This window comes from Pseudomonas sp. SCB32, assembly GCF_009189165.1.
Classification (GTDB): Bacteria; Pseudomonadota; Gammaproteobacteria; order Pseudomonadales; family Pseudomonadaceae; genus Pseudomonas.
Window position 1 is genome coordinate 4,982,429 of the sequence record NZ_CP045118.1, and the last position, 55,260, is coordinate 5,037,688.

Sequence of the window (55,260 nt, forward strand, 5' to 3'; positions counted from 1 at the left end):
GCCAGGGAGCCCTTGGCGAGGATCAGGTCACGCTTGTCGAGTCGGATGCTGTTCATGGGGAGCGAAAATATGACCGGTCGCCTCGCTTTTCCCAGCATCATTGATCGCGGTGATTTTCCCTCAGAAGTGGATCAGCGGACGGCCGGGTCTTCCAGCAGTTCGGCGACGCCTTCGCAGAGCAGCTCGCGCAAGCGCGCCACCGCCGCTTCGGGCTCGGCTTCGCTGCGATGCAGGCACAGCCCCAGCGGCGCCATGGCCGGCAGCCCGAAGCGCCCGGCATCGAGCCGCTCGACGCTGGCCGGCAAGCCGATGGGCGTGCGCAGGCCAACGCCCAGCCCGGCCGCCACCGCCGCCCAGATGCCGGACAGCCCGGCACTGGTGAAGGCCACGCGCCAGGCGATGCCGGCGCGGTCCAACGCAGCCGTCGCCGCGCTGCGCAACAGGCACGGGACCTCCAGCATGACCAGCGGCAGCGGCTCCGCTCCGGGAACGAATGGAATGCCAGGCGCGCCGATCCAGCACTGCGGCACCGCGCCGACGCGCTCCATGTGCGGCGTACGCTCACCGGTTTCCCAGGCCAGCGCCAGGTCCAGCTCGCCGTTGCGCACGCCTTCGATCAGTTGCCGGTTGCGCGCCGTACGCACCTCGATACGCACCTTCGGATGGGCGCGGGCGAAGCGGGCCAGCACGGCGGGCAGCAGGGTTTCGCCGAAGTCTTCCTGCAGGCCCAGGCGCACCCGACCTCCCAGCGATCCGCCACGCAGCGCGCCGGCCGCTTCGTCGTTCAATTCCAGCAGGCGGCGGGCGTAGGCCAGCAGCGTCTCGCCCGCTTCGGTCAGCGCCATGCCGCGCCCTTCGCGGCGCAGCACCGGCGTGCCGGCCTGCTCCTCCAGCTTCTTCAACTGCGCGCTGACCGCCGAGGTGGAGCGCCCCAGCCGATCCGCTGCACGGGCAAAGCTGCCCAGCTCGATGCCGGTGACGAAGGTACGCAGCACGTCCAGGTCGAAGTTGATGCGGGCCATTTCAACAATCCTGCTTTATTGAACTATCAGTGAAATATTTCCCGATTTTCCGAACAAAACTGCCGCGCTAGCCTGAGCTCGTCAATCACCCTCCGAGGAGCGGCATCATGCCCACCGTTCGCATCTCCCTGCGCAAAGGCAAGCAACCCGACTACCTGCGCGAACTGGCCAACTCCGTCTACGACGCCATGCACGACGCCTTCAACGTCCCGGCGAACGATCAGTTCGTGATGATCCACCCGCATGAGCCGGAAGAGTTCGTGTTTGATCGTGGCTACCTCGGCGGACCGCGCAGCGATGACTTCGTGCTGATCGCCATCACCATCGGCCGCCCTCGCGATTCGCAGACCAAGCAGGTGTTCTACCAGCGCCTTAACGCACTGCTGGGCGAGCGCCTGGGGATAGCCAGCGAGGATGTGATGGTGCAGATCACCACCAGCGAGGCGGACGACTGGTCGTTCGGCGGCGGGCGCATGGGCGTGTTGACGCGGCCCGATGCGGTCACTGCCAGCTGACCCGCTGCTCCAGCGGGAAGCGCAGGCGCGGGTTGTAGACGCCATTGTCGGCGGCGCGGCCCACCGCCAGCAGCATGATCGGCACAGCGCGGCGGGGAATCTGAAGCACCTTGCGCAAGCGCACTTCGTCGAAGCCCTCCATCGGGCAGGTGGCGAAGCCGTGGCTCTGCAGGGCGAGCATCAGGTTCTGCGCCGCCAGCGCGGTGGACTTCACCGCCCACAGGCGCATCTCGGCGTGACTGTTGGGCTGGCGCATCAGCGCGCGGCGCAGGCCGACCAGCGAGTACAGCGCGCGCTTGTACAGCCCGCGCCAGCCAAAGACGCCCTGGTTGTACTGGAAGGGCGCGGTGCGCTCATAGAAGTCCCGCACCTTCTCCGGCACCTGTGGCTCCGGCCACTGATCGAGGATCGCCGCGCAGGACTCGCGCCAGGTATCCGGCCGTGCCAGCACGGCGATCACTACCGGCGCCGTGCGCGCCGCGTTCTGCCCCAGGCACACCGGCACCAGCCGTCGGCGCAGATCAGGATCGCGGATCACCTGGAAGCTCCAGGGCTGCAGGTTGCAGGCGTTGGGCGCGAGCACCGCTTGTTCCAGGCAGTCACGCAGCACCGCATCGGGCACCGGCTCATCGAGGAAGCGCCGCACCGCCCGGCGTTGTTCGATCAACGCGCGCAACGCATCGGGGGTTGCCGGCAGGCAGGATGATTCGGCGACGAAACGGCTCATGGCGGACTCCTCGGGCAAGTCGACCGATTTAGCCGCCGCGCAGGGCGCGGAACAAGCCGGTAGGGAGAAACGCCGGCGGGATTGGCGCAAGCGCCCTCTCCCGCCGGACAGGATCAGGCGCCCAGCGCCTTCTCGATGGCATGCACCACTGCGGGATCATCCGGCGCGGTGCGTGGGCTGAATCGCGCCAGCACGCGACCGTCCGGGGCGAGCAGGAACTTCTCGAAATTCCAGGTGATGTCGCCGGGGAACTCGGCGCCCTCGCCGGCCAGCAGCCGGTACAGCGGATGGCGTTCCGAACCGTTGACGTCCAGCTTGGAGGACATCGGGAAACTGACCCCGTAGTTCAGCGAACAGAACGACTGGATCTCGGCTTCGTTGCCAGGCTCCTGCCCGGCGAACTGGTTGCACGGCAGGCCGAGCACCACGAAACCCTGATCCTTGTATTGCTGGTAGAGCTTCTCCAGACCGGCGTACTGCGGAGTCAGGCCGCACTTCGAGGCGACGTTGACCACCAGCACGACCTTGCCCTTGAGCGGGGCCAGCGGCAGATCCTGGCCGTCGAGACCTTGCAGCGTCAGACCGTGAAAAGCGCTCATTGCTTGCTCCTTGAAGAGGTAGGCACAGCGTGCCCGCGCAGCAGGGGCGGACAGCGCGTCCGTCTTCTGCGCAATCCCAATCGATGTGGGAAAAATGCCCTGGCTTGGTTGCATGAGAAAGGCGCCCGAAGGCGCCTTTCACTGTTGAGCGTAGCAGCTCAATGATGGCTTCACCCGGTCGCAATTCGACCGGTGAAAGCGATCAGTGGTGGTGACCACCTTCGCCATGGACGTGACCGTGGGCGACTTCTTCAGCGGAAGCGTCACGCACGTCGACCACCTTCACCTTGAAGTTCAGGCGCTGGCCGGCCAGCGGGTGGTTGCCGTCAACGGTGACGTCGTCGCCGTCGATGTCGCGGATGGTGACGATCTGCATGCCGCCGTCCGGAGCGGACGCGTGGAACTGCATGCCGACTTCCAGCTCGTCCACGCCTTCGAACATTTCGCGGGTCAGAGTGGCGACCAGCTCGGCGCTGTACTCGCCGTAGGCATCGGCCGGCTCGACGGTAACGTCCAGCTCGTCGCCAACCTGCTTGCCTTCCAGGGCCTTTTCCAGGCCGGCGATGATGTTGTGGGCACCGTGCAGGTAGACCAGCGGAGCGCCGCCGGCGGAGCTGTCGATGACCTCACCTGCTTCGTTGGTCAGGGTATAGTCGATGGAAACCGCCTTGTTGGCCGCGATCTGCATGGTACGAAACCTTTCTGATATAGAAGTTGAGCGCGCAAGTTTACGCTGCGACGCCCCCGAATGCGACCCGAAGACGGACAGACGGGATCACGCGGACGCCCCGCGCCTGCTTGACTTTCATCAGGATGAAGACGGCCAGTGGGTGGCAGTCTTGTCCTGCGGCCATACCCAGCACCTGCGCCACCAGCCGCCGTGGCAGTCCCGGCCCTGGGTGCTCGACCCGCAGCAACGTCAGGCGCAGATCGGCCGCCCCTTCCCCTGCGGCTGGTGCGCCAAGGAACAGAACAGCAACAAGGAGTAGGCATGCCGGCACGCAACATCCTGGTGATCAACTGCGGCAGTTCTTCGATCAAATTCGCCCTGGTTCGAGAGGGGCGCGACGACTTCATCCTCCACGGCCTGGCCGAGCGCCTCGGCTCCACCGGTGCCAGCCTGCGCTGGCAGGGCGAGGGCGATGCCCAGGCGCAGACCCTGGAACTACCCGGCGGCGACCACAAGGCCGCCCTCGCCCGCCTGTTGCCGCTGGTGAGCGAGGCCGCCCAGGGCGAACTGCACTCCATCGGCCACCGCGTGGTGCATGGCGGCGAACGCTTCACCCAGGCCTCGCGGCTGAATGAGGAAGTGCTCGGCGCGATTCGCGAGACCTCGCCACTGGCGCCGCTGCACAACCCGGCCAACCTGCTCGGCATCGACGCCGCCATGGCGCTCTACCCGGACCTGCCGCACATTGCCGTGTTCGACACCGCCTTCCACCAGAGCCTGCCCGAGCGTGCTTACCGCTACGCCATTCCCGAGCCGCTGTACCGCGAGCAGCACGTGCGCCGCTACGGCTTCCACGGCACCAGCCACCGCTACGTCAGCCACATGGCTGCCGAGCTGAGCGGGCTGGCAGTGGGCGACAGCAACTGGCTGTCTGCGCACCTGGGCAACGGCAGCTCGACCTGCGCCATCGCCAACGGCCAGAGCCGCGACACCAGCATGGGGCTGACCCCGCTGGAAGGCCTGATGATGGGCACCCGCTCTGGCGACGTCGACCCGAACCTGCACAGCCACCTGGCGCGCACCCTGGGCTGGAGCCTGGAAAAGATCGACCACATGCTCAACCACGACAGCGGCCTGCTCGGCCTGTCGGGGCTGTCCAACGACATGCGCACCCTGGAGCACGCCCGCGAGCAGGGCCACGCCAGCGCGGCGCTGGCCATCGAAGTATTCTGTTACCGATTGGCCAAGTCGCTGGCCTCGCTGACCTGTGCGCTGCCGCGCCTGGACGGCATCATCTTCACCGGCGGCATCGGCGAGAACTCCGCGCTGGTGCGCAACCTGACGGTCAAGCACCTGCACGTGCTCAATCTCGAACTCGACGGCGAAGCCAACGCCCGCTGTGTGGGCGGCGTCGGCGGCCCAATCCACCTGCCCGGCCATCCCCGCGTGCTGGTGATCCCCACCAACGAGGAACGGCAGATCGCACTCGACACCCTGGCCGTCCTCGACTGAAGATTCGAAGAACCTGTTAAAAGGTGTTGCCCCACAAGGGCAGCGCCCTTTCCCGCACGGCTTAAGGAGCCCGGATGCACACCTTCTTCCTCGCGCCGACCGGTTTCGGTGTCGGCCTGACGTCCACCAGCCTGGGCCTGATCCGCGCCCTGCAACGCGCCGGCCTGAAAGTCGGTTTCTTCAAGCCCATCGCCCAGCCCCACGCCGGTGACGACGGCCCGGAGCGCTCCAGCGAGCTGGTCGCCCGCACCCACGGCCTGGAGGCCCCTACCCCGCTGTCCCTGGCCAAGGTCGAGCGCATGCTCGGCGACGGCATGCTCGACGAACTGCTGGAGCACATCGTCGGCATGTTCAACCAGGCGGCGGAAGGCAAGGACGTGATGATCGTCGAGGGCATGGTGCCGACCAAGCACGCCAGCTACGCCGCGCGCATCAACGGCCACCTGGCGCGCAGCGTCGACGCCGAGGTGATCCTGGTGTCGGCACCGGACAACGAGACGGTGAAGGAGCTGTCCGACCGCATCGAGATCCTCGCCCAGCTGTTCGGCGGCCCGCGCGACCCGAACCTGGCCGGCCTGATCGTGAACAAGGTGCGCGGCGGCGAGAGTGACGACGCGCCGCGCGACGCCGAGGCCGCCGCCCGGCTGTTCGGTGAGCGCCTGAAGGAACATTCGCCGCTGCTGCGCGACGGCGATGTGCGCCTGCTCGGCTGCATTCCCTGGCAGGACGAGATGAACGCCCCGCGCACCCGCGATGTGGCCGACCTGCTCGATGCCAGCGTGCTCAACGCTGGCGACTACGAACAGCGCCGCGTGCAGAAGATCATCCTCTGCGCTCCCTCGGCGCCGAATACCGTGCACCTGCTCAAGCCCGGCGTGCTGGTGGTGGTGCCGGGCGACCGCGACGACATCATCCTCGCCGCGTGCCTTGCGGCCATGAACGGCGTGCCGCTGGCCGGCCTGCTGCTGTGCTCGGGCCTGACCCCGGACGCACGGATCATGGAGCTGTGCCGCAGTGCATTGCAGGGTGGCCTGCCGGTGCTGACGGTGAAGACCGGCTCCTTCGACACCGCCGGCGACCTGACCCGGATGAACAAGGAAATCCCGGTGGACGACCGCGAACGCGCCGAGCGCGTCACCGAGTTCGTCGCCGGGCACATCGACTTCGAATGGCTGAAGGAGCGCTGCGGCGCGCCCCACGAACTGCGCCTGTCGCCGCCGGTGTTCCGCTACCAGCTGACCCAGCGCGCCAACCGCGCCGGCAAGCGCATCGTCCTGCCCGAGGGCAGCGAGCCGCGCACCGTGCAGGCCGCCTCGATCTGCCATGCGCGCGGCATCGCCCGCTGCGTGCTGCTGGCCAAGCCCGACGATGTGCAGGCCGTGGCGCAGATGCTCGGCATCGTGTTGCCCGAGGACCTGGAGATCATCGACCCGGACCTGGTGCGCAGCCGCTACGTCGAACCCATGGTCGAGCTGCGCAAGGGCAAGAGCCTGAACGCGCCAATGGCCGAGCAGCAACTGGAAGACAACACGGTGCTGGGCACCATGATGCTCGCCCTGAACGAGGTGGACGGCCTGGTCTCCGGCGCCATCCACACCACCGCCAATACCATCCGCCCGGCGCTGCAGCTGATCAAGACCGCGCCCGGCTACAACCTGGTGTCCTCGATCTTCTTCATGCTGCTGCCCGACCAGGTGGTGGTCTATGGCGATTGCGCGGTGAATCCCGATCCTTCGGCCAGTGACCTGGCGGAGATCGCACTGCAGAGTGCCGACTCCGCGCAGGCCTTCGGCATCACCCCGCGGGTGGCGATGATCAGCTACTCCACCGGCGACTCCGGAACGGGCGCAGATGTCGACAAAGTACGCGAAGCCACACGCATCGCGCGGGAAAAACGCCCCGATCTGTTGATTGACGGCCCCTTGCAGTATGATGCCGCCGCCATCGCCAGCGTCGGCCGCCAGAAGGCGCCCGACAGCCCGGTGGCCGGACGCGCCAACGTGTTCGTGTTCCCCGATCTGAACACCGGGAACACCACCTACAAGGCGGTCCAGCGCAGCGCCGACTGCGTCAGCATCGGACCGATGCTGCAGGGCCTGCGCAAACCGGTGAACGACCTGTCGCGCGGCGCGCTGGTGGACGACATCGTCTACACCATCGCACTGACCGCGATCCAGGCCGACAGCGGCAAGGACGGCTGACAACCCGGCACGAGGATGTGCCCGAGAACGCTTCACGCGCCCGGTGGAACCGGGCGCCCACGTACAAGGACCTATCCTCGATGTTGAGTTTCCTTCCTGCCACCCTGCGCGGCATCCTCGCCACCCTGATCCTGGTCGTCAGCACGCTGTGCTGGGCCTTGTTGCTGCTCTGCATGTCCCTGGTGAAGATCCTGTTGCCGTTTGCCGCCGCGCAAAGCGTCTGCAGCAAGATCATGAGCCTGATCGCCGAGAGCTGGATCGCCTGCAACAAGGGCTGGATGAACCTGGTCCGCGACACCCGCTGGAACGTGAAGGGCCTGGAAGGCCTGGAGTACGGGCACTCCTACCTGGTCACCAGCAACCACCAGAGCTGGGTCGACATCCTGGTCCTGCAATACCAGCTCAACCGCCGCGTGCCGCTGCTGCGCTTCTTCCTCAAGCAGGAACTGATCTGGGTTCCGATCATCGGCCTGTGCTGGTGGGCGCTCGATTTCCCCTTCATGAAGCGCTACACCAAGGCCTACCTCGCCAAGCACCCGGAGAAGAAAGGCAAGGACCTGGAAACCACGCGCAAGGCGTGCGCCAAGTTCAGCCGCATTCCGGTGTCGATCTTCAACTTCCTCGAAGGCACCCGCTTCACCCCGGCCAAGCATGACGAGCAGAACTCACCCTTCCAGCACCTGCTCAAGCCCAAGGCCGGCGGCATCGCCTTCGTCCTCGACGCGATGGGCGAGCAGCTGCGCACCCTGGTGAACGTCACCATCCACTACCCCGACGGCCGCCCGACCTTCTGGTGCCTGCTGTCGGGCAAGCTGCGCGAAGTGGTGGTGCGTTTCGAGGAGCTGGAAATCCCGCGCCAGTTCGTCGGCAAGAGCTACGACCAGGACGAGGGCTACCGCGCCGAGTTCCAGCTGTGGGTGAATCAGCTGTGGGAAAGCAAGGATCAGTTGCTGGCGCAGTTGCATCGGGAGTTTCCGGCGGCCAGGGCCTGAGGTGGTTTACTGGATTCCCGCGTTCGCGGGAATGACACTCTGGATTGTCGCGTCATCCCCGCGAACGCGGGGACCCAAAACAAAAAAAGCCCGCCAATCGGCGGGCTTTTTCATGGGCGGCATCCCAAAAGCGAGATCGTTTAATCGCCCAAAACGCAAGGCAAATCTGGCCATGATCACTCAAAATTACTCGAGCATCAGCCTATATCGAGAGCAGATGACCCGCCAATGAAGCATGTAATGGCTGCTACGACCTCGTCGCCGCGCTCAAGATAAGGTACATGTCCAGTGCCTTCAATAACTTGGCTGCAGGCATCAGGTAGTGCTCGCAGCAGCGGCGCCAACGCAGTGATAGAAAACACCTGGTCGTCACTGCCCCAGATCACCAGTGTTTTACAGGTGATGCTCGGCAACTGCTCGATCAACAAGTCCAGCCCTTCGTGTCGAGTATCAGCGACCACTTTCTGCAGAGTTGCGTACCGGGCACGGCCGCTCGCGGCCAGTGCACTTGCAAGCCGGCCAGCGGCCTGCGGCGGCTGTACGAACAACAAGCGCCAGAAGCGCTGCATTTCTTCAACCGTACGGTAGCCAAAGCCACCATTCTGATCTTTCCGCAGGCTGGCTTGGAATGCGCTCCCAAGCACCGCTTCGCCCAGCCCGGCCGGTGCCAGTAGTATCAAGCGTTCAACCCGATCTGGTTTCTTGGCAGCGTAAAGCGCTGCCACACATCCTCCCAAAGAACTGCCAATCAAAACAATTGGGCGTTCCGACAGTTGGTCTAACAGAGTTTCAAGTTCTGCAAGCATCGCCTGTGGACCAAGGCTCTGCTGGACCTGGTAAGTGGACTGGCCATGCCCTGGTAAATCAATGAACAGGCAATGGTGTTCGCGGGCGAGCTTACATATATCAGGGCCCCATTGATCCTTACTGGCCCCGAGGCCGTGCAGCAGCACTAAGCTTGGACCGTTTTGTTGGGCACTCTCCAAGTAGGCAAGGCCGCCATGCCACCGTAGTTTCAGGGTAAAACGCCACCGATTGATTTTACGTATGGAGGTAAGCAACAAGCGATCAACGATGTTCATCGATTTTCCTCCTGCTCCTTGCTACCTGTGGCCGCCAGGATGTTGGGCGTTGGCAGGCGAAGCTGGCAGAGCGCGACACCTAGAAGCGTCAACGCAGCCCCTAGTAACAGGCGTGGACCCAGGCCTTCGGCGAGTAGGATCTGGCTCACAGCGATGGCAAATACTGGTACCAGCAGTAGATAAGGAGTCAGCTGTTGCATGTGATTGCGCCCCAGCAAACAGAACCAGAGGCCAAACCCCAGTAGGCCACCACTCAGCGCGGTGTAGATCATGGCCCACCAGGCTTGGGCGCTCACACTGACTACTGTGGACCACTGTTCACCTTCCTGAACCAGCGACCAGACCAACAATTGTGGCGCCGCGACAATCGCTGTCCAGGCGCTGAGCGCCAACGGATCAAACGGTCCCATACGTTTGGTCAGTACCGACCCAATGGCAAATGCTAGGGCTGCCAATGCGACTAGCAACATTCCAGTGAGTGTGGCCTTGGCCACATCACTGGCGAGCAGTACCAGTACCCCGCAAAAAGCCAAGGCGATGCCGGCAACCACTTTGAGTTTCAGCGTCTCGCCGAGCAAAAGGCAGGCCAGAATCAACGTGAATGGTGTAGCTAGCTGATAAATGATTGCTGAAGTTGAGGCGTCAACTCGGGCGATACCGCAGTACAACAGCCCAAAATGTAGCGTGCCCGTCACTGTGGCAATAGCCATCATCGGCATGATTTGCGCTCGCTGACTACGCCACAGAAAAGGAAGAAGGAACAGCGACATGATGGCATAACGCATGGCAACCATGAGTATAGGTGGCAACTCGGCGCCGCCGATCTTGACCGCAGTGACCTGCGCGCCCCAAAGGAAGGCGACCAGCAATGCAAGCATAGAGTCTTTCAATGACATGCGATCATCCTTTCGAAAATTGAATCGGGCGTATAACTTTTGGCGCCCTTCCCTGCGGACGCCAACTGGCATTGAGCCTACGGTAGTGTTCGATAAGCCGATCAAGAGTTTCGCGTAGTGCCTCTTCGGCTTCTGGGTCATGTACGAGTTGGGTCTGGAAGCAAGGCGGGAAACCAGCGCCGATCAGGATCATCTTGTTTAAAAGCACATTGAGCACGACCTGCGAAAAGACTGCCGTATGGCCATAGCGACGCCCGACCACGGCAATCGCGGCGAGTTTGTCGCGCATGGGGCGTTGACGGGGACGCATGAAGCCATAGCCCACTCGCTCGAGAAACGCCTGAAACCGGCTATTGAGTCCATAGGCATGCATAACAGGCACGTAGAGCAACGCATCCGCGCGATCTATTCGCGCTACCAATTGCGCAACGTCATCAGATATGGAGCAATCTTTCATGGAGCAGGCGTTGTCCGCATCGCAGTATTCGATGCGGTAATCCTTGAGCCATATTTCGTCAACCTTGGCCTCTTCGCCCAGGTGGTGGCGCACAAGCGCCACCACCCGTGCACTGGCACCACAAGGCCGGCTTGATCCGACAATGATGGCCAGCTTCATAATTCAGGAAGCCTCCCTCAAACTCTCCTCGCCCACCAGATAAGCACGCAGCGCCTCCTCCAGTAGTTGCCCGGTCAGCCACAAGGTAACGCGGGCGACTTCCTTGATCTGCTGACGGTCTTCCTCTGTATTCGCGGCGCGCCCTATGGCCAGGCGAACCTCCTCAAAGTGCTTCTCGTCGATGGTCGAGTGCGCAACGAAGAAGGTCATCTGCTCGTCATTGAGGTTCAGGTCTTTGCGGAAGCGTTGGAGCACAGGCTGGATATGTTCATAAACATCCTCGGCCCAATAGCTATACCCCAAGCGGGCGATTGGCCCCTTACGGATTGCCACATCGTTGAGGAAAGCAATCAGTGCCTGAGTGGGTGCCAATGGCGCCGGCATCTCCTGAGGCAATAGACCCACAGCCTCTAGATCCCGAAGGACCATGTTTTCGTGGCCCAGTTCTTCTAGCGCATGCTTGTAAACATAGCGAAGCAGTGTGGTCTGCTTCGGGTCGGCGCTGAAGGCACAAGCAGCCTGGCTTACCGAGTTGTAGCGGGTGTAGTGATACACCTGCAACATCACTTGCTGGTAAAGCGCTGCAGGCGTGGTATTGGCCAGACTGAACTTCCAGTAGTCGCCTTGTTTGATCTGAGCCCAGCCAGCTTCGACAATAGTGTCGAGTTCCTTGAAGAACGCTTGCATTTTAATTGCCTCCTTTCACGGTGTTGTAAACTTGCTCGAGTTCCAGGTACACCAAGCTGTAGCGGCGCTCTACCTGCTGTGGAGCCCATATGACCTCTTCTATAAGCATCCGCCCGCCGAGCCCGATATAAAGTGCAGCCAGCTGCCCGCGACAGAGCGCCGAAATGAATCGCAAATGGGTATTGGCCTTCAGCCAGATCGCAGCCTGTAGAAGAAACATTCGCAGGTGGCGGCCGCCGCGATAGCACTCATCCAGTACCAGGCGGTTAGCGTCGAAAGCATCGGTCGGCATCGGAAAATGCGCATGCACATCGACCGCCCGCTCGACGAAGCTGAAGCCATGCCCCAACGGGGTGACTCGCAGCGTGCCGACCACACGATTGTCATCCAGATAGATCAGATGGTAGGACAGTGCATCACGTAGCCCTTCGCGGCGCTCGTAATCGTCTTCTTGTGCTGGGTTTTCCCCCAGGTAGCGCGCCCGAAGCTGCCTGACGGCTGCGAAAAGTTCGCTGGTGGTATCGATCACACTTACGGACAGGCCCATGGCTCTATCCTTTGCGATGATCAACGATGCGAGCCTCTTTCCAGCTGAACCAACTGCCAAGGTTCACATGCTCGGCTAGGTCATCGACAACCATGACGGTGGCATCGACCCCAAGGCGCTCGCGCAGCCGCTCTTTGATCAACAGCACCAAACGCGCCCGGTCGCCCTCGAAGAAGCGCGACATTTCCAGTTTGGCAATGACAGTATCGCGCTCGTTGGCATGGCTGAGGACAATCTGATAACCCAAGCACTGCTCGACGCCCTCAAGCAATGCCTGTTCGATCTGCGCAGCAGAAAACGCTCGATCATTCAGTTGCACGGCATCCTTGACGCGGCCAACCACCCTGATGATATGGCGCATGGACTGCGGGTATCCTGGGCGTGACTGGATCGATACTAGGTCGCCCGTGCGATAACGAATGAGGGGCTTACTGCCGGGTATTAGCATGGTCACGCACAGTTCACCCTCACCGGTTGCCCCCAAGCTTTGCCCAGTCATCGGGTCTAGTACCTCGATGAGGTAATTGAGACGGTGAGGCACCAACTGATCGCTGGCGTTGCAAGCCGCGATGATCATCGTCTCCTGCGAGCCATACAGGCTGTTGTAGGCTTCCGCCCCCCCAGAGGCTGAACAGGTTGTTTTTCAGCGCCGGCGTACACAACTCGCCACTCATCATGAATACACGCAGGCTGAATTGTTCGCGTGGGTTGTATCCTTGCCGCTCAGCTTCCTTTGCCATGGCCAGCAAAAGACCTGGCGCCGAAGCGAGCACACCAATGCGCAGGTCCTTCAGCAATTGCAATGCCTTCGGCCAACCAATGACCGGGGAGTGCGGCCATAGTTTGGCGTTGCATAAATCGAGCAGGGTGCATACATCGCCTAGGGTATCGCCAAAGGAGTGAACCTCGGTCGGCCCCATGATGCCGACCACGGTTTTCTCACCAGGGAAGTGCTTTTCCATTACAGCCTGGTAAGCCATGGCCAACTGACGGTTGCTAGCGTGGCTTTCTATACGATCCCGAGGGCACGGCGTCGCAGGACCGGTAGTCCCGGTTGTCTCGTAGTAGAAAGTCGCATCTTCCAAGGGCCCCGACAGAATGTCGAAACCCGCTTCGCGCAAGTCATCCTTAGTAGTGAATGGCAAGGCTGTCAGGTCGTCCAGAGTCAGATCACCGGGGTTAACCTGGGCTAGGTGTCGGGCATAAAAAGGTGAGCTGTGCTTGACGTGAGCGAGCACAACACGCAATTGCTGTTGATGCCATTCAGCCAAGGCAGCGTCGGTGAGTGTATCCGTCCAATAAGCGTGGTGAATCGGGTCGTATCGTTTCTTGAATTCGTTCAATTGCTCTTTCATCTCAAGCGCTCCTGTTGAGACTGCAACTCAGCGACATCTACGTTAGTTTCTGAACTTTCAGATACCTAGCTGACAGATCCAACAGTTGCGGACGAGCTTAATTTTTGTTAACGCGGGACTGCATATTTCGACTGCATCGTTTATGCACTGCCAGCCTTTAGCTTTGCTCGTTGACAGCACTGCTAGCAATAAATAGGGCACTAATTGACACGCTATAGGTACGCTGGTAGTTGCGATCTTCATTGATCGCCCACCACAGTGATTAGCCACCACCGGGATATCAAATATTTGCTATTGTCTTTCCGCCCAAACTTGGAACAGCTATTCCAATAGATTTTTTGGCCCCACATTGGCTACTTTTAAAAATATCAATTGGCCTCGCTAACACAGCGAACACCATTGACTGTTTTCTGACAGCCGTTTCCTATCTCGAATTTTCATACACACTTTAGCTCTGCCGGCTACATGGCCATATGAATATTCTGGTCGCAGCAGGCGAAGTTCGGTAGTTCCCCCGCAATTGCAGACGCATTAATAATTCACCTCACACAAAGCGCTTAAACACTTTACGTTAATTAATTTTTATAGCGCCAAAACCGAATTCCAAAAAATGGCAGTTACCATGAAAAACAATACACTATGCATAGATACTCTCCGACATGAAGAGCGTCGAACAACCGATGCACTTGGTATCTATGCACATGCTCTTGAACAATTAGGCCGTGAATCGGTATTTATTCTTGAGTCACTTTCCGGTCCGAGCCGTGATCGACGAGCGACTATCATCGGTCTGGAGCCAATTTTCGAAGTGTGCATCGAAGAAAGGCAGGCATATCTTCGTGGTCAGCCTGACCTTTGCAAGCATCTATACGCCTGCCTGCGTCAACACGGAATGGATATCGGGCCCGACTTGCAGATCGAATTGCATGACCGTGAAGCGGCCTGGGACCTGTTACGCCACATCCAAGACCTGTTCCAGCCTGCCCCGATTGCGCCTCAGAGCCTTGCCTATTTTGGCTACTTCTCGTACGACAGCGTTCGGTTGATCGAGCGCCTACCAAACCTGGCCGAGCAAGCCCACGAGTACCCGCTCATTGCTTTGTCGGTCTATCAGACGCTGGTCTACTTCCATAGCAATGGTGTGGTGGAAACTCTGATCAACAACCACCCACTCTGGAAAACTCGTGGCTTAGAGGACTATCCGTTCCTACACGCTCCTGCGCCCGATAGTGCACAGGAACAACCCCATTACCCGCAGCTGTTCGAAGAAACTCGTACGGTTACACCAGAACAGTTCAATCAACGGGTGGAAGTTGCCATGGAGCACATACGAGCAGGAGATGTGTACCAGATTCAACTGGGCCATGAGATCTGCATTCGTTCCCAGGTCGCTCCATTCGACGTCTACAAAAGCCTGCGCATGCGCAACCCGTCCCCCTACATGTACTTGGCACATATAGGCGGAATTGACTTGATAGGCGCAAGTCCCGAGCTTTTCGTCAGGATCAAGAACGACCTGATCGAGATGCGCCCAATTGCGGGGACCGTGGGTAAGAAACCTGGGGTCGCACCGACTGAGCTGGTATTAGAGTTGACGCGCTCGGAGAAGGAACGAGCGGAGCACCTAATGCTCATCGACTTGTGCCGCAATGACATAGGCCGAGTGTGCCAGGCAGGAACTCTGGAGGTAGATGAATTCATGCTTGTGGAAGAGTATTCGCACCTTTACCACATGGTCTCGAATGTTCGCGGGTTGCTGCGCCCTGATCTGGATGCCTACGACGTGATCAAAGCGTCTTTCCCGGCCGGAACCATGTCAGGAGCGCCCAAGGTCAGGGCAATGGAACTGATCGAAGCTATGGAAAGTAACCGACGTGGAATCTATGCAGGCGCAATCGGCCTGATTGGCTTCGATGGTAACGTGAATACGGCCTTGTGCATTCGTTCTACCGTCCATAACAACGGTACCTATTACCTGCGTGCATCCGCTGGTGTTGTGGCCGACTCGACGCCCGAAATGGAGTGGAAAGAAACACTCTACAAGATGGGGTCAGTTTACCGCGCGGTGACCGGCAAGGAGATCGGGCTATGAAAGTCCATTTAATTGATGCCTACGACAGCTTTGTCTTTATCATCAGCCAATACCTTGAGCAACTCGGATTGGAAGCCCGCGTCGAGCGTCATGATCAGCCTGACCTCATCCACCGGATCGAGGCGTTCGCGCCGGACTTCTGCGTACTGGGCCCAGGCCCTGGTCACCCAGCGGATGTCGGCTATATCGAGCTTATTAGGCATTTTGAGGGACGTCTTCCGCTACTCGGCGTCTGCCTTGGACATCAAGCCCTGGGTCTAGCATACGGTGCTCGGGTATGCCGCGCGCGGCATGTCATGCATGGCAAGGTGAGTGAAATAGAAAACGATGGCAAGGGTGTGTATGCCCATACCTATGGGCGCTCGATCAAGGCTACGCGCTATCACTCTCTGATGATCGAAGACCTCGGCCTGCCCGAATGCCTAGAAGTGACCTCCAGATCCACTGACGATGGTTACATTATGGGAATTCGCCATCGCACACTGCCCATAGAAGGGGTTCAGTACCACCCTGAAAGCATCCTTACGGAAAGCGGTCTAGACCTGTTCCGCAGCTTCATTAATCAGTACCTGAACTCACCTGCATAGCATAACGGTGTCTGGTGCAGTGCACCCTACCGAGGGCTGTCTGATCAAATCATGGGCGAAATGTTTATGGGCAAACACAACGCATCGTTTTTTGCTCACAAGCAGGCAGAGGTGTCTGCGCCATTGGCTATCTTCATGAGCCTTACCAAAGATATCAACCGCTGCGATTGGGAGCGATTGCTTAAAAAAATACTGCGCAAACTAGGTTTCGCCAGCTACTTAGTGAGCTTTGGTCCCGCACGTTTAGACGCCGCAAACCCATTAAAGGGCGTCATGACAAACTTCCCCAGGAACTGGCTGGAGCATTACTGTAGCGCTGGACTCATCGAAATTGATCCCATCATCAAGCATTGCCGCCGGGAGCTGGTACCAATTTTCTGGGCCACCGAACGGCGACGGGCACGTGGTCGCTCAAGGCGCTTCTGGGAGCAACGCGAACAATACGGGCTGCGCAGCGGTCTGAGCATACCGCTACGCTACGAACTTTTCAGGGGGACCCTGAGCGTGGCTTTTGATGACAGCGATGCCGCGGAGCAAGAAGTCTATTCCCTCCTTGCGATAAGTCAGTTGTTTATGCTCGTGCCCTATCTTCTGGCCGGAATGTGCCACCAACTGCGTACCTCTATTCCAGTGCGCCAGGACCTAACGCCGAAGGAATTGGAGTGCCTTTACTGGGCCAGTGCTGGCAAGACGACCTGGGAGATGAGCCATATCCTTACCTGCTCCGAACGAACTATCGACTTTCACTTACTTAATGCCCAACGCAAGCTCGGCTCGGTGAGCCGGCAACATGCCATTGGTGTTGCCGCAGCAAGCGGGCTATTCACATTCGAGGCTGCTACACCACTGCCCTAGCCTGAATAGAGCTTACACCTTCGCCCCTTATTTCAGGAGAGCCCCAAAGGCCCAAGGCCGGCGGCATCGCCTTCGTCCTCGACGCGATGGGCGAGCAGTTGCGCACCCTGGTGAACGTCACCATCCACTACCCCGACGGCCGCCCGACCTTCTGGTGCCTGCTCTCGGGCAAGCTGCGCGAAGTGGTGGTGCGTTTCGAGGAGCTGGAAATCCCGCGCCAGTTCGTCGGCAAGAGCTACGACCAGGACGAGGGCTACCGCGCCGAGTTCCAGCTGTGGGTGAATCAGCTGTGGGAAAGCAAGGATCAGTTGCTGGCGCAGTTGCATCGGGAGTTTCCGGCGGCCAGGGCCTGACACGGTTTACTGGATTCCCGCGTTCGCGGGAATGACACTCTGGATTGTCGCGTCATCCCCGCGAATGCGGGGACCCCAAAACAGACGCCCATGAAAAAGCCCGCCATTTGGCGGGCTTTTTCATGGGCAGAACTTGCTGGGCACCGGTAGGAGCTTAGGGCGCATAACGTTCGACGTTATACGCCGATTGACCTTGCCGGCTGGGCACTCCGAGCGTGGCCATGGCACCGACGATAAGTACGCCCTACGGTGCTGGGTTCCCGCGTTCGCGGGAATGACGCCCAGGTTTATCCCGTCATCCCCGCGAACGCGGGGACCCAAAAACAGACGCCCATGAAAAAGCCCGCCAATCGGCGGGCTTTTTCATGGGCGGTGCTTACTGCTGGTACTGCTGGGTTTGCGCACCCGGCAGGGCCTTCAGGTTCACTTCCACGCGGCGGTTCTGCGCGCGGCCGTTGGCGTCGGCGTTGGACGCGACCGGCTGGTCCGGACCCATGCCACGGGTGCTCACGCGGGAAGCGTCGACGCCCTGGGAGGTCAGGTAGGCGGCCACGGACTGCGCACGGCGCTGGGACAGGTCCATGTTGTGCTGGCGGCTGCCAGTGCTGTCGGTGTAGCCGACGATCTCGATGCTGTTCTGGTTGAACTCCTTGAAGGAGCCAGCCAGGTTGTTCAGGGGGGTGTAGAAGGACTGCGCGATGTTCGCCGAATCAGTGGCGAAGGTGATGTTGCCCGGCATGATCAGCTTGATGTCATCGCCCTGGCGCTCGACCTGTACGCCGGTGCCCTGCATCTGCTGGCGCAGCTTGGCTTCCTGCTTGTCGGCGTAGTAGCCGTAGCCCGCGGCGGCGGCACCGATGGCGGCAGCGCCGATCATCGCGCCCTTGCCACGGTTGTCGTGGTTGATCGCGGCACCGGCGACGGCGCCGGCCAGCGCACCCAGAGCACCATACTTGGCAGTCTTGCTCATGCCACCCTCGGGCGGCGGGGCCTGGGTGTTGGGGTCATACGGATTCTGGGAGGCGCAACCGGCCATGAGAGCGAGGACGGTGGCGGCCGCAACCATGGACAGACTACGAGCAGTGAACATGAAGGAAGACTCCTTGATAACGAATATCGCCCAATTGGGCGGTGCTTAGATCATACACCGACGGAAAAATTCCATTTTTCTGAAAAGCGCGCCGTCAGGCCCGAATGAACGGGTTTTCCCGCATCTCGTCGCCCAGGCAGGTATCCGGGCCATGGCCAGTCACCACGGTCGCCTCCTCGTCCAGCGAATACAGGCGTTGGCGGATGGAGCGTTCGATCGTGTCGTAGTCGCCGCCCCACAGGTCGGTGCGACCGATGCTGCGGCGGAACAGGGTGTCGCCGGCGATCAGCAGCTTGTCCTTAGGGAACCAGAAGCTCATGGAGCCCGGCGTATGCCCCGGGGTGTGCAGCGCCACGCCGCAGCCGCAGGCCAGCTCCTCATCGTCCGCCAGCCACTGGTCCGGCGACGGCACCGGCGTATAGGGCACGCCGAACATGCGGCACTGCATCTCCAGGTTGTCCCAGAGGAACTGGTCGTCCTTGTGCAGGTGCAGGGTGGCGCCGGTCTTTTCCTTCATCTGCCCGGACGCGAGGAAGTGATCCAGGTGCGCATGGGTGTGGATGATGCTGACCACCTTCAGCCCCAGCGCGTCGAGGCGCTGCAGGATGAGTTCGTGATCGCCGCCCGGATCGACGACGATGGCCTTCTTCGTCAGCGGGTCGCCGATGATGGTGCAGTTGCACTGCAACGGGCCGACGGGGAAGGTTTCGCGGATCAGGGCAGGCTGTTCGCTCATCGAAGACTCGCTCGGTTGCGGAAAAATGCGGCGGACAGTTTCGCCGATTCCGCCGCGTCCTGGCGAGTCGCCGCTCCGATTCGATGGTTCAGTCGGCCTGGCGGTAGTCCGTGGGCAGTTTTCCGGTCCACTTGCGGAACGCGCGGCGGAAGTTCGACGGGTCGTTGAAACCCAGCAGCAGCGCGATCTCGTAGAGCGGCAGATGCGTGGTGGTGAGGTATTGCAGGGCCAGGCGCTTGCGCACGTCGTCGAGCACTTCCTGGTAGGTCGTGCCCAGGTTCGAAAGATGTCGACGCAAGCTTCGACCGCTGGTGTGCAGCTCGCCGGCCACGACCTCAAGGTCCGGAAACTCGCCGGGGCGCGCCAGCAGCAGGCGGCGGATGCGGGTCAGCAGGCCTTCCTGCACGTCCAGGGTGGCCAGCAGGGCCTCGCACTGTTGCTCGCACATCTGCACGGTGGCCGGGTTGGCCAGGGCCATGGGCCGCGCCAGGTACTCGCTGGGCAGGCCGATGAAGTGGAACGGCTGGTCGAACAGCACCTCGCCGCCGAATACCTCGGCGTAACGCGCGGCGTAGGCCGGCGCGGAATGGCCAAAACCGACGCTGACGCCCTGCAGCGGTTCGCCGACGAGGAAGCGGGCGATGGTGTACAGGCTGGTCATCAGACCTTCGGCGGCGAAGCGACTGGTAGGGCCGAGGGGAATCGACTCGCTGGCCCGCAGGTAGGAGACGCCGTTGTCCTCCACCATCTCCAGGTCGTAGGCCAGACCGAGCACGCGGTAGTACTTCAGGGCGAAGGCGATGGCGCGTTCGAGGTTGGCGCTGGAGAGCACCGCATAGCCAAGGATGCCGTGGGTGGAGACATTCAGTCGCTGCCCCAGGAGCAGGCCGAAGGCCGGCTCGTTGCAGTGCGCCAGGGCGGTACTGGAGAGCTGATGGAAGTCGATGAAGGACAGGCGGCCGTTGGGGCTCTGCAGCACCTCGGGGCGCACCCGGGCCAGTTCGAACAGGCGCGCGCGCGGCACGCCCAGTTCCTCGGCAAGATCGAGCAGCGCCTGCGCATAGGCGACGGGCACCAGTTCGGCGGTGAAGTTGAGCGGTTGTTTCATCGTTTTTCTTGTGTCGACCGCTGGCCGGATATGACCGGAAAGTTGGCAGACAATAACCTTGTGACGCTTTCCCTACAAGCCCACAGTACTGACCATGGATAACCACAACAATGGAGCCGCCATGGCCAGCACCACCCCCGCAGGACTGGAGATCAAGCCCCGGCACATGGACTTCGATCTGCCCGATCCGCTGCCGCGTCACTGGCATAGTGGAGACGCCTTCAAGTCCCATCTGTTCGACGCCATGTCGGTGCTCTTCCCCGACGGCGAGCGCTTCTTCATCGACTCGGTGCGGCAGTTCCGCGACCAGATCACCGACCCGGTGCTCAAGGAACAGATCCGTGGCTTCATCGGCCAGGAAGGCCACCACAGCCGTGAGCACCTGACCTACAGCCAGCGCCTGCGCGACCTGGGCTACGACGTCACCGCCATCGAGAAACGCGCCCAGGCGCGGATCCGCTTCACCCAGAAGAAATTCCCGGCCAAGCGCCAGCTGGCGGCGACTGCCGCGCTGGAGCACATCACTGCGATCATGGCCAACGGGCTGCTGACCGACCCGCGCACCATGGCAGGCGCCGACCCGGTGATGCAGCGCCTGTGGCGCTGGCACGCGCTGGAGGAAACCGAGCACAAGGCGGTGGCCTTCGACGTCTACAACCAGGTCTGCGGCAGCCGCGAGCTGCTGCGCCGGGCGATGCGCATGGCGACCTTCTTCTTCGTGCTGGATACCTTCCGCGGCCTGGTGCACATGCTCAAGGTGGACGGCCTGCTGTGGAACTGGCGTGTCTGGCGCGACGGCATCAAGTGGACCTGGGGCAAGCACGGCGTGTTCCGCCCGTTGCTGCGCGAGTACCTGGACTTCTTCAAGTCCGACTTCCACCCCTGGCAGCACAACAACCTCGATGTGCTGTACGAGGTGCGCAAGGAATACGACCCGCAGCCGCTGGCACACGCGGGCTGACAGGTTTGCCGCTTGTGAACACCGCCCCGCGCTGTCGGGGCGGTTTTGTTTCTGGGCGGAGAACCCTGTTGGAGCGCGCCCTGCGCGCGATCGCGGGCATGGCCCGCTCCTACAGATCGGCTCCGGCGCCTGGGCTCGGGTAGGAGCGGATTCATCCGCGATCGGCGTCACCCAGATGGCGGACGTGCCGGTGGAGAGCGCTCGCGGACGGAGTCCGCTCCTACGCCCAATGAAAAGCCCGGCACAGGGCCGGGCTTCTCATTGGAACGGTTACGCCTCAGGCATGCAGGAAGCGCAACGCATCCGCCGCCGACTCCTGGGGAATCTCCTCCATCGGTATATGTCCCACGCCCGGATAGACCTTCACCTCGATCCCCGGCACGTCGCGTTGCCACATCGGCACATGGCGCGGCGAAATCCAGCGGTCGCGCTCGCCCCACATCAGCATCGTCGGCACCTTGAGCTCCGCCACCCGAGTCGGGGTGCCGGTCAGTTCCTCGCGATTGGCCTTCACCAGCACGCGGAAGATATCGATCATCGCCCGGCGGTTACCCGGACGGCGGCTGATTTCGTAGTAGCGGTCGATTACGCCGGGCTTGATCTTGCGCGCATCGCCATAGACTTCCTTGATGCCCTGGGCCACCAGCGCACGCGGCATCCACATCGGCATCAGGATGCCGGCGCCCGGCAGCACGGCGCTGGCGATCATCAGCGGAACCTTCTGCATGTAGTAGCCGGCCGGGTCGATCAGGATCAGCCGCTCCACCCGGTGCGACTGGGCCAGCGCGTAGTTCCAGGCGATGTAGCCGCCCAGGGAATTGCCGGCGATGGAGACCTGCTTGAGGTCCAGGCGGTCGAGGAACATGCCGAACACCTTCACCAGGCGCTCGCCACTGTATTCACGATCGCGACCACCGCCGGTGAGGCCGAAGCCCGGCACGTCGAGGCGGATGATGCGGAAGTGCTCGGAGAGCTCGGCAACCCAGCCGTCCCAGGTGTGCAGCGAGGCCATCACACCATGGACCATCACCAGCACCGGCTTGTCGCGGCTGCCTTCGTCACGGTAATGAATGTCGAAGCCGTCGACATTGATGAAGCGCGAACCGGTGTCCGGCGCGGCGTAGCGACTCTTCAGCGCGGCCAGCGACAGGGGGCCGAAACCGTAGCGGGCCAAGCCCTCGGCCAGTGGCGGTTGCAGAGACAGGGTGGCGGACATGGACGAGTGACTCCCGTGCTTGTTGTTCTCGAATCCCGATCACACCACAGCCCGTTCGCCGCCGCGCCCAACCTAGGTTCTGTACGAAAAGTCGTCGAGCGAATGTGAGGCGAGGCGCAACGACCATCGGGAGTAACAGCCGAAGGCTGGCCCGAAGGGCGAGCGCCAGCGAGTCAAATCGGTGAGGATGCGGAGTTAACTGCAGTTAATGAGCAGGACTCGCTCCGCTCGCCCCTTCGGGGCCGCACTGAAGTGCGTTAGCCACAAGCGGCTTCCGAATCGATTTTTAACGAAGCATCACCAATGCGCAGACACTTTTCGTACAGAAGCTAGGTAGGGCGTGAGCAGAGCGTCGTCACCAACAGGTCGCCGATGACCTGCTTGACCTCGCCCAGCGGCGTCTCGCCGCCCTTGCCCAGCAGCTCCAGCGAGGTGGCCTCCAGCGCCCAGATCAGCGCCTGGTAGGTCAGCACCGCATGCTCCACACCCTCGCCCTGGAAGCGTTCTTCCAGCAGCGCCCGCAGCTCCCGGTGTGCTTCGGCCCGATGGGCAGCGAGGGGCGAGTCGGCGCGCAGCGCCTCCTCGTGCATCAGGCGGATGATCGGCCCCACTGCCAGGTGATAGTCGAAGAAGCGCTCGACCATCGCCCGCAGCCAGGCATCGGTGCTGCCGGCGTCGGTGCGCATCTCGCGAAAGCGCATCAGCAGCAGTTGCACCGCCGTGCGGTAGATGCCTTCGAGCACGTCGAGCTTGCTCTGGAAGTACTTGTAGAAGGTGCGCCGCGACACCTTGGCGGCGTCGAGCAGGTCGTTCACCGTGGTATCGGCCAGCCCCTTGGCGACGAATACCGGGATGCTCGCCAACTGGATGTTGGCCCGTTGCAGATGCCCCACCAACGGCCCCTCGCTCTGGCGCGCCACCGCGCCGATACCGCCGAGGTCCTCGAAGACCGCGCTGACCGCTGCCGATTCCATCGCCCCTCCCCGTTCACCCAACCAAGGCGCGGGATGACGCCGGCCCCCGGCCTCGCTAACCTAGGCCGACCGCCCCCCGCGCAAGGAAAGCCCGTTCGTGCCGAACCTACCACGCCGTCTGCTCTGGCCGCTGGCCATCCTTTTGCTGGTTCTCTGCCGCCCCGCCTTCAGCGCCGACCTGTACTACCTCGGCCAGAAGATCCCTGACATCAAGCGCCCCTGGACCAGCGCCGATTACCAGGTGCTGATCGACGCACTGAAGAAGATCGACGAGTCCCAGGCCAACGGCCTGCCCCGGCGCAGCGGCGAGTTCACCGGGCCGATCTACCAGCGCATGGTCAGCGAGGAGAACTTCCGCCCGCAGCTGAACATCTACGCCCCGCTGGAGCTGCGGCAGAGCGAGGCGCGCGAGGTGCTGTTCAAGCTCAAGGAGCTGATGCGCCTGTACTTCGACTTCCGCGCCGCCAAGCAGCCCTACGGCGCCGAGGCGCTGGGCTTGATGAGCTATTCGCTGCGCGAGCAGGCGATCCTGTTCAACCTGACGGTGGAGTTCTGGATGACCCTGGCGCAGAACGAGCAGCGCAACCCGGTGCGCCTGCAAGGCATGCAGGAAGCCAAGGCCGCCGCCTCGATGCTCACCAGCAGCGCACTGGACTATCTCGGCCTGACGGCCCAGTTCGACCGCCAGGACCTGGTCCTCTACAGCGCCGAGCTGGCCAAGCAGTTGCCCGAACTCTTCATCCACCTGCCGCAGGAAGTCCGCGCTCAGTTGCTGATGCGCGTCGACGAACTGGCGCAGAAACATGCCTACGCCGAAGTGCGCGACAACATGCGCGATCTGCTGCCGGTGCTGCAGGCAATCCAGGATGACGTGCAGAAGCAGCTGGCCGCTCCGGCGAAGGGACAGGCGGTGCCCAAGGGGCTGGATCTGAGTGCGCCAGCGGAGCCGGAGAAGAAGAAGGCGATGTGAGCCTGGCGCCGGCCGGGAAGGTTTCACTGACCTGCAGGAGCGCGCCCACATCGCCTTTCTAAAAAGCGGCCCGCTCCTACACGAGTCGGTTACGTAGGAGCAACTGTCTTCTGGGCTCCCGCGTTCGCGGGAGTGACGGTGCTATGCGCCACTCCACACGTCATCCCCGCGAACGCGGGGACCCAGAAAACAACGTAGGAGCGGACTCCGTCCGCGATGACTTCCCACCCGCTGAGCAGTCTCAGGCCGATCGCGGACAGAGTCCGCTCCTGCAACTGCCGCCGGAGTTTCCCTGGGTGAAACGCAATCCGCCGAAGCGCGCAAACTGAAAGCTACGCTGGCGCCCTAGCGCAACAACCCCATCTCCTTCGCCCGCGCCACCGCCTGGGTGCGGCGTTCCACGCCGAGCTTGTCGTTGATGTGTCGCGCGTGGCTCTTGACCGTGTGCAGGGAGATGAACAGGCGATCGCTGATCTCCTGGTTGGAACAGCCCTGGGCGATCAGCTCCAGTACCGCCAGCTCGCGCCCACTCAGGCACTCCGTGACCTGCCCGCTGCGTTCCGGCGCCGCCGGCAGGCGCTCGCGCAGCGCCTCCAGCTCGGCCGTCACGGTGCGGACGCCCAGTTGCTCGCGCAACCAGTCCGGCTGCTGCAGCAGTGTCTCGTGCAGCGGCAGCACCAGGCCGCCCACCAGGGCGCCCAGGCACTCTTCCAGCAACAGCTCCGCCTCGCCTTCGCGCCCTTCCTGCAACAGCAGCGCGAGCAGTTGCCCCTGCGCCACCCGGGCCTGCAGTTGAGCGCCAACCTCGAGCGCGCCGCTGGCCACCGCACGCAAGCGCGCTTCGGCGGCCTCGGGCTGGCCATCGCGGCGCTCCAGTAGCGCCTGGAGCATCTCGACGTTGCGCGGCAGCTGCGGTGAACACTCCGGCGCCGTGGCCGACTCCGCGCCGGTATAGGTATCGCGCAGGCGCTCCAGCCAGGCCGCCGCCAGTTCGGTCTGGCCCTGGCCGAGCCAGAGCTCGCATTTGATCAGGGTGATGGCCGACAGGTAGTAGACCGGCGGCACATCCCAGACATGCATCATCCGCTCGACCTCGGCGAGATAAGCGAAGGCACGGGTGTAGTTGCCCAGCCGCCCCTCCAGGCTCGCCAGCACGCAGAAACCGATGACCAGGCTGATATCCCGGCAGGCGCGCGCCTCTTCGATCCCGGCCTTGAGATGCTTGCGCGCCTCGTCCGGCTGCAGCGCGAGGCTGCGCAGATAGCCCTGGTAGAGCATCAGCCGCCCGCGCACGGCGTAGCGGCGCTGCCCCGACAGACTGGACAGCCGCGCCAGCCCCTGGCGCACCTCCTCTTCGGCACGCAGCACTTCGCCGCGGGCCTGCAGGACGCGGGCACGGTCGTAATGCACCATGGCCTCGAACAGCGGATTGCCGAAACGCTGCGCCAGCTCCAGGGCATCGCGGTTCAGGCTGCGCGCACGCCACAGGTCGTCGCGGACGATGGCCAGGTTGCTCAGGGTCGACAGGCACAGCAGGCGCGGGCCGAAACGCTCCGGTCCGAGCCCTTGCAGGGCCTCTTCGCAGTGTCGCTCGGCGGTCGCGATGTCGCCGCGGCCACGGGCCACCACGCCGGCCAACGCCTGCCACTGGGCCATCAGGTCGCGCTGGGTGACCGCGTCGGCTGCCGGCAGGAAGCGCGACAGTTGCAGCGCCAGTTCCTCGGCCGCATCCAGTTGACAGGCCAGCGCCAAGGCCCAGCTGTACAGCACGATCAGACGCGGGGTGCTGGCCAGCAGGCTATCGGGCAGGTCCATCTTCCAGCGCAGCAGGGTGGCAACGTTCTGCTCGGCCAGCAGTTGTTCCTCGGACAGGCTCTGCACCAGGTTCGCCGCCACTTCCGGGTGGCCGGCGCGCAAGGCCTGTTCCACCGCGTCGTCGAACAGCCCCTGGGCGCTGAACCAACGGCAGGCGCGCAGATGCAGTGCCGCCGCCGAAGGACCGGAGCCGGGCAGCGGGCGCGCCAGCAACAGGTCGGAGAACAGGTGGTGATAGCGGAACCACTGGCCCTGCTCGTCCAGCGGGACCAGGAACACCTGGTGCTGCTGCAGGTGGCGCAGGATCGAGGCACTGTCGTGGGTGTCGCGCAGGGCGTCGCAGAGCTCGGCGGAGAAGCGCTCGAAGCGCGCGGTCTGGTAGAGGAAGACCTGCACCTCCGGCGACTGCTTGTCGATCACTTCTTCCAGCAGGTAATCGCGGATCAGCTCCTCGGCGCCATGTACCGACAGATCGGGCACCTTCGCCGCCAACTCGTCGCCGTGGGCCAGCAGCCACAGACGCAGGCCGGCGATCCAGCCCTCGCTGCGTTCGACCAGGTTATCCAGGGCGTTGTCGTCCAGCTGGGCGCCGTTGGCGGACATCAGCCGCGCGGTTTCCTCGGCGGTCAGGCGCAGGTCCTGTTCGCTGAACTCCAGCAGTTGCCGGGACAGGCGCAGGCGCGCCAGGTGCCAGTCGGGACGCTGGCGGCTGGTGACCAGCAGCACCAGGCCGGGAGGCTGATGATTGAGGAGGAACTGCAGGCAACGGTCGAGTACCGCGCCCTGGGCCAGGTGGTAGTCGTCGAGCACCAGCAGCAGCGGCCGATCGACGCTCAGGCTGTCCACCAGCTCGTCGAGCAGGTCGTCGAGCCAGGCTTCGAAGGCGAACGGCTGATGCCGCTGGCGCATCTTCAGGATGCCCAGCGCCTCTTCGCCCAACATGGGGAAATGCAGGCGCAAGCCTTCGAGCAGGCGTTCAAGGAAACGCCCCGGATCGCTGTCCCTGGCACTGAGCCCCAGCCACAGACTGCGCCATTGGCTTTCCAGCGTCTGACAGAACTCGATGGCCAGTGAGCTCTTGCCGAACCCCGCCGGCGCAGACACCAGAATCAGCCGTCCCGCAAGCCCGGAGGCCATGCGTTCGCACAACCGCGAGCGCGAAACGTGGCCATGCGGCAGCGGCGGCCGGAAGAATCGGCTGCCCCCTGTGCTGGCGGGAACCTCGGTCAGTCTTGGCAGAGTCGAGAAGTCGGTCATCAGCCTGGCTCTTGCTCTAGCTCTTGTCTCTATGTGGACGCAGCCTAGCCGCTCGCGAGCGGTATTTGAAGCCGATTTTGTTACCGTTGCCCACAAGATGACCAGAAGTCTTCCGACATTCCGCCCTCTAATTCATCTGACAGATGACCGCCCATAAAAAAACCGGCCCGAGGGCCGGTCTTTTCTCACCGCGGAACCACCCGTGGGGATCGGGGGATCAGCGAACGCCTTCCTGGCGCAGCGCTGCCGGGGTGAAGTCGCTTTCCGAAGCGCTGTAGTTGAAGTCGTAGGCAGATTTCTCCTCGTTCTTCAGACCCAGCACCAGGTAGCGACCGGACAGCAGGTCATACAGGGTTTCGGCGGTGTACCACGGTACCTGGTAGTTGTAGTAGTACTGGTTGAACGCCTCGGCCACGCGCCACAGGGTGCCACGGCCGTCGTAGTGGTCGATCTCCACGGCCTGCCAGGTGTCCTCGTCGATGAAGAAGTCACGCTTGGCATAGATGTGGCGCTCGCCCGGCTTCAGGGTGGCGGTCACGTGCCACACGCGGTGCAGTTCGTAGCGTGTCAGGTCCTGGTTCAGGTGGCCGGGCTTGATGATGTCGGCGTACTTGAGCTTGGGATCGTCGAGCTTGTAGTTGTTGTACGGGATGTACAGCTCCTGCTTGCCCACCAGTTTCCAGTCGTAGCGGTCCGGCGCGCCGTTGTACATGTCCAGGTTGTCGGAGGTACGCAGGCCGTCGGCGGCGGTACCCGGGCCGTCGTAAGACACCTGTGGAGCGCGGCGTACACGGCGCTGGCCGGCGTTGTACAGCCAGGCCAGGCGCGGTTCCTTCACCTGGTCGAGGGTCTCGTGCACCAGCAGGACGTTACCGGCCAGGCGTGCCGGCGCGGTGACGCGCTGCTTGAAGTAGAACAGCACGTTGCTCGGCTTGCTGGCGTCGTAGTCCTTCAGGTCGGTGCGGAAGACGAATTCGTCCTGGAAGTACACCAGCGAGTAGGAGCCGTTCACCTGCGGGGTGGCCTGGGTCACCAGACGACGCACGTGGCCGCCACGGTAGCGGGTGATGTGGTTCCAGATGACCTCCAGGCCATCCTTCGGAATCGGGAAGGGGTTGGCGGTCTGGAAGTTCTGCAGGCCGTTGCCGCCCTGCACCAGAGTGGTGGTGGTGGCGTTCTTCTTGGTCGCCGCCAGCACGCTGTCCGGCACGGTGGCGGTACGGTGCGAGGTGTACACCGGCATCTTGTAGGTGTCGGGGTAGCGCTTGAACATGGCCTGCTGGCCGGGGGTCAGCTTGGCCTTGTACTGCTCCATGTTCTGCGCGGTGATGGTGAACAGCGGCTTCTCGCTGGCGAACGGGTCGGAGAGGAAGCCCTTGCTGTCGGCGGAGCCTGCGTTCTTCGCCAGGCCTCCGGTCCAGGCCGGGATACTGCCGTCGGCGTTGCCGGCCTTTTCCGCGCCCATCGGGGTCAGGGTGGAGCCGAGCTTGGCCGCTTCGTCGGCGGAGACAGCCGCCATCACCTGGGTGGCGAGCAGGCTGAGCGCGAGGGCTCCGGTGTGCAGCAGGATCTTTGTTGTTCTCATTCGTTTATCGTCCTCGTTGAGTCTGTGCCCTCCGCGGTGGCCACCCCTTGCGGGACGGGTCGCGGGTTGTATCTGCTGCACCGCCGGCCGGTTCAACCGACCGGCGGATGGCCCGCTGCGGGAGCGGGCCGGATACCGGTTGAACGACCGGTTTAGAAGTTCACCCCGAAGCTGAGGCTGACGAAGTCGCGATCATCGACGGTGGAGTACTTGCCGTCGAAGTAGGTGGTGTAGGCCAGGCTCGCGGTGTAGGTGTTCAGGTAGTCGGCGTCGACGCCCATGCTGACCGCCTTGCGGCCTTCTTCGAAGTTGCCGCCCGGGCCGGGCGAGTAGCCGCTCACGTCATGCTGCCAGGCCACGTTGGGCTTGAGGTTCACCCCGGCGAAGACGTCGTTGTAGTCCCAGATCGCCCGGGCGCGGTAGCCCCAGGAGTCGGCGGTGGTGAAACCTTCGCTTTCGCAGTTGCGGCTGACGTTGGGGACGTTGGTGGCGCCCAGGGTGGAGATGTTCAGGGCTTCGCAGGTCGGCGCGCCGTTGAGGGTGCCGGCCAGCGGGCCAGGGCCGAACACCGGGTCACGGCCATAACGCGCCTTGCTCTGGCTTTCCAGGCCGCCGACGTGGGTCCAGCCGACCTCGCCCACCATGGTCAGACGCTCGGCGCCCATGACCTGGTCGAAGAAGTGGGTGAAGGTGGTCTGCAGCTGGGTGATTTCCTTGCGGCGGTAGCCGTGCAGGTCTTCACCGGCACTGCCGGTCAGCACCGAGGCGTTGTTGTAGATGTGGTTGCCGCCGATGGCCACCGGGTCCAGGCCGGAATAGAGGATATCGGTGGTGTTCAGCTGTACCGGAGCGTTCGGACGGTAGCTGATCTCGCCCTGCCAGGCGGTGCCGGTGGGCAGCGTGGTGGAGAAGCTCAGGCCGTACAGGTGGATGTCTTCCGGATACTCGATAAAGTAGCTGGAGTTACCGGCCATGGCCGCTGCACCGGCCTGCGCCGCCAGGGACGGGCTGATGGCGGCGATGTTGGTGATCAGTTGGTTGATCTGCTGCACCTTGGAGGCATCGGCGCCACGACCGCTGAAGATCGGCAGACGGCTGTGATAGTTCATGTAGTAGCCGCCGAACTCGGTATTCACGGTGTCGGCGAAGTACTTCATGGACAGGCCGTACTGACCGCTGTCGCGGGCATCACGGTCCGGACCGCGCTGGACCACGATACCTTCGTTCCACGGCGACGGGGTCACCGCCAGGTTCGGGCCGAGCAGGCTGTTCAGGGTGCGGATCGAGTTGGGGTTGTTGGTCAGCACCGCGAGGTTCTGGTTACAGCCATCAGCGACCACGTCCGGCTGGGAGAAGAAGGTGCCGCAGTTGTCGACCACCGTCTGGTCCCACTCCAACTGGTAGAAACCTTCGGCGGAGAGGTTATCGGTGAGGTTCTGCGACATGTAGAACATGTTCACCGGCACCAGGGCTTCCTTGATCTCGGAGCCCGGACGGCGGAAGGCGGTCACGTCGAACGGGTTGATCACGCTGATACCGTTCTGGATGAAGGTACTTTCACCCCAGTTCACCACCTGCTTGCCCAGGCGCACTGTGCCCGGCAGTTCGGCGATGGTGTAGTTGTGGTAGATGAAGGCGTCGAGCAGTTCGGAACCGGAGGCCTTGGCGGCTTCCTTGCGGCCGTCGTCGCTGAGCGGCTTGAAGTCGGTGTTCTCGTCCTTCTGTTCGAAGTCGTACCAGTACTTGCCGCGCAGGAAGATGCCGGTGTCCTGGTATTTCAGCTCGAGGTCGTGGATGCCCTTGAAGATCTTCGAGAAGGTTTCGCCGGCCTTGTAGTTCAGGTGGCCGTCGTCGGAGGTCTGCGACAGACCCTTGCCGCCGTTGTTGACGCCGATGAGGTTCTTGTTCGGATTCTGCGTCGACCAGCTGGCCCCCACGGACAGCGACGAGTCGAACGAACCTTCGATTTCCCCGATGTTGAAGGTGACGGCGGAAGCGGGTGTCGCCAGCGTAGAAGCCAGGCTGACGGCCAGCGGCAAACGCGCCAGTCGCCAGATATGTTGCAAGGTTTTCATCGACGCTACTCCATGTGTTTTTTGTTATGAGTAGCGGCGACTATATCGGCGGCGTTACACAGCTTGATCCCTCTAAAGTGTGATTTCTCCTACGAAGTCCCTGACTAGACAGTCGCGCGGGCCAGAGACGGCGTCATCACTGGCCCGCGCCGCGCCAAGCGCTTGCTTGGCACGGATGCTTCACGCACTGACCAACCGGTCGTCGCTCAAACCGTGGAGAGAAAGGCGCTGCCAGCCTCCTGCCATTGGGCGATGTCTACCCGGATACGCTTCTTGTCGAGCTTGCCGACGCTGGTCTTGGGAACTTCAGTAACAACGGCGATCTGGGACGGAATCGCCCACTTGTTGATGTTCCCCTGCTCGACGAAAGGCTTGAGGTGCTCCTTGAGTCCCTTGGCGTCCAGCGACTGGCCTTCGCGCATCACCAGCAGGGCGAACGGCCGCTCGCCCCATTGCGGGTCGGGCACCCCCACCACCGCGACTTCGCGCACCGCCGGGTGACGGCTGATCAGGTCTTCCAGCTCCAGTGAGGACAGCCACTCGCCGCCGGTCTTGATCACATCCTTGATGCGGTCGCGGATGTCGATGAAGCCCATGCCGTCGAGGGTCGCCACGTCGCCGGTGTGCATCCAGCCGCCGGCCCAGAGCTCCTCGCCCTTCTGCGGCTCCTGGAAATAGCCCTGGGTCAGCCAGGGCGCGCGCAGCACCAGCTCACCCTGGGATTCACCGTCGGCCGGAAGGAACTGGCCATGCTCGTCCATGATCGCCGCCTCTACCATCGGCACCGGCACGCCCGCCTTGATCCGGTAGGTGGTGCGCTCATCCTCGCTGCCGGCGCGCAGTTCCTGGTTGAGGTAGCCGCAGGAAATCAGCGGGCAGGTCTCGGACATGCCGTAGGCGGCGGTCAGCTGGATGCCGCGGGCCTTGGCCGCGTCGTAGAGCGCGTGGTTCAGGGCGCTGCCGCCGATGATGATCTTCAGCCCACCGAAGTCGTAGTCCTTGGCGCCAGCGGCGTTGAGCATCATCTGCAGGATGGTCGGCACGCAGTGGGAGAAGGTCACCTTCTCCTCACGGATCAGCTTGCACAGCAGCTCCGGCTCGTAACGGCCCGGATACACCTGCTTCACCCCCAGCATGGTGGCCACGTACGGCACGCCCCAGGCGTGGACGTGGAACATCGGGGTGATCGGCATGTAGACGTCATCGGTGCCCATCAGGCGGATGCTGTCCAGGCTGCCGATGGTCGAGGCCATCGCCAGGGTGTGCAGCACCAGCTGGCGGTGGGTGAAGTACACGCCCTTGGGGTTACCGGTGGTGCCGGTGGTATAGAAGGTGGTGGCCACCGAGTTCTCGTCGAAATCGGGGAAGGCGTAGCGCGGGCTGGCGGTGGCCAGCAGGGTCTCGTATTCGCCCACGCAATTGGGCAGCGCGCAGGTCTTGTCGGCGCCGTCGGTGATCAGCAGGGTCTTCTCCACCGTGGTCAGCTGGCTGGCGATGCCCAGGTAGAGCGGCACGAACTCGCTGTTGACCAGCACGAAGCGGTCGTCGGCGTGGTTCATGGTGTAGAGGATCTGGTCCGGAGAAAGGCGGATGTTGATGGTGTGCAGCACCGCACCGATCATCGGAACGGCGAACATGCACTCCAGGTAGCGATGGCTGTCCCAGTCCATCACCGCCACGGTATCGCCAGCCTTGACCCCGGCTTCGGTCAGCACGTTGGCCAGCCGCGCCACGCGCTCATTGAAGGTGGCGTAGGTGTAACGCACGCTGTCGCGATAGACGATTTCCCTGCCCTTTTCATAACGGCTGCCCGACAGCAGCAGGCTCTTGATCAGCAACGGGTACTGGTAGGCGTTCTGTGCAGCAGGGATGACGCGGGTTTTCAGCATGGCGGGACACTCTCACGGCTGGATTTCTAGATGGAATACATCAGGATGATTGCGACTCTAGAGGCCTCCCCGTGTCCGTTCATCAGTCAAAAGAATGATTTGTCGATGACTCTTTGGCGACATCCAGTCACGCGGTAGAATCCACCCCGCCCGGTCGTTCACGACCGGCCCCTTACCCGGAGCCCGGGTATGGCCTGCTTCCAACGCAGTTCTGCCGACACACAGCCGGTCAAACGCGGGCTCGTACAACAAGAGCGAAGAGGTAGTTTCATGTCCGAGATCGTCATCGTCAGCGGCGCCCGTACTCCCATGGGCGGCTTCCAGGGCAGCCTGTCCGGCGTTCCCGCCGTGGAACTGGGCGCCGTCGCCATCCGCGAAGCCATTGCCCGTGCGGGCATCCAGCCCGAAGACGTGCAGGAAGTGATCATGGGCAACGTACTGCCCGCCGGTCTGAAGCAGGGCCCGGCCCGCCAGGCAGCGCTGAACGCCGGCCTGCCCGCCGCCACCGGCTGCACCACCATCAACAAGCTCTGCGGCTCCGGCATGAAGGCCGTGATGCTGGCCCACGACCTGCTCAAGGCGGGCACCAACGAGGTGATGGTCGCCGGCGGCATGGAAAGCATGTCCAACGCGCCCTACGTGATCGAGAAAGCCCGCACCGGCCTGCGCATGGGCCACGGCGAGATCAAGGACCACATGTTCCTCGACGGCCTGGAAGACGCCCGCACCGGCCGCCTGATGGGCTCCTTCGCCCAGGAAACCGCCGACCAGTACGGCGTGACCCGTGAGGAAATGGACGCCTACGCCATCGAATCCCTCAAGCGCGCCCAGGCCGCCATCAAGGACGGTTCGCTGGACTCGGAAATCGTTCCGGTCACCGTCACCACCCGCAAGGGCGAGACCGTGGTGAAGGACGACGAGCAGCCGCTGACCGCCAACCTGGACAAGATCCCGAGCCTGAAGGCTGCGTTCAAGAAAGACGGCACCATCACCGCCGCCAACGCCAGCTCCATCTCCGACGGCGCCTCCGCGCTGGTCCTGATGACCGCTGAAGAAGCCGCGCGCCGTGGCCTGAAGCCGCTGGCGAAGATCGTCGCCCACGCCACCCAGAGCCAGGACCCGGCCGAGTTCACCCTCGCCCCGATCGGCGCCATGACCAACCTGTTCAAGAAGGCCGGCTGGACCAAGGACGACGTGGACCTGTTCGAGATCAACGAAGCCTTCGCCATGGTCACCATGCTCGCCATGCGCGAACACGGCCTGGACCACGCCAAGGTCAACGTCTACGGCGGCGCCTGCGCCCAGGGCCACCCGGTCGGTTCCACCGGCTCGCGGATCATCATTACCCTGATCAACGCCCTGCAGAAGAAGGGCGGCAAGCGCGGCGTCGCCTCGCTGTGCATCGGCGGCGGCGAAGCCACCGCGGTGGCGATCGAGCTGGTCTGATCTGGCATCAGGCATGAAAAAGGGGCGCCTCTGGCGCCCCTTTTTCGTATCAGGCCGCCGCCACCTTAGGCGCATGCGGCGCGGTGCGCGGGAACACCACCGCGGCCAGGAAGGTGATCGCCCCCAGCCCCGCCAGGATCAGGTAGAGCCCGGCCAGCCCCTGGCGCGGCTCGATGTAGCTGATCAGCGGGATCGCCGCCGCGCTCGCGCCGAAGGACACGAAGTAGCGCAGGGCGAACACCCGCGCCTGCCATTGCGGCGCGACGAAATTGGCGACCATCGCGTCGTTCACCGTCACCTGGCCGAACACCGCGAACATGAACAGCGCGCCGACCACCGCCACCGGCCAGCCCTGGGCATAGGCCAGCGCCACCAGCAGCGGCCCCTGGCAGAAGGTCATGATCAGGAACGGCCCCTTGAGGCTGAAGCGGTCCAGCAGGCGGCCCATGATCAACTGCGCCACGGCGCCGAAGGCATAGGCCAGGCTGACCACCACGCCGAGGCTTTCCGGCGAGGCGAGCAGTTCCTCCAGCCGCACCTGGAACAGGCGCGGATAGGTCACGGTGCTGGCGTTGAACACCACGCCGCCGGTGGCCGTCACCAGCGCCAGCACGCCGAACACCCGGCGCATCGACAGCTTCTGTCCGCCCAGGCCGCGCGGTGCCGGATGCTGCACCGCCACCGGCGCCTCGGCACGGACCTGCCAGGCGAAGCCGATGCCGATCAACACAGCGATAGCCCCCGGCAGGATGAACGCGGCACGCCAGCCGAAATGCGCGGTGAGGAAGCCGGTCAGCAAGGCGGCGAAGGCCACACCAAGGTTGCCCCACATGCCGTTGATGCCGATCTCGTGGCCACGATTCTGCGCGTGGGCCACCAGCATCGCCGTGCCCACCGGGTGGTAGATGGCGGCGAACACGCCGATCAGAGTGAGGCCGGCGACCAGCAGCGGCACCGAGCTCGACAGCCCGGTGAGAATCGACGCCGTGCCAATGCCGAAGAAGAACAGCTGCATCATGTGCCGGCGGTCCCACTTGTCGCCCAGCCAGCCCGCCGGGATCGAGCAGGCGCCGAAGGCGATGAAACCGCCCAGGGACAGGCCGATCATCTGCGCGTAGGTCAGGCCGAAGCTCTGCGTCATGCCCAGCACGGCGGCCGGGAAGATCAGCATGAACATGTGGTCGATGATGTGGGCGGCGTTGATGTAGCGGATGATCGTTCGAGGTCGGGACATGGTGTCGGGCGCTCGGCTTGGGTGGGAGGAAGGTCCATGCTAGGTTGTCGGCAAAACGCAGACCTGACAGAAAAGTCATCGAACCCGACATGCACCTGCACATTCCCCAGGACTCACGCCTCGCTGCGATCGGCCTCGACTACGTCGATGGTCACCACGTGCAGCCCCATGACCATCCGCAGGCGCAGCTGCTCTACGCCGCCGGCGGCCTGATGCGGCTGGTCACCCGCCAGGGCGCCTGGGTCATCCCGCCAACCCGCGCGGTATGGATTCCGCCGGGCATCAGGCACGAGATCCACATGTCCGGCGAGGTGCACATGCGCACCCTGTTCATCCGCGCCGACGCCTGCCCGGAGAACCTGACCGACTGCTGCGTGCTGGCGGTCACGCCGCTGTTGCGGGAAATGATCCTGCGCTGCATCCACTGGCAGGCGCAGCCGGGCGAACCGGCACTGCCGCTGCTGGAGCAGCTCGTCCTGCGGGAGATCGCCACTCTGGAGCGCCTGCCGCTGGCCCTGCCACTGCCGGCCGACCGGCGCCTGCAGGCGATCTGCAAGGCACTGCTGAAGCACCCCGAGCACCCGCACACCCTGGAGGACTGGGGCCAGCAGGTGGGCGCCAGCTCGCGCACGCTGGCGAGGCTGTTCCGCCAGGAACTGGGCATGAGTTTCCAGGAATGGCGCCAGCAACTGCGCCTGACCGAAGCCCTGCCGCGCCTGCTGGCCGGCGAAAGCGTACAGAGCGTCGCCGCCGCGCTCGGTTACACCAGCGGCCGGGCGTTCAGTGCGATGTTCAGGCGGCTGCTGGGGGAGAACCCGCGAGAGTATTTGCAGGCGTTGGCGCAGTTGGCGGAACTCAAGGTCTGACCCCGGCGTGGCACCGGCCCCCAGTAGGAGCGCCCCATGGGCGCGATCGCGGGCATGGCCCGCTCCTACGGGTGAGTCCAGCGCGGCCCCGCGCTTTCAATGCAGCTCGGTGAACGCCAGCTTGATCCCCAGCCCCACCAGCACCACGCCCATCGCCCGGTCGAACCAGTGGCCCATGCGGGCGAAACCGGCGCGCACGCGCTGCTGGCTGAACAGCAGCGCCACCAGGCAGAACCAGACGGCCGTCGCGCAGGCCAGGTACACGCCATAGCCAGCCTGCACCAACAGCGGCGTGTGCGGGTTGATCACCACGGTGAACAGCGAGAGGAAGAACAGCGTGGCCTTAGGATTCAGGCCGTTGGTGACGAAGCCGGCGACATAGGCCCCGCGCGCGGTGCGTGCCACCGGCGCAGTGATGGTTTCGGCCGCCGCCGGGTCGGCCGGGCGAGCGCGCAGCGCCTTGAAGCCGATGTACAACAGGTAGGCCGCTGCCAGCCACTTCAGCGCGTTGAACAGGACGATGGACTGCGACACGATCAGGCCGATGCCCAGCAGCGAATAGGTGACGTGAAGGAAAATCGCACTGCCCACCCCCAGCGCCGTCCAGGTCCCGGCGCGGCGCCCGTGGGTCACGCTCTCGCGCACCACCACGGCGAAATCCGGACCGGGGCTGGCGACCGCCAGCAGATGGATGAATGCCACGGTGAGAAATTCCGTCCAGTACATCGCGCCTCCGCAGAGCGTTCGGAAAACAGTTAGGCTGACTACCTTACGTCACGCCGAATCACTGCAAAAGGTACAGCTACCCATGAACAGCGCTCGCGCCGTCTTCCTCGACCACGCCTCCCTCGACCTCGGTGACCTCGACCTCGCGCCGCTGCGCGCGCAGTTCGGCGAGATGGTCCTGCACGGGCGCAGCGATGCAGAGCAGGTGGCCGAGCGGCTCGAAGGCGCGCAGGTGGCGATCAGCAACAAGGTGCGCATCGGTGCCGAAGTCTTCGAGCGGTGCCCGGAGCTCAAGCTGATCCTGGTGGCCGCCACCGGCACCAACAACGTCGACCTCGATGCCGCGCGAAAGCACGGCGTGATCGTCAGCAACTGCCAGGGCTACGGCACCCCATCGGTGGCCCAGCACACGCTGATGCTGCTGCTCGCCCTGGCCACCCGCCTGCCCGACTACCAGGCCGCCGTCCGCGCCGGGCGCTGGCAGCAGGCGCCGCAGTTCTGCCTGCTGGACTTCCCCATCGTCGAGCTGGAAGGCAAGACCCTCGGCCTGCTAGGCCACGGCGAACTGGGCGGCGCGGTGGCGAAGCTGGCCGAAGCCTTCGGCATGCGCGTGCTGCTCGGGGCACTGCCAGGCCGTCCGCCGCGCGCCGATCGCCTGGCGCTGGACGAGCTGTTGCCGCAGGTCGACGCCCTCACCCTGCACTGCCCTCTGACCGACGCCACGCGCAACCTGATCGGCCAGCGAGAACTGGACCTGATGAAGCCCAAAGCCTTCCTGATCAACACTGCCCGCGGCGGCCTGGTGGACGAGCAGGCGCTGGCCGACACCCTGCGCCGCGGCCATCTGGGCGGCGCCGCCTTCGACGTGCTCAGCGTGGAACCGCCCAAGGACGGCAACCCGCTGCTGGCCGGCGACCTTCCGCGCTTCATCCTCACCCCGCACAGCGCCTGGGGCAGCCGCGAGGCGCGACAGCGCATCGTCGGCCAGTTGAGCGAGAACGCCGCCGGCTTCTTCGCCGGTGAGCCGCGCCGGGAGGTGGCGCCATGAGCCTGCATCTGGTCTGCGGCGACGGCGCCGCCGATGCCCTGCACCGGGCGGTGGAAGCCGGCGTACTGGTCGAGAAGCGAATCCGCGTGATGCCGGACGATCTGGCCGTCGGCCCGCTAAGCGATGTGGATAACCCACCCTGCCAGCAACGTGCCGCGTTCTGGCATGAGCTGGGCGGCGAAGTCCTGCGCGAGCGCGAGATCGCCATCGAATTGGGCACCGACCTGAACTGGCTGCGCAGCCCGGACGCCAGCATCGTCACCCTCTGGCACGGCGACAGCGCCAGCGAACAACTGCTGTTGCGCCGCATCTGCGCCCTGCTGCCGGCACACGTCACCCTGCGCAGCGTCGGCGCCGGCAGCGGCCAGTGCCGCTGCGACGATCGCCACGCCATCGCCATGCTCAAGCCCGTTGAACTGGCCAATGCCCTGGCCGCCAGCCATGAAGTAGACGCCACCGAACGCCAGTGCCTGGGCGAGGACTGGCAGCGCGCCCTGGCCGACAATGCCGAACTGCGCCTGTGGCTCGACGGCCAGTTGAGCGGCGTCGGTTATGAGCACATCGACCGCGTCCTGCTGGACAGCGCCAGCGAATCCTGGCGGCCGGTGCAATCGGTGATCGGGCCGACCATGGCCTATGTCGAGGGTCTGTTCGTCAGCGACCTGCTGGCCGCCTGGCGCCTGCGCGAACAAGTCGCGGCGGGGCACCTTGCGCTGCGTGGCGAGGACTTCTGGAACAACGCCGAGGTGCGGCTCGCCTAGGCTCGGCCATTGCGGCCCTGCTAAACTCCCGCCCTTTTTTCCAGGAGGCCGCATGTCCAACGCCCCCACCAGTGAAGTGCTGCTGCGCCAGATCGAGCGCTTCCAGGGCCGCGTCCTGCTCGCCGGCCTGCCCGCCGACGCCTTGCTCGGCGACCTGCCGCAGGCCCGGGGCTGGAGCTGGCACGCCGGCGAAGCCCGCCAGCTCGAAGCCCGCTATCCGGGCCGCTGCCACTTCGGCGCGACCGCCCCGGAAGGCGAGTTCGACGCCGCCGTGCTGTTCCTGCCCAAATCCCGTGAACTCACCGATTACCTGTTCGCCGCCCTGGCCAGTTGCGTGCCCGGCGGCGAGCTGTATCTGCTCGGCGAGAAGCGCGCCGGCGTCGAACGCGCCAGCAAGCAGCTCGGCGAATTCGGCCGCGCCAGCAAGCTCGACAGTGCCCGCCATTGCCAGCTGTGGCACGCGCACATCGACGGTGCGCCTGTAGCACCCGACCTGCACGCCTTGGCGCAACGCTATGAACTGCCGCTGGCCGATGGCCCTCTGCAAGTCATCACCCTGCCCGGCGTGTTCAGCCATGGCCGCCTGGATCGCGGCAGTGCCCTGTTGCTGGAGCAACTGGACGGCCTGCCGAGCGGCCATGTGCTGGACTTCGGCTGCGGCGCGGGGGTGCTCGGCGCAACGCTCAAACGACGTTATCCACAGAGCCGCCTGACCCTGCTGGACGTCGACGCCTTCGCCGTCGAGAGCAGCCGCCTGACCCTGGCCGCCAACAACCTGGAAGGCGAAGTGATCGCCGGCGACGGCATCGATGCCGCACCGGAAAACCTCGCCGCCATCGTCAGCAACCCGCCCTTCCACCAAGGCGTGCACACCAGCTATGCGGCTACTGAACACCTGCTGCGCCAGTCCGCGCGCCATCTGGCGTCCGGCGGCGAATTGCGCCTGGTGGCCAACAGCTTCCTGAAATACCCGCCGCTGATCGAGCAGCACCTCGGCCCCTGCCAGACCCTGGCCGAGTCCGACGGCTTCCGCATTTATAGCGCCCGACGGCGCTGACCCAAGGCCCGCACTACACTGCAGCGAGCCATGGACCGGCGCGCCGCTGCACGCCCAGACTGATCGAGGACACCCGTGAATCGCAGAATCAACGACGATGTCGAGCTGACATTCGCCATGGGGCCGAAAGAGAAGCCGCATCACCTGAAGCGCTCTCTCAAGCCCCGCCACCTGAACATGATCGCCATCGGCGGCTCCATCGGCACCGGCCTGTTCGTCGCCTCCGGCAGCACCATCGCCACCGCCGGCCCCGGCGGCGCGCTGATGGCCTACGCGCTGATCGGCCTGATGGTGTTCTTCCTCATGACCAGCCTCGGCGAGCTGGCGGCGCACATCCCCGATTCCGGCTCGTTCTGCACCTACGGCAGCCGTTTCATCGACGATGGCTTCGGTTTCGCCATGGGTTGGAACTACTGGTACAACTGGGCGGTGACCATCGCCGCGGAACTGGTGGCCGCACAGCTGGTGATGAAGTTCTGGCTCCCTGACGTGCCCGGCATCTACTGGAGCGTGGTGTTCCTGGGCATCATGTTCATGCTCAACTTCTTCTCGGTGAAGGGCTTCGGCGAGAGCGAGTTCTGGTTCGCACTGATCAAGGTGGTCGCCGTCGTCGTATTCATCGGCATTGGCCTGGCCAGCATCATCGGCATCATGCACGGCATCGACAGCCCCGGCTTCAGCAACTTCACCACCGGTGACGCACCCTTCGTCGGCGGCCTGCAGGCGATGATCGGGGTGGCGATGATCGCCGGTTTCTCCTTCCAGGGCACCGAGCTGATCGGCGTCGCCGCCGGTGAATCGGAAAACCCGCAGAAGTCCATTCCCATCGCCATCCGCCAGGTGTTCTGGCGAATCCTGATGTTCTACATCCTGTCGATCTTCGTGATCGGCATGCTGATCCCCTACACAGATCCGAACCTGCTCAAGACCGACAGCGCCGACATCAGCACCTCGCCCTTCACCCTGCTGTTCGAGCGCGCGGGCCTCGCCGCCGCCGCGGGCGTGATGAACGCGGTGATCCTCTCGGCGATCCTCTCGGCGGGCAACTCGGGCATGTACGCCTCGACCCGGATGCTCTACACCATGGCCACCCAGGGCAAGGCGCCGCGCCTGTTCACCCAGGTGTCCGATAGCGGCGTGCCGCGCTATGCGCTGCTGGCCACCACCTTCGTCGGCGCGCTGTGCTTCCTCACCAGCTTCATCGGCGACAAGACCGTCTACACCTGGCTGCTCAACGCCTCGGGCATGTGCGGCTTCATCGTCTGGCTGGGCATCGCCGTGTCGCATTACCGCTTCCGCAAGGCCTTTGTCCTGCAGGGCGGCGACCTCAACAGCCTGCCGTACCGCGCCAAATGGTTCCCCTTTGGCCCGCTGTTCGCCTTCACCCTCTGCCTGGTCATCACCCTGGGGCAGAACTACCAGGCGTTCGTCGGCGAGCACGTGGACTGGCCCGGGCTGATCGCCACCTACATCACCATCCCGCTGTTCCTCTCGATCTGGCTGGGCTACCGCTTCAAGAACGGCACCCGCTTCATTCGCTACGAGGACATGGACATCCGCTCCCACCGCGAATGATCCGACGCGCAGGCTTGCCCAAGTCCTAGGACTTGGGCAGAATGCCCCCGTCCTAGGGGAGTAGTCTCCCGCGAGCGCCCAGCTCGCCCGGTACGCGTCAACACACTTGGTCCACAGACCATGGCGCGTGCGACCCACGCCTGCAACGCTCAGGCCCGGGTTTGACAAGACCTATGACACGAGCAACCTGACCCGGGGCGGGCAGGTGGCGCGTGTCATGGTGATTAGTCGACCCGCCCCTTAGGAAGCCTGATGGAATCCCTCTTCGTCCCAACCCTGATCGTTGCCCTGGCCGAAATCGGCGACAAGACGCAACTGCTCGCGCTCGTCCTCGCTGCCCGTTTCCGCAAGCCCTGGCCGATCATCGCCGGGATCATCGCCGCCACCCTGGCCAACCACTTCGCCGCCGGCGCCGTTGGCAGCTGGGTCGCCAGCTTCTTCTCGGCAACCACCCTGAGCTGGGTGCTGGCCGCGTGCTTCCTGGCCGTCGCCGGCTGGACCCTGATCCCCGACAAGCTGGATGACGACGAAGAAGGCGCGCTGAAGAAATTCGGCCCGTTCCTCACCACCCTGATCGCCTTCTTCCTCGCCGAGATGGGCGACAAGACCCAGGTCGCCACCGTGATGCTGGCCGCGCAGTACCCGCACTTCTGGCTGGTGGTGATGGGCACCACGCTGGGCATGCTGATCGCCAACGTGCCGGTGGTGCTGGCCGGCAACTTCGCCGCCGATCGCCTGCCGCTCAACCTGATCCGCCGCCTGGCCGCCGCCGCCTTCGCCGTTCTCGGCCTGGCCGCCGTCTGGCATGCGTTGCAACTGGGCGGCGTGCTCTGACCTGAGCTCGAGGGAGCCTGGCGCGCCGGCCAATGCCTGTGTTTCACAATCGATACACAGTGGTGCGCCATTCTCCCCGTACATCAGCAAGCACAGGAAGCGCCATGTCTGAGAAGGATCTCAAGAAGCTCGCTCGCCAGCACATCGACCTTGCGTGGAACAAGGGTCACCTGGCGCTGGCCGAGCAGCTGCACAGCCCGGACTTCATCTACAAGAGCGCCTTCACCGCGCAACCCCTGAACAACGCCGGCTACCGCCGCCTGGTACAGGAGATCCGCTCGGCCATGCCGGACCTGGAAGTGGTGGTGGAGGAATGCATCCGCGAAGGCAACAAGGTGTTCACCTGGAGCACCCTGCTGGGCAGCATCTCCCGCCCCGCCTTCGGCTACCCGGCCAGCGAAAAGATTCTCAGCCTGTCGGCCATGGGCTTCTGGGTGTTCAGCAGTACCGGGGAAATCGTCGAACTGTGCACCATGTTCGACATGGAAAGCTTCCGCGCGCAGATGGGGCTGCAGAACCGGCCCTTTGCCGAGAAGGCGCTGCCCTGAGATGAAAAAGCCCGGCATCTGCCGGGCCTTTTCATTTGTGCTCTTCGTAGGAGCGAGGTTGCTCGCGCCCCCCGCAGCGGGGCGGGTTCGCGAGCAAGCTCGCTCCTACATTGTTTCTGGGTCCCCGCGTTCGCGGGGATGACGCAGGGAGCGCGAATCCCACCTCCGTCACTCCCGCGAACGCGGGAGCCCAAAAGACAGTGGCTCCTACAGGGTGCGCAATCTACAGATAGTCATTGGCATGGAACCAGGCGATCGCCCGCTCCAGCGTATCCTCCAGCGGCACATGGGACTCGAAGCGCAGCTCTTCGCGCGCCTTGCGCCCATCGAGGAACTGCCCGCCGGCCATCACCTCGATCGCCGTATCGTCCAGCAGCGGCACCTTGCCGGTCAGCCGGTAGCGCCAGCGACCCAGGGTCGCCAAGGCGCGCGCACGGTGCAGTGGCATCGGTGTCGGCGCCGGCTTGCCCAACAGGCGAGCGATGGTGGCGGTCAACTCGCCCATCTCGATGTTGTGCCCGGTGAGCAGGTAGCGCTCGCCGACCCGGCCGCGCTCCAGCGCCAGCAGCAGGCCACGGCCGGCCTCGGCGGCGTCGATCACGTTGCGCCGGCCCGGCACGTAGTGAAGCATCTCATCATGCCCGATGGCGGTGATCAGCCGTCCGGTGGTCGGGCCGATGTCGAGCTCGCCCAGCGCCATGCCGGGAATCCCGATCACCACCGGCAACCCGCCGCGCGCCTGCTCGCGGGCCTGCTCGTCGAGCGCCCACTTGCACATGACGTAGGCACTCTTGCCGGTAGGCAGGCCCTCGTAGAACAGCCCCTCGTGCCCCGGCAGCCCCTGGGGGTGCAACGGCATGGCGAAGGCCGAACCGACGTAGAGGATGCGCGGCACCTTGGCCTGCAGACAGGCGGCGTAGAAGTGGTTGGTCAGGTCCAGGGCACTGGCCACCTCTTCCTGCCAGCGACGCGGCCGCACCGGGTAGTAGCCGGCGCTGAAGATCACCGCATCCAGGCCGCTCAGCGCTCGCGCCATGCCGCGGTGGTCGAAGAGCTCGGCCACCCGGCATTCCGGTTCGAGGTAGGCCAGCCGCTGAATCTGCGACGACGGCCGATGGATCAGCACCAACTGGTGTCCCGCGGCCTTGATGGCACGGGCAGCGTGATGGCCCAGGAGCCCTGTGGCTCCAAGTACAGCAATTTTCACGGGCGCTCCCTGTTCACGTTGCACAGCGGCGCAACCACGCGCCGCTCCTGGCGGGCCAATCAGTGGCCTTTGGCTTGCTCGTAAAGCGGCATCACCTTCGGAATGGCAGCCTGCAGGTTGGCCATCCGGGTGCTGTCGGCCGGGTGGGTGCTGAGGATTTCCGGCGGAGCATCGCCACCGGCCTGTCCCATCTTCTGCCACAAGGTCATCGCGGCGTTGGGGTTATAGCCGGCGCGGGCGGCCAATTCCAGGCCGATCAGGTCAGCTTCGTTCTCGTTCTGCCGGCTGTTGGGCAGGGTCAGGCTGTATTCCACTACCTGGTGGGCCAGGTCGACGCTGTTCTGGCCCAGGCCCAGCAGGGCGCCGCCGATGCCCAGGCCCATCTGCTCGGCGTAGGCGCGGGACATGGCTTCACGGCCGTGCTCGCGCAGGGCGTGGGCGATCTCATGGCCCATCACGGCGGCGAGTTCGTCATCGGTCAGCTTCAACTTATCGATCAGCCCGGTGTAGACGATGATCTTGCCGCCGGGACCGCAGTTGGCGTTGAGCTCGTCGCTCTTGATCACGTTGACTTCCCACTTCCAGGACGGTGCATCCGGACGGAAGGCGCCGGTCTGCGGAATCAACCGACTGGCGATGGCCTTCACACGCTTGGCATCACTGCTGCTGGCGTCCAGCTTGCCGGCCTTGGACGCCTCGCCGAGGGTCTGCTGGTAGGACTGGGCGTACATCTGATCGACCTGCGCACTGGACAGCATGCTGAACATGGTCTGCTGGCGGTTGACGCCGACGACGCCGCCGTTGGTGGTGCTCACCTCCTGGCAAGCGGTCAGCAGCAGGGCTGCGGCCAGGCCGGCGACACGGAAAAGACGGGGCATGCTGCTCTCCTGAAACTGTGCAATTACCCAAAGACAGCGCGCATGGTAGGCCGCGCCCCGATGCCCGGCAACTACCCGGCAACAAGCGGCGTACAACGGCGTTACAACCCATTACAAGCAGCCCCTAAGGAAACCGCCCCTGCCTGCCGATAACCAGGCACACGCAGGCTCTGGGACATCGGATACCCGTATGAAATTCAAGTCGATCCAGTTTTCCGTGGTGGCGCTGGCCGGGGCCAGCGTCTTGGCGGTGGTCGCGGCATTGGTGCTGTATGCGCTGTTCGCGGGGGCCAGGACCCAGGCGCTGGTGCAGGAACGCACCCAGGCCTTGCTCGAGCAGGTGATCAATGAGCGCCTGGTGGCTATGGCGCGCGGCCAGGTCAGCCAGATCCAGCGTGAGTTGGAATACCCGCTGACGGTCGCCCGCGACCTGGCCAACACCAACGCCCTGCTCGACGAGACCGACGCCAACGGCCAGCCGGTTCTGGGCATAGGCCGTGCCGGCATGTCCAACCTGCTGCGCCAGACCGTGGCACAAAATCCCAAGCTGCTCGACGCCTTCGCCGGCTGGGAACCCAATGCTTTTGCCGGCAGCGACAGCCAGTACGCCGGCCTGCCGGGCTACGACGCCAGCGGCCGCTTCATGCCCTGGTGGTACCGCAAGGACGGCGGCCTGACCGTGGAAGCCATGGGCGACACCCTGGAAAGCCAGAAGATGCAGCCCACCGGCGTGCGCGAAGGCGAGTACTACCTGTGCCCGAAAGAGAAGCACCAGCCCTGCATCGTCGACCCGGCGCCCTATGAGATGGCTGGCAAGATGGTGCTGATGTCCTCCTTCAACGCACCGATCATGGTCAAGGGCCAGTTCAAGGGCACCGTCGGCGTGGACCTGTCGCTGGACTTCATCCAGGACCTGCTCAAGGCCGCCGACGGCCAGCTTTACCACGGCGCCGGCGAGATGGCGCTGATCTCCACCAATGGCCGCCTGGTCGCCTACACCAAGGACCCGAGCAAGCTCGGCGAGCCTGCCAGCAGCGTGCTGGACGCCAGCGAAGTGGCCAACCTGAGCAAGCTGACGCTCGACCAGCCGCTGACTTCGGTGGACCAGGAGCACGGCCACATCGAGCTGTTCCTGCCCTTCACCATCGCCGATTCCGGCGCGCGCTGGACCCTGATGCTGCAACTGCCGCAGGAAGCCGTGCTGGGTGACCTGAAGCAGCTGCAGGCCGACCTGAAGTCGCAACGCGACGGCGACACCCTGGGCATGACCCTGGTGGGCCTGCTGATCGCCGCTATCGGCCTTGCGGTGATCTGGCTGGTCGGCCACGGCATCGCCCGCCCGCTGCGCCAGTTGGTCGGCATGCTCGACGATATCGCCCAGGGCGAAGGCGACCTGACCCGCCGCCTGACCAGCGACCGCGCCGACGAACTGGGCTCCATCGCCAAGGGCTTCAACACCTTCCTCGGCAAGCTGCAGGGCATGATCGGCCAGGTGGTGACCTCGGTGCAGCGCGTCAGCGATTCCTCCGAACACACCGCCGACATCGCCATCCGCACCAACCAGGGCGTGCAGAAGCAGCTGGCGGAAATCGAACTGGTGGCCACCGCCGTCCACGAGATGACCGCCACCGCCCAGGACGTGGCGCGCAACGCCACTCACGCGGCGGAAGCGGCCAACCACGCCGACCAGGCCGCGCACCACGGCAAGCGCATCGTCGAGAGCAGCTCGGCGGCGATCCAGGCGCTGGCCAGCGAGATCGGCCGCGCGGTGGGCGTCGTCCAGACCCTGGCCCGCGACAGCGAGAACATCAACGCGATCCTGGTGGCCATTCGCGGCATCGCCGAGCAGACCAACCTGCTGGCGCTCAACGCCGCCATCGAAGCGGCCCGCGCCGGCGAGCAGGGACGCGGCTTCGCGGTGGTCGCCGACGAGGTGCGCAACCTGGCGCAGAAGACCCAGCAGGCCACCGAGGAAATCCAGTCGATGATCCAGCAGCTGCAGCACGGCACCCGCGAAGTGGTGCAGGTGATGCAGCAGAGCCAGGAGAAGACCGACGACAGCGTGCGCCACGCCAGCGAGGCGGCCCAGGCGCTGGAGTCGATCACCCAGGCGGTCTCGGTGATCAACGACATGAACACCCAGATCGCCAGCGCCGCCGAAGAGCAGAGCGCGGTGGCCGAGGACATCAACCGCAACGTCAGCAACATCGGCATGGTCGCCAACCAGGTCGCTGGCGGCGCGGACGAAGCCTCCCAGGCCAGCGCCGAGCTGACCAAGCTGGCCGAGCAGCAGCGTCGGTTGGTGAATCAGTTCAGGGTGTGAGCATGATCGCGGGGGCTGCCCCGCGATCCCTGTAGGAGCAACTGTCTTTTGTGCCCTTGTAGGATGGCGTAGAGCGAAGCGAAACCCATCAACATCGTGCACCGACAGCATGGGTATCGCTTCGCTCCACCCATCCTACGAATTGCGGCAACTCCAGTCCTGGTGCACGACTCCTGTAGGAGCGGACGGAGTCCGCGATCGCGCCCATGGGGCGCTCCTACAGGTCAACTCCGTTTCACAGGGAGTCCGGCATCAGGCCGGCGTCAGGCACTCCGGCCCGTTGCACGTGGGATCATTGACGAAACTCGCCAGCACCTGCTCGCGCAACCGCGCCAGCGGCAATTGCAGCAACTCAAGCAAGCGCGCCCGATCGGTCTCGTTCGACAGCCACTGCGCCTGCTCCACCGCATCGAGGATCAACGGCCGGCGCATGTCCCCGGCCGCCTGGGTGACCATCGCCACGCTGTAGTAGACATGCCCCTCCACCGGATAGGCCTCCCACACCCCCGCGAAACAGATCAGCCCGCCGCCGGAAATCCAGTGCGGGCGCTTGCGCACGCCGCGCCACTCGTAGAAGCCGTTGGCCGGCAGCAGGCAGCGGCGCTGGGCAAAGGCGTCACGGAACATCGGCTGTTCGGCAATGGTTTCGGCGCGGGCATGGGCCGGGGTGCGCGACAGGTCCTTCAGCCAGGCCGGCGTCAGGCCCCAGCGCGCGAGGTCGGCGCAATGCGCACCACCCTCCTCGCGCAGCATCAGTACGCGCGCGCCGGGGGCGAGGTTCCATTGCGGCTGCAGGTCCGCGGGGAAGCCCGAGCTCTGGGCAAGTTCGCGGTTCCAGCGGAACAGGGCGTAGCGGCTGGTCATGGGCAGTCGTTCACGGGGAGGGAGGGATCAATCAGCACAGCAGGACGCCAGGACCGGCCTCGTTGTCGTCGGCGGGTCCCGGCAGGGGTTGCGCGGCATTGTACGCGGCGATCAGCTCCCTCGCCCGCTCGGCATGCTCGTTCTCGACCCACAGGTGCAGCAAGCCCATGCCCGGCAGCTCACCGACACCGCCGAGCAGGTGGCGCCCACCCAGGTGCGACGAAATGCCCTCGTTGGCCAGCATCCCGCCCAGCAGTTCGGCCTCGATCAGGTCGGCGGGTTCGTAGATTCGCTGCATCAGTCGTCCTCGCGCTGGACTTCCAGGGACCACTCCACACCATCGGTGCAAAGCTGGAACAGGATCGGTCGGCAACATACCGGACAGTCTTCATAGTAGCGCTGGTCGCCGCCGGAGAGGTCAATCACGGCCTCCGCCGGCTCGCCGCAATAGGGGCAGGTATAGGCCTGACTTTCGAGCATCGCTGGTTCCCCTGTGACTTCCGTTTATAATCGCGCGGTCTTTCAGGGTGCCCAGTCTGACCGATCGGTTCCCAGGCAACCCTCCGAGCCGTCTATTTCGCGGCCCGGCCCGTGATACCCACAAAAAATTCATAGAGAGCATGATGGGCGAGTTCGAAGCCATCCGACCGTACAATGACGCCGAAGTCCCGGCCGTCCTGCAACGCCTGCTGAGTGATGACGCCTTCCTTGGCGCACTGGCGCGTTACCGCTTCCCCCGTCTGTCCGGTCCGCTCGGCTGGCTGCTCAGACCACTTATAGCTCATCGCCTGGCTCGCGAAGTCACCGGCATCCGTAGCGTGATCGCGCTGCAGGACAAGATCGAGCCCTACGTCGACCGCACCATCGAGCACGCCACCGACGGCGTCACCTATTCCGGCGTCGAGCGCCTGAAGCCCGGCTGCGCGTACCTGTTCATCGCCAACCACCGCGACATCGTGATGGACCCGGCCTTCTGCAACTACGCGATCTACCACGCCAAGCTGCCGACGCCGCGCATCGCCATCGGCGACAACCTGCTGCAGAAGCCGTTCGTCAGCGACCTGATGCGCCTGAACAAGAGCTTCATCGTGCACCGCTCGATCACCGGCCGGCGCGAGAAGCTGGCGGCTTACCAGAAGCTCTCGGCCTACATCAATCACTCGATCCGCGAGGACGGCCAGTCGATCTGGATCGCCCAGGCCGAAGGCCGCGCCAAGGACGGGGATGACCGCACCGATTCGGCGATCCTCAAGATGTTCCACATGAGCCGCAAGGACGAGCCGTTCGCCGAGGTGATCCGCGAGCTGCACCTGATCCCGGTGTCGATCAGCTACGAGTACGACCCCTGCGACGCCGCCAAGGCCCGCGAGCTGTTCACCCGCGCCACCACCGGCGAGTACAAGAAGGCGCCGGGCGAGGACGACCGCAGCATCGTGCAGGGCATCACCGGCTACAAGGGCCGGGTGCACATCAACTTCGGCGAGGAAATCACCGGCGAATTCGGCGATGCCAAGCAACTGGCCGCCGAACTGGACCGGCAGATCCTCGGCAACTACCGGCTGTTCCCGGTGCACTACCTGGCCTACGAGGCCTCCACGCTGCGCGATCCGGCGCTGCAGGTGCCCACCGCCGCCAGCCTGTTCAAGGACGAGGAGCTGCGCCGCGCCCGCACCGAATGGGAGCGTCGCCTGGCCGAGTGCCCCAGCGAGCAGCGCGCGTACCTGATCCTGCAGTACGCCAATCCGGTCCTGAACCAGTACCGCCTCAAGCAGGCATGAAAAAAGGCGCCCTCGGGCGCCTTTTTCAATTCCGGCTCATCACAGCTGCGTGCTGTACCAACTGGCCGCCAGCGCCAGCGCCATGCAGGCGAAGCCGAAGCGGTAGAAGAAGCGGTTCAGCCGCAGCGTCGGCTCGAAGCTGTCCAGCGGAATCGGCTGCAGCTCGCTTTCGGTGGCCAGACGCGCCAGGGCCAGACGCTCACGACGGCGAGTGGCCAGCAGCAGCCAGGCGCCCGCCAGGGCGAAGAACAGCGCCAGATCATTGAGGATCCGACCGGGATGGGCCTGGAATAAGCTCCAGAGCGCCTGCAGCGACATCACAACCTCCACTTCGGGACTGCACACCAGTTATCGCGAAGGAGAGCCGGGGGTGAGTCTACTGGATGAACGGGCATCGCCCGTCATGGATGAGAAACAATCGTCGCGCATTTTATCCGCAGGCCAGTCACTCCAGCCAGCGCGTAACGCTTAATTACGACGAGCGTAAGAGTTATCGAGAATCGGTCTAGGACCTCGCGCGCGCACTGGCACGTTGCTGGCTACAACGAATTCTGCCATTCGAAGTCTTTCGCCAAGGAGATTCGCCATGCTCGACATCGTCCCCCACGAAAACGCGTACCTGATCGAACATCTGGAAGAAATCGAAGCCGTCGTCGTCGAACTGTCGTTCAACGTCCAGGACGATCACTGGCTGGTCTACACCCAGGCCTGCGGCCACGAACACCTGGACCTGCCGGAAAGCCACGAACGCATTCCGTTCTGCGAAGTCGACCCGTACCGCCAGGCCGCCTGATCGCACCATCTTCAGCGGCCCATGAAAAAGCCCGGCATCAGCCGGGCTTTTTCATGTCCGTACGGATCAAGGACGCATCGATCAGCGCTGGTTCAGCGTCTGGCCGACGGTCGGGTCCTTGAACACGCGGTTCAGGGCATCGCTGAGCACGTCGCTCACCAGCTTGCTGTTGGTCGCCTCGTTGGGCGCCATGCCGAAACGCTGGTTCAGGGCGGCGCCGTAGCGGCCGCTGTAGTGACGCGCGCTGTTCTGCACATCGACGCGGAAGGTGGCGCTGATATCGGCCTCGGTGACGTACATGCCTTCCTTGGGCGACTGGTACTTCAGCTCAGCCAGGGTCACGGTCAGCTGCGGCGCGTTGTAGGCGTTCGGCGACGGCGTGAAGCCCAGCAGGCGCACGGCGGTCTCGGCCTGCAGCTGCAGCTTGGGAATCACGTCCTGGCTGCGCACGGTGATCGAGCTGGTTTCCGAGTACAGGCCACCACGGGTGCCCAGCGAGGTGCTGGGGCGGCCGTCGACGACCTTGACCACTACCGGCTGGCCCTGGCCAATGGCAGTGACGGGGCCCTTGAACACAGGGTCCGGGTTGAGTTGTTGCGGGCTGAGCGCACAGCCGGTCAGGGTCAGGCTGGCAGCAGCGATAAAGCTGAGCAACAAACGTTGCAGCATGCTCATCTCTCCATGGGTTGGGCGGTTGGCCGGCAGTATACCGGCCGTCAGCGCAAGCAGATAGCGCCTGGCCATTGGACGCGGAACAGGTTCTCAGGGTTCCCCAAGTGGCGCGGCCACATGCCGTATTGACCGGCCTCGAGCCGAGACGCACCAAGGCGGGGCGAAAAACGCAATTCCAGAGTCAAAGCCTCGGAAAAAAGTCTAAGGTGCAGGGCTTTTTTTTTGTTTCGCCGTTATAATCGCCCCCCGATTATAAGGACGCCTCCAGATCGGGCCCCGCATGATGCCGACACGCCGTGTCTCGCCTCTGCCACCCCTCAAAGAGAGTCGCCACTCGCCTCGGTCACTGGCCGTCGCGCTTTACGTTCGTTGCGCAGAACGCTTGGCAAGGATGCAGCCGCCCCCTCCGTACGGAGACCGGACCGGCCCGCAACGACGATCCCCTTTGAGTTTCACGCCTCCAAAAGAGCGTGATTTGAAGGTTTTTCACTACTTCACGAGAGTGTGGCGAGCAATGAAGAGTTTTGCGTCGGTAGCAGCACCATTAACGTCTGTCCCCGCAGCACTGAATCGCTTTTTCGGCACCGGAAGCCGCGCATAAGCGCCCACCCGATGCACTTGCGGATGTCCTGATCGTCCGCCGTGGATTGCCGAGCGAAGGTGCGCATTTTCCCTCCTCTAATCCCGGCCCAAGGCATTCGCGGATGGTCGCACGCGACCTGAGAAGAATTCGGACTGGCGGCTTTTCGCGCCCAGCGCGCCAAGCCCCTGTCACAACTGGCTGCTGATAGTTTTTTGGAGACGCGTTAATGGCGCAGAACGATTACGAATCGATGGACGTACTGCTGGTAGGCGCCGGCATCATGAGTGCAACCCTGGCTGTCCTGCTCAAGGAAGTCGATCCGAGCGTCAAGCTCGAGATCGTCGAACTGCAGGAGTCCGGGGCCATCGAAAGTTCCAACCCGTGGAACAACGCCGGTACCGGTCACGCCGGCCTCTGCGAGCTGAACTACACCCCGCAGGCCGCCGATGGCTCGATCGACATCAAGAAGGCGGTGAACATCAACGCCCAGTTCGAGGTGTCCAAGCAGTTCTGGGCCTACCTGACCGGGAAAGATGCCTTCGGCGCACCGCGCAACTTCATCAACCCCGTTCCGCACATGAGCTTCGTTCGCGGCAAGGATATTCCTTTCCTGAAGAAGCGCTTCGAGCTGCTCAGCCAGCACCACGCCTTCACCTCGATGGAATACACCGAGGACCGCGCGCAGATCGCCGAGTGGGCACCGCTGACCGTGCCCGGCCGTCCGGCCGACGAGCAGGTCGCCATGACCCGCGTGGAAAGCGGCACCGACGTCAACTTCGGCGCCCTGACCAATCAGCTGCTGGGCTACCTCGCCAGCCGCGAAGGCAGCGCAGTCCGCTACTTCCAGAAGGTCGTGGGCCTTGAGCGCAGCGACGACGGCTGGCTGGTGGACATCAAGAACACCCAGTCCGGCGAAGCCCGCAAGGTCAAGGCGAAGTTCGTCTTCCTCGGCGCCGGCGGCGGTGCACTGCCGCTGCTGCAGATGTCCGGCATTCCGGAAAGCAAAGGCTTCGGCGGCTTCCCGGTGAGCGGCCAGTGGCTGCGTTGCGACAACCCGGAAGTGGTCAAGCACCACCAGGCCAAGGTCTACAGCCAGGCCGAAGTCGGCGCCCCGCCGATGTCCGTGCCGCACCTGGATACCCGCGTCGTCGAGGGCAAGACCTCCCTGCTGTTCGGCCCCTACGCCGGCTTCTCCACCAAGTTCCTGCGTCACGGCTCGTTCCTCGACCTGCCGCTCTCGGTGCGCACCAGCAACCTGCTGCCGATGCTCGCCGTGGCCCGTGACAACATGGATCTCACTCGCTACCTGGTGAAGGAAGTCATGCAGTCCATGGACCAGCGCATCGACTCCCTGCGCAAGTTCTACCCCGAGCTGAACCCGGCCGACTGGCGCCTCGAAACCGCCGGCCAGCGCGTGCAGATCATCAAGAAGGACCCGAAGAAGGGCGGCATCCTGCAGTTCGGCACCGAACTGGTGGCAGCCCAGGACGGCAGCATCGCTGCCCTGCTCGGCGCCTCGCCGGGTGCCTCGGTCACCGTGTCCATCATGCTGGGCCTGCTGGAGCGTTGCTTCCCCGAGCGCTACAAGTCGGCCGAGTGGACCGCGAAGCTCAAGGAGATCTTCCCGGCCCGCGAGAAGCAGCTGGAAACCGACGCCGCGGTCTACCGCGAAGTCAACCAGATGACTGCCGACCGCCTGCAGATCGCCGCCGCGTCCTGAGCCTTGCGCTCATGAAAAAGCCCGCCTTTTGGCGGGCTTTTTCGTTTTCGCTTTCGTTTTAAGTGCAGGGTCAGTGGCAACTGACCATCCAGCCGACGCCGAAGCGGTCGGTGAGCATGCCGAAGCGCTGCGCCCAGAAGGTCTTCTCCATCGGCATATCCACCCGCCCCTCTTCCGCCAGCGAGGCGAACGCCTGCTCCGCCGCCACCACGCTGCGCAGCGCCAGGTGCAGGGAGAAACCATTGAAGGCGGCGTTGTGCTCGCCACGGCCATCGGACAGGAGGATCTCGGTATCGCCGATGCGCAGGCTGGCGTGCATCACCTTGTCCATCCAGCCATCCGGCACCGGCGACGGGCCGGGCGCTTCCTCGTAGCGCATCAGAATATTGAGCTGGGCACCCAGCGCATGCTGGTAGAAGGCAATGGCCTCATCGGCGCGACCATGGAAAAACAGATAGGGCTGTACTTGCACGGCTTCGTCCTCGCCTTGTCGTTATCGTTGTAGGGGGAAGTCTAGGCGGGGATTTCGGGATGGGTCGCCAGTTCGCGCCACGAGAGGGCGCTCCTACAGGTTCTGGCGTCTTGCCGAGGTGTTTTTCCGGTGAGAGCGTATTCCGTCGCGATGGATTTCGCGGACAAGGTCTGCTCCTACGGGAGCGTGCCTCGGTGCTTCAGATGAAGGAGCGCGCCATGCGCGCGATCGCGGGCATGGCCCGCTCCTACAGGTGACAGAATCAAAAAAGCCCGCACAAGGCGGGCTTTTCCAGCAGCTCGAACCGATCAGCCGCGAGCAGCCTTGATCACTTCGATGTAAGGCTCGGCCTGGCGCTGGTCCTGGATCAGGGCGATGAAGTCCTGGCCTTGGGCATCCTTGGCGGACAGGTCGTAACCGGCCTCGACGAAGAAGCCGACGAAGCGCTCGAAGTCGTCGATGCGCAGACCGCGGTAGGCCTTGACCAGCTTGTGCAGGGAGGCCGGAGTGTCGTCGGCCGGTTCCACGTCGAGGAACAGCTTGATGGCGTCGTCGTTGATCTCTTCGCCAATCACCTGCTTCTTGTCTTTACGCATCGCTCGCTTCTCTCTACGGCTGTCTCGGGAATCGCGGCCGGCATCGGCTCAGGCCGGGCACCACGGTCGGGCAGTTTAACCCTGCGCGGTGGCGCCGCTCAACGCGCGCGCACCGCGCCAGTGTGCAGGTCAGCCCAGATATGGCCATTGCCGTAGCTGAGGAACTGCACGTAGACGGTGCCATTGCGCAACAGATCGAGCAGCTTCGGGTAGGACGCCGGCGGGTAATAGAGGCTGAGCACCCGGGTCTTCTCGTCGTAGGCCGGCTTCTTCAGGCTCTTGCCCTCGGCATCGA

At 63.9% G+C, this 55,260-nt stretch carries 53 protein-coding genes, 2 pseudogenes and 1 riboswitch (2 of these 56 only partly in view); of the genes and pseudogenes, 23 read left to right on the forward strand and 32 right to left on the reverse strand.

The annotated features are described in order from the left end of the window. A protein-coding gene (locus GA645_RS22720) for a TetR/AcrR family transcriptional regulator (RefSeq protein ID WP_152225680.1) crosses the window boundary here: on the reverse strand, nt 1-56 show its 5' portion. The gene continues 535 nt to the left of window position 1, outside the view; only the first 56 of its 591 coding nucleotides appear in the window; the start codon lies at nt 54-56; its stop codon lies beyond the left edge, outside the window. Between the two features lie 75 nt (nt 57-131). After that, nucleotides 132-1,022: a LysR substrate-binding domain-containing protein gene (locus GA645_RS22725; RefSeq protein ID WP_152225682.1), complete on the reverse strand. Its 891-nt coding sequence runs from the start codon at nt 1,020-1,022 to the stop codon at nt 132-134. Nucleotides 1,023-1,129: 107 nt separating this feature from the next. Between GA645_RS22725 and GA645_RS22730 the strand changes: the two genes are divergently transcribed. After that, nucleotides 1,130-1,537: a tautomerase family protein gene (locus GA645_RS22730; protein WP_152225684.1), complete on the forward strand. Its 408-nt coding sequence runs from the start codon at nt 1,130-1,132 to the stop codon at nt 1,535-1,537. Here the strand turns inward: GA645_RS22730 and GA645_RS22735 are convergent. The 3 genes from GA645_RS22735 to GA645_RS22745 all read right to left on the reverse strand — a co-directional run bounded on the left by GA645_RS22735 (nt 1,524) and on the right by GA645_RS22745 (nt 3,551). Next, a complete protein-coding gene (locus GA645_RS22735) occupies nt 1,524-2,264 on the reverse strand; it encodes a nitroreductase family protein (RefSeq protein ID WP_152225686.1) in 741 nt (246 codons plus the stop codon). The two genes, GA645_RS22730 and GA645_RS22735, sit on opposite strands and share 14 nt — an antisense overlap. Nucleotides 2,265-2,377: 113 nt before the next feature. Further along, nucleotides 2,378-2,863: a glutathione peroxidase gene (locus GA645_RS22740; RefSeq protein WP_152225688.1), complete on the reverse strand. Its 486-nt coding sequence runs from the start codon at nt 2,861-2,863 to the stop codon at nt 2,378-2,380. Between the two features lie 202 nt (nt 2,864-3,065). Then, nucleotides 3,066-3,551 carry a peptidylprolyl isomerase gene (locus GA645_RS22745; protein WP_152225690.1) on the reverse strand — a complete coding sequence of 162 codons (486 nt, stop codon included), beginning with the start codon at nt 3,549-3,551 and terminating at the stop codon, nt 3,066-3,068. Here GA645_RS22745 and GA645_RS22750 point away from each other — a divergent pair. The 4 genes from GA645_RS22750 to GA645_RS22765 all read left to right on the forward strand — a co-directional run bounded on the left by GA645_RS22750 (nt 3,520) and on the right by GA645_RS22765 (nt 8,238). Beyond that, entirely contained in the window at nt 3,520-3,852 is a 333-nt protein-coding gene (locus tag GA645_RS22750) for a DUF3565 domain-containing protein (RefSeq protein ID WP_152225692.1), read from the forward strand. The two genes, GA645_RS22745 and GA645_RS22750, sit on opposite strands and share 32 nt — an antisense overlap. 2 nt (nt 3,853-3,854) lie before the next feature. After that, complete coding sequence (locus GA645_RS22755) at nt 3,855-5,045, forward strand: acetate kinase (protein WP_152225694.1); 1,191 nt, start codon at nt 3,855-3,857, stop codon at nt 5,043-5,045. A gap of 74 nt (nt 5,046-5,119) precedes the next feature. Further along, a complete protein-coding gene (gene pta, locus GA645_RS22760; protein WP_152225696.1) occupies nt 5,120-7,246 on the forward strand; it encodes a phosphate acetyltransferase in 2,127 nt (708 codons plus the stop codon). An 80-nt stretch (nt 7,247-7,326) separates the two neighbouring features. Continuing rightward, entirely contained in the window at nt 7,327-8,238 is a 912-nt protein-coding gene (locus tag GA645_RS22765; protein ID WP_152225698.1) for an acyltransferase, read from the forward strand. 197 nt (nt 8,239-8,435) lie between these two features. On the opposite strand, the gene GA645_RS22770 is transcribed toward GA645_RS22765, so the two are convergent. The 6 genes and pseudogenes from GA645_RS22770 to GA645_RS22795 form a co-directional block, all read right to left on the reverse strand. Further along, entirely contained in the window at nt 8,436-9,320 is an 885-nt protein-coding gene (locus tag GA645_RS22770; protein ID WP_152225700.1) for an alpha/beta fold hydrolase, read from the reverse strand. Further along, entirely contained in the window at nt 9,317-10,216 is a 900-nt protein-coding gene (locus tag GA645_RS22775) for a DMT family transporter (protein ID WP_152225702.1), read from the reverse strand. The genes GA645_RS22770 and GA645_RS22775 overlap by 4 nt, the downstream gene beginning before the upstream one ends. A gap of 4 nt (nt 10,217-10,220) precedes the next feature. Then, a complete protein-coding gene (locus GA645_RS22780; protein ID WP_152225704.1) occupies nt 10,221-10,832 on the reverse strand; it encodes a flavodoxin family protein in 612 nt (203 codons plus the stop codon). Between the two features lie 3 nt (nt 10,833-10,835). Next, nucleotides 10,836-11,519 carry an iron-containing redox enzyme family protein gene (locus tag GA645_RS22785; protein ID WP_152225706.1) on the reverse strand — a complete coding sequence of 228 codons (684 nt, stop codon included), beginning with the start codon at nt 11,517-11,519 and terminating at the stop codon, nt 10,836-10,838. Nucleotide 11,520: 1 nt separating this feature from the next. After that, nucleotides 11,521-12,066, reverse strand: coding sequence for an acetyltransferase (locus tag GA645_RS22790; RefSeq protein ID WP_152225708.1), 546 nt, complete (start codon nt 12,064-12,066; stop codon nt 11,521-11,523). Between the two features lie 4 nt (nt 12,067-12,070). Beyond that, nucleotides 12,071-13,421 (reverse strand): annotated as a pseudogene (locus GA645_RS22795) (phenylacetate--CoA ligase family protein). A 622-nt stretch (nt 13,422-14,043) separates the two neighbouring features. Between GA645_RS22795 and GA645_RS22800 the strand changes: the two are divergent. From GA645_RS22800 to GA645_RS22815, 4 genes and pseudogenes are all read left to right on the forward strand, one after another. Further along, a complete protein-coding gene (locus GA645_RS22800) occupies nt 14,044-15,513 on the forward strand; it encodes an anthranilate synthase component I family protein (RefSeq protein ID WP_152225710.1) in 1,470 nt (489 codons plus the stop codon). Next, a complete protein-coding gene (locus GA645_RS22805) occupies nt 15,510-16,100 on the forward strand; it encodes an aminodeoxychorismate/anthranilate synthase component II (protein ID WP_152225712.1) in 591 nt (196 codons plus the stop codon). Before GA645_RS22800 ends, GA645_RS22805 begins: the two co-directional genes overlap by 4 nt. A 51-nt stretch (nt 16,101-16,151) precedes the next feature. Further along, a complete protein-coding gene (locus tag GA645_RS22810; RefSeq protein WP_256676001.1) occupies nt 16,152-16,955 on the forward strand; it encodes a LuxR family transcriptional regulator in 804 nt (267 codons plus the stop codon). A 47-nt stretch (nt 16,956-17,002) separates the two neighbouring features. Continuing rightward, a pseudogene (locus GA645_RS22815) lies at nt 17,003-17,308 on the forward strand (acyltransferase); the annotation flags it as partial. Nucleotides 17,309-17,684: 376 nt separating this feature from the next. Here GA645_RS22815 and GA645_RS22820 read toward each other — a convergent pair. The 3 genes from GA645_RS22820 to GA645_RS22830 form a co-directional block, all read right to left on the reverse strand. Next, entirely contained in the window at nt 17,685-18,398 is a 714-nt protein-coding gene (locus GA645_RS22820; protein WP_152225714.1) for an OmpA family protein, read from the reverse strand. 94 nt (nt 18,399-18,492) lie between these two features. Beyond that, nucleotides 18,493-19,134, reverse strand: a complete 642-nt coding sequence (locus GA645_RS22825) for an MBL fold metallo-hydrolase (RefSeq protein WP_152225716.1) — start codon at nt 19,132-19,134, stop codon at nt 18,493-18,495. 88 nt (nt 19,135-19,222) lie between these two features. Further along, the gene (locus GA645_RS22830; RefSeq protein ID WP_152225718.1) at nt 19,223-20,242 is read right to left on the reverse strand and encodes an AraC family transcriptional regulator; all 1,020 of its coding nucleotides are present in this window, start codon (nt 20,240-20,242) and stop codon (nt 19,223-19,225) included. A 121-nt stretch (nt 20,243-20,363) separates the two neighbouring features. Between GA645_RS22830 and GA645_RS22835 the strand changes: the two genes are divergently transcribed. Beyond that, nucleotides 20,364-21,203, forward strand: a complete 840-nt coding sequence (locus GA645_RS22835; RefSeq protein ID WP_152225720.1) for a metal-dependent hydrolase — start codon at nt 20,364-20,366, stop codon at nt 21,201-21,203. A gap of 277 nt (nt 21,204-21,480) precedes the next feature. Here GA645_RS22835 and GA645_RS22840 read toward each other — a convergent pair whose 3' ends face one another. Further along, nucleotides 21,481-22,419, reverse strand: coding sequence for an alpha/beta fold hydrolase (locus GA645_RS22840; protein WP_152225722.1), 939 nt, complete (start codon nt 22,417-22,419; stop codon nt 21,481-21,483). Nucleotides 22,420-22,748: 329 nt separating this feature from the next. Next, nucleotides 22,749-23,393: a TetR/AcrR family transcriptional regulator gene (locus GA645_RS22845; protein WP_152225724.1), complete on the reverse strand. Its 645-nt coding sequence runs from the start codon at nt 23,391-23,393 to the stop codon at nt 22,749-22,751. A gap of 97 nt (nt 23,394-23,490) precedes the next feature. Between GA645_RS22845 and GA645_RS22850 the strand changes: the two genes are divergently transcribed. Then, complete coding sequence (locus GA645_RS22850; protein WP_152225726.1) at nt 23,491-24,363, forward strand: hypothetical protein; 873 nt, start codon at nt 23,491-23,493, stop codon at nt 24,361-24,363. Between the two features lie 345 nt (nt 24,364-24,708). On the opposite strand, the gene GA645_RS22855 is transcribed toward GA645_RS22850, so the two are convergent. From GA645_RS22855 to GA645_RS22870, 4 genes are all read right to left on the reverse strand, one after another. After that, nucleotides 24,709-27,435, reverse strand: a complete 2,727-nt coding sequence (locus GA645_RS22855; protein ID WP_152225728.1) for a LuxR C-terminal-related transcriptional regulator — start codon at nt 27,433-27,435, stop codon at nt 24,709-24,711. Nucleotides 27,436-27,652: 217 nt separating this feature from the next. Next, nucleotides 27,653-29,020 carry a DUF1329 domain-containing protein gene (locus GA645_RS22860; protein WP_152225730.1) on the reverse strand — a complete coding sequence of 456 codons (1,368 nt, stop codon included), beginning with the start codon at nt 29,018-29,020 and terminating at the stop codon, nt 27,653-27,655. 152 nt (nt 29,021-29,172) lie between these two features. After that, nucleotides 29,173-31,095, reverse strand: coding sequence for a DUF1302 domain-containing protein (locus GA645_RS22865; protein ID WP_152225732.1), 1,923 nt, complete (start codon nt 31,093-31,095; stop codon nt 29,173-29,175). A 206-nt stretch (nt 31,096-31,301) separates the two neighbouring features. Then, nucleotides 31,302-32,984 (reverse strand): fatty acid--CoA ligase, encoded by a 1,683-nt coding sequence (locus GA645_RS22870; RefSeq protein WP_152225734.1) that lies wholly within the window; start codon nt 32,982-32,984, stop codon nt 31,302-31,304. Nucleotides 32,985-33,254: 270 nt separating this feature from the next. On the opposite strand from GA645_RS22870, the gene GA645_RS22875 reads away from it, so the two are divergent. Next, the gene (locus tag GA645_RS22875) at nt 33,255-34,430 is read left to right on the forward strand and encodes an acetyl-CoA C-acyltransferase (RefSeq protein WP_152225736.1); all 1,176 of its coding nucleotides are present in this window, start codon (nt 33,255-33,257) and stop codon (nt 34,428-34,430) included. Nucleotides 34,431-34,479: 49 nt separating this feature from the next. On the opposite strand, the gene GA645_RS22880 is transcribed toward GA645_RS22875, so the two are convergent. Beyond that, nucleotides 34,480-35,664 carry an MFS transporter gene (locus GA645_RS22880; protein WP_152225738.1) on the reverse strand — a complete coding sequence of 395 codons (1,185 nt, stop codon included), beginning with the start codon at nt 35,662-35,664 and terminating at the stop codon, nt 34,480-34,482. An 89-nt stretch (nt 35,665-35,753) separates the two neighbouring features. Between GA645_RS22880 and GA645_RS22885 the strand changes: the two genes are divergently transcribed. Then, nucleotides 35,754-36,530 (forward strand): helix-turn-helix domain-containing protein, encoded by a 777-nt coding sequence (locus GA645_RS22885; protein WP_152225740.1) that lies wholly within the window; start codon nt 35,754-35,756, stop codon nt 36,528-36,530. Between the two features lie 96 nt (nt 36,531-36,626). On the opposite strand, the gene GA645_RS22890 is transcribed toward GA645_RS22885, so the two are convergent. Continuing rightward, nucleotides 36,627-37,256 (reverse strand): LysE family translocator, encoded by a 630-nt coding sequence (locus GA645_RS22890; protein WP_152225742.1) that lies wholly within the window; start codon nt 37,254-37,256, stop codon nt 36,627-36,629. A gap of 82 nt (nt 37,257-37,338) precedes the next feature. On the opposite strand from GA645_RS22890, the gene GA645_RS22895 reads away from it, so the two are divergent. The 6 genes from GA645_RS22895 (at nt 37,339) to GA645_RS22920 (ending at nt 43,079) form a co-directional block, all read left to right on the forward strand. After that, on the forward strand, nt 37,339-38,304 hold the full coding sequence (locus GA645_RS22895) for a 2-hydroxyacid dehydrogenase (protein ID WP_152225744.1): 966 nt from the start codon (nt 37,339-37,341) through the stop codon (nt 38,302-38,304). Next, nucleotides 38,301-39,065: a DUF1835 domain-containing protein gene (locus tag GA645_RS22900; protein ID WP_152225746.1), complete on the forward strand. Its 765-nt coding sequence runs from the start codon at nt 38,301-38,303 to the stop codon at nt 39,063-39,065. Before GA645_RS22895 ends, GA645_RS22900 begins: the two co-directional genes overlap by 4 nt. Before the next feature lie 52 nt (nt 39,066-39,117). Continuing rightward, nucleotides 39,118-40,122 carry a class I SAM-dependent methyltransferase gene (locus GA645_RS22905; RefSeq protein WP_152225748.1) on the forward strand — a complete coding sequence of 335 codons (1,005 nt, stop codon included), beginning with the start codon at nt 39,118-39,120 and terminating at the stop codon, nt 40,120-40,122. 117 nt (nt 40,123-40,239) lie between these two features. Continuing rightward, on the forward strand, nt 40,240-41,697 hold the full coding sequence (locus GA645_RS22910; RefSeq protein ID WP_152228268.1) for an amino acid permease: 1,458 nt from the start codon (nt 40,240-40,242) through the stop codon (nt 41,695-41,697). A 43-nt stretch (nt 41,698-41,740) separates the two neighbouring features. Then, a riboswitch (yybP-ykoY riboswitch) is annotated at nt 41,741-41,872 on the forward strand. Nucleotides 41,873-41,949: 77 nt separating this feature from the next. Further along, on the forward strand, nt 41,950-42,531 hold the full coding sequence (locus GA645_RS22915) for a TMEM165/GDT1 family protein (RefSeq protein ID WP_152225750.1): 582 nt from the start codon (nt 41,950-41,952) through the stop codon (nt 42,529-42,531). Between the two features lie 104 nt (nt 42,532-42,635). Beyond that, the gene (locus GA645_RS22920; protein WP_152225752.1) at nt 42,636-43,079 is read left to right on the forward strand and encodes a ketosteroid isomerase-related protein; all 444 of its coding nucleotides are present in this window, start codon (nt 42,636-42,638) and stop codon (nt 43,077-43,079) included. A gap of 223 nt (nt 43,080-43,302) precedes the next feature. Here the strand turns inward: GA645_RS22920 and GA645_RS22925 are convergent, their stop codons facing one another. Both GA645_RS22925 and GA645_RS22930 read right to left on the reverse strand, forming a co-directional pair. Continuing rightward, nucleotides 43,303-44,310 (reverse strand): NAD-dependent epimerase/dehydratase family protein, encoded by a 1,008-nt coding sequence (locus GA645_RS22925; RefSeq protein ID WP_152225754.1) that lies wholly within the window; start codon nt 44,308-44,310, stop codon nt 43,303-43,305. A 35-nt stretch (nt 44,311-44,345) separates the two neighbouring features. After that, complete coding sequence (locus tag GA645_RS22930; protein WP_152225756.1) at nt 44,346-45,164, reverse strand: M48 family metallopeptidase; 819 nt, start codon at nt 45,162-45,164, stop codon at nt 44,346-44,348. Between the two features lie 190 nt (nt 45,165-45,354). Between GA645_RS22930 and GA645_RS22935 the strand changes: the two genes are divergently transcribed. Further along, entirely contained in the window at nt 45,355-47,487 is a 2,133-nt protein-coding gene (locus GA645_RS22935; protein ID WP_152225758.1) for a methyl-accepting chemotaxis protein, read from the forward strand. A 252-nt stretch (nt 47,488-47,739) separates the two neighbouring features. Here the strand turns inward: GA645_RS22935 and GA645_RS22940 are convergent, their stop codons facing one another. The 3 genes from GA645_RS22940 to GA645_RS22950 are packed head-to-tail and all read right to left on the reverse strand — an operon-like array spanning nt 47,740 to nt 48,831. Continuing rightward, nucleotides 47,740-48,351 carry an SOS response-associated peptidase gene (locus tag GA645_RS22940; protein WP_152225760.1) on the reverse strand — a complete coding sequence of 204 codons (612 nt, stop codon included), beginning with the start codon at nt 48,349-48,351 and terminating at the stop codon, nt 47,740-47,742. A 31-nt stretch (nt 48,352-48,382) separates the two neighbouring features. Continuing rightward, complete coding sequence (locus GA645_RS22945; protein ID WP_152225762.1) at nt 48,383-48,649, reverse strand: DUF2007 domain-containing protein; 267 nt, start codon at nt 48,647-48,649, stop codon at nt 48,383-48,385. Continuing rightward, nucleotides 48,649-48,831, reverse strand: a complete 183-nt coding sequence (locus GA645_RS22950) for a CPXCG motif-containing cysteine-rich protein (RefSeq protein WP_152225764.1) — start codon at nt 48,829-48,831, stop codon at nt 48,649-48,651. The genes GA645_RS22945 and GA645_RS22950 overlap by 1 nt, the downstream gene beginning before the upstream one ends. 140 nt (nt 48,832-48,971) lie before the next feature. On the opposite strand from GA645_RS22950, the gene GA645_RS22955 reads away from it, so the two are divergent. After that, nucleotides 48,972-50,129, forward strand: a complete 1,158-nt coding sequence (locus GA645_RS22955) for a 1-acyl-sn-glycerol-3-phosphate acyltransferase (RefSeq protein ID WP_152225766.1) — start codon at nt 48,972-48,974, stop codon at nt 50,127-50,129. Between the two features lie 39 nt (nt 50,130-50,168). Here the strand turns inward: GA645_RS22955 and GA645_RS22960 are convergent, their stop codons facing one another. Continuing rightward, nucleotides 50,169-50,447 (reverse strand): hypothetical protein, encoded by a 279-nt coding sequence (locus GA645_RS22960; protein WP_152225768.1) that lies wholly within the window; start codon nt 50,445-50,447, stop codon nt 50,169-50,171. 268 nt (nt 50,448-50,715) lie between these two features. On the opposite strand from GA645_RS22960, the gene GA645_RS22965 reads away from it, so the two are divergent. Beyond that, nucleotides 50,716-50,922 (forward strand): hypothetical protein, encoded by a 207-nt coding sequence (locus GA645_RS22965; RefSeq protein WP_152225770.1) that lies wholly within the window; start codon nt 50,716-50,718, stop codon nt 50,920-50,922. An 81-nt stretch (nt 50,923-51,003) separates the two neighbouring features. Here the strand turns inward: GA645_RS22965 and GA645_RS22970 are convergent, their stop codons facing one another. After that, entirely contained in the window at nt 51,004-51,591 is a 588-nt protein-coding gene (locus GA645_RS22970) for a YajG family lipoprotein (protein WP_152225772.1), read from the reverse strand. Between the two features lie 812 nt (nt 51,592-52,403). Between GA645_RS22970 and mqo the strand changes: the two genes are divergently transcribed. Beyond that, nucleotides 52,404-53,897 (forward strand): malate dehydrogenase (quinone), encoded by a 1,494-nt coding sequence (mqo, locus tag GA645_RS22975; RefSeq protein ID WP_152225774.1) that lies wholly within the window; start codon nt 52,404-52,406, stop codon nt 53,895-53,897. 70 nt (nt 53,898-53,967) lie between these two features. Here mqo and GA645_RS22980 read toward each other — a convergent pair whose 3' ends face one another. The 3 genes from GA645_RS22980 to GA645_RS22990 all read right to left on the reverse strand — a co-directional run. Next, nucleotides 53,968-54,369 (reverse strand): VOC family protein, encoded by a 402-nt coding sequence (locus GA645_RS22980; protein ID WP_152225776.1) that lies wholly within the window; start codon nt 54,367-54,369, stop codon nt 53,968-53,970. A 308-nt stretch (nt 54,370-54,677) separates the two neighbouring features. Further along, entirely contained in the window at nt 54,678-54,965 is a 288-nt protein-coding gene (locus GA645_RS22985; protein WP_017519723.1) for a PA4642 family protein, read from the reverse strand. Nucleotides 54,966-55,063: 98 nt separating this feature from the next. After that, a protein-coding gene (locus GA645_RS22990) for a hypothetical protein (RefSeq protein ID WP_152225778.1) crosses the window boundary here: on the reverse strand, nt 55,064-55,260 show its end. 289 nt of this gene lie beyond the right edge of the window; 197 of the gene's 486 nt are visible here — the last part of the coding sequence; the start codon falls outside the window, past its right edge — the gene reads right to left on this strand; it ends in the stop codon at nt 55,064-55,066.

Bases quoted from the DNA above. Each gene is read 5' to 3' on its own strand.
- GA645_RS22725 (WP_152225682.1), bottom strand. From the start codon at position 1,022: ATGGCCCGCATCAACTTCGACCTGGACGTGCTGCGTACCTTCGTCACC.
- GA645_RS22730 (WP_152225684.1), top strand. From the start codon at position 1,130: ATGCCCACCGTTCGCATCTCCCTGCGCAAAGGCAAGCAACCCGACTAC.
- GA645_RS22735 (WP_152225686.1), bottom strand. From the start codon at position 2,264: ATGAGCCGTTTCGTCGCCGAATCATCCTGCCTGCCGGCAACCCCCGAT.
- GA645_RS22740 (WP_152225688.1), bottom strand. From the start codon at position 2,863: ATGAGCGCTTTTCACGGTCTGACGCTGCAAGGTCTCGACGGCCAGGAT.
- GA645_RS22750 (WP_152225692.1), top strand. From the start codon at position 3,520: ATGGAAACCGCCTTGTTGGCCGCGATCTGCATGGTACGAAACCTTTCT.
- GA645_RS22745 (WP_152225690.1), bottom strand. From the start codon at position 3,551: ATGCAGATCGCGGCCAACAAGGCGGTTTCCATCGACTATACCCTGACC.
- GA645_RS22755 (WP_152225694.1), top strand. From the start codon at position 3,855: ATGCCGGCACGCAACATCCTGGTGATCAACTGCGGCAGTTCTTCGATC.
- pta (WP_152225696.1), top strand. From the start codon at position 5,120: ATGCACACCTTCTTCCTCGCGCCGACCGGTTTCGGTGTCGGCCTGACG.
- GA645_RS22765 (WP_152225698.1), top strand. From the start codon at position 7,327: ATGTTGAGTTTCCTTCCTGCCACCCTGCGCGGCATCCTCGCCACCCTG.
- GA645_RS22770 (WP_152225700.1), bottom strand. From the start codon at position 9,320: ATGAACATCGTTGATCGCTTGTTGCTTACCTCCATACGTAAAATCAAT.
- GA645_RS22775 (WP_152225702.1), bottom strand. From the start codon at position 10,216: ATGTCATTGAAAGACTCTATGCTTGCATTGCTGGTCGCCTTCCTTTGG.
- GA645_RS22780 (WP_152225704.1), bottom strand. From the start codon at position 10,832: ATGAAGCTGGCCATCATTGTCGGATCAAGCCGGCCTTGTGGTGCCAGT.
- GA645_RS22785 (WP_152225706.1), bottom strand. From the start codon at position 11,519: ATGCAAGCGTTCTTCAAGGAACTCGACACTATTGTCGAAGCTGGCTGG.
- GA645_RS22790 (WP_152225708.1), bottom strand. From the start codon at position 12,066: ATGGGCCTGTCCGTAAGTGTGATCGATACCACCAGCGAACTTTTCGCA.
- GA645_RS22800 (WP_152225710.1), top strand. From the start codon at position 14,044: ATGAAAAACAATACACTATGCATAGATACTCTCCGACATGAAGAGCGT.
- GA645_RS22805 (WP_152225712.1), top strand. From the start codon at position 15,510: ATGAAAGTCCATTTAATTGATGCCTACGACAGCTTTGTCTTTATCATC.
- GA645_RS22810 (WP_256676001.1), top strand. From the start codon at position 16,152: ATGGGCGAAATGTTTATGGGCAAACACAACGCATCGTTTTTTGCTCAC.
- GA645_RS22820 (WP_152225714.1), bottom strand. From the start codon at position 18,398: ATGTTCACTGCTCGTAGTCTGTCCATGGTTGCGGCCGCCACCGTCCTC.
- GA645_RS22825 (WP_152225716.1), bottom strand. From the start codon at position 19,134: ATGAGCGAACAGCCTGCCCTGATCCGCGAAACCTTCCCCGTCGGCCCG.
- GA645_RS22830 (WP_152225718.1), bottom strand. From the start codon at position 20,242: ATGAAACAACCGCTCAACTTCACCGCCGAACTGGTGCCCGTCGCCTAT.
- GA645_RS22835 (WP_152225720.1), top strand. From the start codon at position 20,364: ATGGCCAGCACCACCCCCGCAGGACTGGAGATCAAGCCCCGGCACATG.
- GA645_RS22840 (WP_152225722.1), bottom strand. From the start codon at position 22,419: ATGTCCGCCACCCTGTCTCTGCAACCGCCACTGGCCGAGGGCTTGGCC.
- GA645_RS22845 (WP_152225724.1), bottom strand. From the start codon at position 23,393: ATGGAATCGGCAGCGGTCAGCGCGGTCTTCGAGGACCTCGGCGGTATC.
- GA645_RS22855 (WP_152225728.1), bottom strand. From the start codon at position 27,435: ATGACCGACTTCTCGACTCTGCCAAGACTGACCGAGGTTCCCGCCAGC.
- GA645_RS22860 (WP_152225730.1), bottom strand. From the start codon at position 29,020: ATGAGAACAACAAAGATCCTGCTGCACACCGGAGCCCTCGCGCTCAGC.
- GA645_RS22865 (WP_152225732.1), bottom strand. From the start codon at position 31,095: ATGAAAACCTTGCAACATATCTGGCGACTGGCGCGTTTGCCGCTGGCC.
- GA645_RS22870 (WP_152225734.1), bottom strand. From the start codon at position 32,984: ATGCTGAAAACCCGCGTCATCCCTGCTGCACAGAACGCCTACCAGTAC.
- GA645_RS22875 (WP_152225736.1), top strand. From the start codon at position 33,255: ATGTCCGAGATCGTCATCGTCAGCGGCGCCCGTACTCCCATGGGCGGC.
- GA645_RS22880 (WP_152225738.1), bottom strand. From the start codon at position 35,664: ATGTCCCGACCTCGAACGATCATCCGCTACATCAACGCCGCCCACATC.
- GA645_RS22885 (WP_152225740.1), top strand. From the start codon at position 35,754: ATGCACCTGCACATTCCCCAGGACTCACGCCTCGCTGCGATCGGCCTC.
- GA645_RS22890 (WP_152225742.1), bottom strand. From the start codon at position 37,256: ATGTACTGGACGGAATTTCTCACCGTGGCATTCATCCATCTGCTGGCG.
- GA645_RS22895 (WP_152225744.1), top strand. From the start codon at position 37,339: ATGAACAGCGCTCGCGCCGTCTTCCTCGACCACGCCTCCCTCGACCTC.
- GA645_RS22900 (WP_152225746.1), top strand. From the start codon at position 38,301: ATGAGCCTGCATCTGGTCTGCGGCGACGGCGCCGCCGATGCCCTGCAC.
- GA645_RS22905 (WP_152225748.1), top strand. From the start codon at position 39,118: ATGTCCAACGCCCCCACCAGTGAAGTGCTGCTGCGCCAGATCGAGCGC.
- GA645_RS22910 (WP_152228268.1), top strand. From the start codon at position 40,240: ATGGGGCCGAAAGAGAAGCCGCATCACCTGAAGCGCTCTCTCAAGCCC.
- GA645_RS22915 (WP_152225750.1), top strand. From the start codon at position 41,950: ATGGAATCCCTCTTCGTCCCAACCCTGATCGTTGCCCTGGCCGAAATC.
- GA645_RS22920 (WP_152225752.1), top strand. From the start codon at position 42,636: ATGTCTGAGAAGGATCTCAAGAAGCTCGCTCGCCAGCACATCGACCTT.
- GA645_RS22930 (WP_152225756.1), bottom strand. From the start codon at position 45,164: ATGCCCCGTCTTTTCCGTGTCGCCGGCCTGGCCGCAGCCCTGCTGCTG.
- GA645_RS22935 (WP_152225758.1), top strand. From the start codon at position 45,355: ATGAAATTCAAGTCGATCCAGTTTTCCGTGGTGGCGCTGGCCGGGGCC.
- GA645_RS22940 (WP_152225760.1), bottom strand. From the start codon at position 48,351: ATGACCAGCCGCTACGCCCTGTTCCGCTGGAACCGCGAACTTGCCCAG.
- GA645_RS22945 (WP_152225762.1), bottom strand. From the start codon at position 48,649: ATGCAGCGAATCTACGAACCCGCCGACCTGATCGAGGCCGAACTGCTG.
- GA645_RS22950 (WP_152225764.1), bottom strand. From the start codon at position 48,831: ATGCTCGAAAGTCAGGCCTATACCTGCCCCTATTGCGGCGAGCCGGCG.
- GA645_RS22955 (WP_152225766.1), top strand. From the start codon at position 48,972: ATGATGGGCGAGTTCGAAGCCATCCGACCGTACAATGACGCCGAAGTC.
- GA645_RS22960 (WP_152225768.1), bottom strand. From the start codon at position 50,447: ATGTCGCTGCAGGCGCTCTGGAGCTTATTCCAGGCCCATCCCGGTCGG.
- GA645_RS22965 (WP_152225770.1), top strand. From the start codon at position 50,716: ATGCTCGACATCGTCCCCCACGAAAACGCGTACCTGATCGAACATCTG.
- GA645_RS22970 (WP_152225772.1), bottom strand. From the start codon at position 51,591: ATGCTGCAACGTTTGTTGCTCAGCTTTATCGCTGCTGCCAGCCTGACC.
- mqo (WP_152225774.1), top strand. From the start codon at position 52,404: ATGGCGCAGAACGATTACGAATCGATGGACGTACTGCTGGTAGGCGCC.
- GA645_RS22985 (WP_017519723.1), bottom strand. From the start codon at position 54,965: ATGCGTAAAGACAAGAAGCAGGTGATTGGCGAAGAGATCAACGACGAC.